Origin of the sequence: Kribbella deserti (assembly GCF_042434725.1) — a bacterium.
Classification (GTDB): Bacteria; Actinomycetota; Actinomycetes; order Propionibacteriales; family Kribbellaceae; genus Kribbella; species Kribbella deserti.
In genome coordinates, this window is the sequence record NZ_JBHLTC010000039.1 from 113,884 (window position 1) to 169,924 (window position 56,041).

Genomic DNA, 56,041 nt, shown 5'->3' on the forward strand with positions numbered 1-56,041 from the left:
CCTCGGCGAAGACGCGGGCCTGGGTGAGCCCGTTCTGCCCGGTGGTGGCGTCGATGACCAGCAGGACCTCGTCCACCTCGGCGGACTTCTCGATCACGCGCTTGACCTTGCCAAGCTCGTCCATCAGGCCGGTTTTGGTGTGCAGCCGGCCCGCGGTGTCCACCAGTACGACGTCGACGCCGGCCTCGATCCCGGCCTTGACCGCGTCGAACGCGATGCTCGCGGGGTCGCCGCCCTCGGGACCGCGCACGGTCCGAACGCCGACCCGCTCACCCCAGGTCTGCAATTGGTCCGCGGCGGCCGCGCGGAAGGTGTCGGCCGCACCGAGCACGACCTGCTTGTCCTCGGCCACCAGGACGCGGGCCAGCTTGCCCACGGTGGTGGTCTTACCGGTGCCGTTCACGCCGACGACCAGCACGATCGCGGGCTTCGTATCGGTCCGCGAGGTCTTCAGCGACCGGTCCAGCGTCGGGTCGACCAGCGCGACCAGCTCCGAGCGCAGCACCGAGCGGGCCTCTTCGGCGTTCGCGATGCCCTCAACCCGGACCCGGGTGCGCAGCCGCTCGACCAGTTCCTGGGTCGGGCCGACGCCAACGTCGGCTGTGATCAGGGTGCTCTCGATGTCGTCCCAGGTCTCTTCGTCGATCTTGTCGCTCGACAGCAGCGCCAGCAGTCCCTTGCCGAGCGATCCCTGGGAGCGGGCCAGGCGGGCGCGGAGGCGGACGAGCCGTCCTTGCGCCGACTCGGGCCGCTCGACCGTCGGCAGCTCGGTGTCCTCGAGCGTGCGAGTGGGCGTGTCCCGGGGTTCTTCCGCGTCGTCGCCGACCTGAGGCTCGGCCGGCTCGATCCGCGGTGTGGGCGCGGGCGGAGGCAGCTCCTGGGCCTTGCGGCGGCGGGAGACGACCAAACCGGCAGAGGCGCCGATGAGGATCACGGCGACCGCGATGATCGCGATCAGCACCTGGTCGGTGAGCAGAGGAACAACCTGAGGGGTCAACACGATCACCCATCCTTTCAGACGGCCGGTGCGTCAGCTCAGGTCCACCAGCTGATCGGCGTACGGCGCCTGCTCCGGGTGGTGCGTGAGCAGCAGGATGCTGCGCTGTCCCGCGGCGGCGTACAGGTCGTACAGCAGGGCCTGGCCGGTGTCGGTGTCGAGGTGTTCGGTCGGCTCGTCCAGCACCAGGATGTCGAAGTCGGCCAACAGCAGGCGGGCCATCGCGAGCCGCTGCCGCTCGCCGCCGGACAACCGGGCGCCGTGTTCGCCGACCATCGTTTGGAGCCCCTTCGACAGCCCTCGGACGAAGTCGCCCAGCTTGGCTCGGTCCAGGGCCTCCATGAGCTCGTCGACGGTCGCGTCGGGCTTGGCGATCCGGAGGTTCTCCTCGATGCTCGTGTCGAAGATATGGCTCTCCTGCGTCATGAGTCCGACCACGGTCCGTACGTCGTCCCCGGCCAGCGTCGAGACATCTACCCCGCCCAAGGTGATCCGCCCGGCCCGGGGATCCAGGAACCGCAGGAGTACGCCGGCCAGGGTGCTCTTGCCGGAACCGCTTGGACCCGTCAGAACCACCCGAGCCCCTTCGGCCAGCTCGAGGTCCACATCGGTCAGCACGTCCGGCCCATCGCCGTACCCAGCGGCCACCCCGGCTACAACGAGGTCCCGCCCGCTAGGCAGAGCTACAGGCGCTAGTGGCTCACCAACCGGCGTGGGCGCCTCCGCGAGGGCCTCGACGCGTTTGAGGGAGGCACGGACCCGGATGGCCATCTGCGCCGCAAGCGGGACTCCACCGAGTACGTCGGCCAAGGCGAGCGGGGTCAGCACCAGCACGGCAAAGACCGGACCGGACACCTCTCCCGCGCTACCGAGGATCAACCCGGACAAGCTGGCAGCGCCGACGCAGACCACCAGCAGGGCGTTACCCAGTCCCGCGCTCCAGGCGGACCTCCGCTCGGCCCAGGCCAGTCGAGCGTCCGCCTGAGCGAATTCGTCCAGGGCCCGGCTGACGCCGTCGTACGCGATCAGGTCCGGCGCGGCCTGCAGCGTGGCGGTTGCGAGCGCGTAGGCCTCGCCACGATCGCTTGCGACGGCCTTCTCGGCTTGACGCGCCGCCCGGGCGGTAAGCCAGGGAACCACTGTGCAAGCGACTAGAACCGCCAAGGCGACGGCCAGACCTGCAGTCGGTAGGAGTAGTACGACGAGGACGACAGTCGCGGTGGCGGTAATAGCCGCCACAAGCAGGGGTAGAACCACTCGCAGCCACAAGTCGAGTACGGCGTCTACGTCGAGCACAAGCCGTGCCAGGAGGTCTCCCCGGCGTAGGTGCTGTAGGCCGCGTTCTTCGAGCCGAGCCGTCATCCGCGACCGGGCATCACCCAAGAGCCGGTACGCCGCGTCGTGCCCGGCAAGCCTTTCGACGTACCGGAAGACGCCTCGGGCCACACCAAACGCCCGTACGGCGACGATCGCTACCAGAAGCGTGAGTACGGGCGGTTGTGCCGCGGCAGTGGTGATCAGCCAGGCGGAGGTGGCCAGGAGAGCCACCGCGCTTCCGGAGGCGAGTACACCCGCTACGACGGCGCCTACCAAGGACTTCACGCGATCACCAGCTCCCGGGCGCCAACCGTCACGACCCGGTCTGCGGCCGCTAGTAGGGCCGGGCGGTGTGCCACCAGCAGGACGGTTCGGCCGCTCGCGCGGAGGTATTCGAGCACTGTCGCCTCGGTCTCGGCATCGAGCCCGGCCGTTGGCTCGTCCAGTAGCAGCACCGGCGCGTCCGTGATCAACGCCCGGGCCAACGCGACCCGGCGCCGCTGGCCACCCGACAGCAACTGCCCCTGCTCCCCCACGGCCTGGGCCGGGTCCAGCTCGGCTGCGCCCGCGAGCTCTAGGGCTCGCCGTACGTCGGCGTGGGAGGCGTCGGGCCGTCCCAGTCGGACATTGTGTGCGATGTCGCCCTCAAGCAGGCCGGGCCGCTGCGGCACCCAGGCGAACAACCGGCGCCACGCCCGCGCATCGTACTCCTCGGCCGCCGTCCCGCCGACCTGAACCGAACCAGCCGCAGGAGCGACGAAACCCAGCAGGACGGCGAATACGGTCGACTTCCCGGCTCCACTGGCTCCGGCCAGCGCGACGACCTCACCCGCGTGTAGGTCGAGGTCGAAGCCTTCCAGCGTCGGTTCAGCCCGATCCGGGTATTGCACGGTGACACCGCGCAGAGACAGCGGCAGAGCCGGCAAGTCCGTCCTACCACCGTGAGCCGGCAGAGGCGTCTCAAGCACCCGGAAGACCTCCTCGGCGGCCGCGACGCCATCCGCGCTTGCATGGAAGTGAGCGCCTACCTGTCGCAACGGCAGGTAAGCCTCCGGCGCGAGGATCAACACCAGTAGAGCCGTCTCCAGCCCCATCTGGCCTTCCACCAACCTCAGGCCGACACCAACCGCTACTAGGGCCACGGAGATGCTGGCGAGCAGTTCGAGCACCAGCGACGATACGAACGCCAGCCGCAGGCTGCTCATCGAGGCCACCCGGTGCCGGTTGGTCACCCGCCGTACGGCGATGGCTTGTCCCTTGGCCCGGCCGAACACCTTCAGCGTCGTCAAACCCGCGACAACATCCGCGAAGTGGTGCGCGAGCACGTCCAGCGCCCGGGCCCGTCGCCGGCTGTGCGCCTGGGTGGCGAGCCCGATGAGAACCATGAAGATCGGGATCAGCGGCAGGGTCACCAGGACCGTTCCGGCCGCGATCAAGTCGGAACGCGCCATCCACACCGCGACCCCGATCGGCACCGTACTGGCGAGGACCAGCTGCGGGAGGTACCTCGCGAAGTACGGATCGAGGTCATCCAGTCCACGAGTCAGCAACGTCGTGAGCGAACTGGTCCGCTCCCCACTCAGCCAGCCCGGCCCGAGCTGCAGAGCGTGGGCGAGCAACTGGCCGCGCAGCGCGGACTTCACCGCCGCCGAGGACCGCTGCGCGACCACCTCCTGCAGCCAGACAAGTACCGCCCGGGCAAGGATCGTTGCTGCCAGCAACCAGGCGAGCCGCTCGACGCCGGCCGTCGTACCGGACACCACCACGGTGGTGATCGCCCGGGCCAGCAGTACGGCCTGCGCGATGATCAGCCCACCCGTCGTCACGCCGATCAGCACCGACGCGAGCAGGAACACCCGGGCCGCGCGGGCCCTGCGCAGCAGCCGGGGGTCCAGGGGTTTCATGCCACCGCCACCGGTTCAACGCTGACCCGCTTGCGGAACACCCAGTAGGTCCAGCCCTGGTAGGCCAGCACCAACGGCGTGAAGATCGCGCCCACCACGGTCAGGATCTTCAGCGTGTACGGCGTCGAGGCCGCGTTCGTCACGGTCAGGCTCCACGCCGGGTTCACCGTGGACGGCAGCACCGCGGGCCACATCGCCACGAACAACGACGCCACCGCCAGCCCGATCGCCGCCGCCGTTCCGCCAAAGGCCCAGCCCTCCCGGCCCGCACGATTCGCCGCCAGTCCACCGAGCAACGCCACCAAGGCCGCTCCGGCGACCACGCCCGACGCCGTAGACCCGCGCAGGTCGAACGTCCACAACAACCAACCCGCGACGAGCAATACCGTGACCACTCCCGTCCGCGCCGCCAGCCGGTTGGCCCGCAGCCGCAGGTCATCCGTCGTACGCAAGGCCAGGAAGATCGCGCCATGCGTGACGAACAGGGCCGTCAGCGCGACGCCACCCAGGACGGCGTACAGGTTGAACTGGCCGGCGAGGCTGCCGACGTACTCGAAGTCGGCGTCCAGCGGAACACCGCGCACCTGGTTGGCGAACACGAGTCCCCACACGAACGCGGGAATCAGCGAGCCGATCGCGATCACCGTGTCCCAGCGGTCCCGCCATTCCAGGTCGTCGCGCTTGCCCCGGAATTCCAGGCCGACGCCACGGATGATCAGCGCGAAGAGAATCGCCAGCAGCGGCAGGTAGAACCCACTGAACAGCGAGGCGTACCACTCCGGAAAGGCAGCGAAGGTGGCACCGGCCGCGGTGATCAGCCAGACCTCGTTGCCATCCCAGACCGGGCCGATCGTGGTGACGACGGCCCGGCGCTCGGGCTCGTTCCGGCCGAGCACCCGCAGCAGGATGCCGACGCCGAAGTCGAATCCCTCCAGCACGAAGTAGCCGATCCACAGCACGGCGATCAGCAGGAACCAGACGGTGGTGAGTTCCATGACAGCCCTTTCAGTACGCGAAGGAGAGCGGCTTGCCGGGTTCGTCCTCGACCGGCTCGGGCTGGTCCGGCGGCAACCCGGCCCGGATCGAGCGGAACATCAGCTTCACCTCGACCACCGCGAGTACGCCGTACAGCAGGGTGAAGACGGCCAGCGAGGTGATCACCTCGGCCGAGGTCGTTCCGGGCGAGACCCCGGAGGCCGTCGGCAGCAGGCCGAACACCAGCCATGGTTGCCGCCCGGTCTCGGTGAAGATCCAGCCGAAGCAGTTCGCCACCAGCGGCAGCAACGGCAGCGGCAGTGCCATCAGCGCCAGCCACTTGTCCGGCGCGCGGCCGCGGCGGGTGGCCCACAACGCCCAGGCGGCGATAGCGACCGAGGCCATGCCCACGCCGATCATCAGCCGGAAGGTCCAGTAGGTCAGCGGGATGTTCGGCTTGTACGAACCGGGCCCGTAGAGCTTCTCGTACGACTCCTGCAGCGGGTTGATGCCCTTGACCTCGCTGTTGAAGTCGCCGGTGCCGAGGAACGACAGCAGGTACGGCACCTTGAGCGAGAACACCTCGCGGGAGCCGTCGAGCGTGCCGACGGTGAAGATCGAGAATGACGCGGGCTGCTCCGATTCGTACAGCGCCTCGGCCGCCGCCATCTTCATCGGCTGCACCTCGGTCATCACCTTGCCCTGCTGGTCACCGCTCAGCGCGACCCCGGCACCGGCGATCAGCACGGTGACCGCGCCCAGCCGCAACGCGGTCCGGAAGGCGCCCACGTCGGCACCGGGCCGGCGGACCAGGTGCCAGATCGCGACACCCGCCACAAACGCCCCGCCGACCATGAACGCGGCGAAGATCGTGTGCGGGTACGTCACCAGCACGACCTTGTTCGTCAGCACCGCGCCGATATCGGTCAGCTCGGCCCGGCCGCGTTCGGCGTTGTAGCGAAAGCCGACCGGGTTCTGCATCCAGGAGTTCGCCGCCAGGATGAAGTACGCCGAGAGCTGGGTGCCGAGCACGACCATCCAGATGCAGGCCAGGTGCACCGCCTTCGGCAGCCGGTCCCAGCCGAACATCCACAACCCGATGAAGGTCGATTCGAGGAAGAACGCGAGCAGGCCCTCCAGCGCCAGCGGAGCACCGAAGACGTCACCGACAAAGCGCGAGTAGTCGCTCCAGTTCATGCCGAACTGGAACTCCTGCACCAGCCCGGTGACCACGCCCATCGCGATGTTGATCAGGAACAACTTGCCGTAGAACTTGGTCAGCCGGAGGTATTTCTCCTTGCCGGTGCGGTACCAGGCAGTCTGCAAACCGGCCACCAGGGCGACCAGCGAGAGCGTCACCGGTACGAAGAAGAAGTGGTAGACGGTGGTGATGGCGAACTGCCAGCGGGCCAGATCCAGGGTGTCCACTTAAGATCCTTAATTCGTCTACGACGTTACGTAGTAGATGCTAGCCGACATCTACTACGCGATGTAGTTATACTCGTCACGTGCCGGCCAACCGACGCCCCCTGGGCGACCTCGAACGACTCGTGATGGAGCAGCTGTGGGCTTCGCCCGACGCGCTGACCGTGCGCGAGGTGCACGAGCGCCTGGCGGATTCCCGCGACCTCGCCTACACCACGGTGATGACCGTGCTGGACCGCCTCGCGAAGAAGGAGCTGACCTCTCGCGAGCGCGACGGCAAGGCCTGGCGTTATCGCGCGGCGGCGCCTCGCGAGGAGCTCGTCGCGGACCTGATGCGCGACGCGCTGGACGGCGCCGGGGATCGCCGGGCGGCCCTGGTCCGGTTCGTCGACCAGGTGAGTGACGAAGAGGCCGCGCTGCTTCGGGAGGCGTTGGGCCGGCTGGAGGCGCGGGACGGGTGATCACCCCGGTCCTGCTCGCCGCCCTCGCCTTGGTGCTGGCCGGTCCGGCACCAGCCTTACTTGCTCGTTCCGAGTGGCCTTACCGGATTCCGCGAGCCGCCGTCGCCTTGTGGCAGGCGCTCGCCTTGGCCGCCGTACTGGCTGCGCTGGGGGCTGGGATCGCCTTGTCGTACTCGACGGCGGGTCAGCCCGGTTCGCCGCGGTTCAACCCGTCGTCGGGGCGTGACCTCGCCGCTGCCGCCGTACTCGCGCTCACGGCACTTGTAGCGGTTCGGCTCGCTTGGTCCGTGGCGAAGGTGGCTGTCGGGACTCGAGCCCGTCGGAGGCGCCACCGGGACTTGGTGGACGTTCTAGCTACTCCGGACGGGCTGGTGCCGGGGTTGCGGGTTCTGGCCGAGCAGACGCCGCTTGCGTATTGCCTGCCGGCTCTTCGTGGTTCGCGGGTGATCGTGTCCGTGGGAGCGCTGGAGCGGCTGAACGACGACGAGCTGCGCGCTGTACTCGCGCATGAGCAAGCGCACCTCCGCGCCAGGCATGACCTGGTGCTGGAGGCGTTCACGATGGTGCACACGGCGTTCCCGCGCTGGGTGCGATCGGACCTCGCGCTGGAACAGGCCCGGACGCTCGTCGAACTCCTGGCCGATGACGACGCCAGACGCCGCAAGGGCCCGGCGCCGCTCGCGCGGGCACTCGTGGCTCTTGCGGGATCTCCGGCGCCGGCGGACGGCCTTGCGGCAGCCAAGTCGGCCACCCTGCTCAGAGTCGAGCGGCTCACTTCGCCGGCGCCGAAGCATCCAGTGCTGGCCGCGACCACCTACGCGGGCGCCGCGGCCTTGCTGGTCCTGCCGACCGTGACGGTGGCAGTTCCGGTACTACGCGCTCTTCTCACCACTATTGGGTGATCGCTGCATCAAGACCCGAAGGTCGGCGAAGTCCTTGCCTTCACCACGGGCCACTGCAAGCAGGACCATGGTGGCCAGCGTCAGAACGATGATCATGGTGACGACGAACGTCAGCATGTCGGTATCACTCCCCCAGTTGAATCACTACATGACTACTCAGGGAGGACGAGCTCAACCGTCAAGAAGTTCCGCGAAGTCGGCCACTGTCTCGCTTACCGAGCGCTGCAGCGTGCTGGACGTCACAACCACCTCGGTCCACGACCAGCCCGGCACATCGGCCGGCCGCCACCGAGCACCACTCGGCGGCGGAATCGGCGCGAACAGCCGGAACGAGTTGCAGTGCGGCCGCTCCGGAAATACCCGAAACCCCTTGTTCACAAGGGCTTCCGCCAACTCGACCGCTCGCTGGTGGAACTCGCCCATCTTCGGCAGAACCGTGCGAAGGCCTTCGCGGGCTGAAACGGCATAGGGCAACAACGTGAAGAGGTTGCCGCCTAGACGCCGTTGCCAGCGTCGTACCTCTTGGACGATGTCTTCGGGCCCCGCAAGCGCTGCACCGGCCATACCGCCTAGGCCCTTGTAGAACGACACGTAGACGGTTGTAGCGAGTGCGGCCACCTCAGCCAGGTCATGCCCGAAATACGGCGTGCTCTCCCACAAGCGCGCTCCATCCAGGTGAAGCGGTACGTCGCGTTCGGCGCACGCCTCCGCGAATACGATCAGTTCATCCCAGGACGGCAGCACAAACCCGGCATCCCGCAACGGCAGTTCGAGCATCACCGCCGCGAGCTTGCCCGGAATTGCCGCCAGTTCGTCCGGTCGAGGCTGGCGCAGCTCGGTGGTCATTCGCTCGGGCCGGAGGCCGTGGACTTCCTCCAGAGCGTTCAACTCGTGCACGAGCGGATGAGCCAGTCCGTGCATCGCGATCCGCTTGGAGCCGGACCTGTCGGCGTAGGTGCGTAGTACCGCCTGTTGCGCCATTACGCCGGTCGGCAGGAATACTGCAGCCGGTTTGCCCAGGAGTTCGGCGACTTCCTTCTCCAGTAGAGCTACCTCGCCACCGGCGCCGTACACGTCGCGCTCTGGTTCGGTCATACCCGCGCCGAGACCACGGTTTTGCCGTCACTGGTGACGATCTGAACGGAGCGGACCTGGTCGATCGGAACCAGCGCGCCGCCGCCGAACTTCCCGCCCTCGGCAGCCGCCCGCGGCGAGATGACCCAGCCACCGGCGACGAACGACCGGCCGGCCGCATCGGTGACGCGCAGCTCGCACGCCGTACCGGCCTGCATGCCCTTCAGATCGACCTCCACGTAGACCCACCCCGACCTGGGCTGGACCGACGCGACCATCGTGGCCCCACTACCGGCGCCGTTCACCACCTTCGTCCCCGGCACCGGAGCAGTCGTCGGGTACGCCGCCTGGGGCGCGGTCTCCCGCCCGATCAGCACGCCACCACCAAGAGCCGCTCCCGCGATGACAACAACCGCGGCCGCCGCCAGCCAGTTCCGCCGCCTGGCGGGCGGACGAACCTCGCGAAGGGCACGCTGCAGCAGCAGGTCACCACCTTCGGGCGGTCCGTCCAGAAAGGCCTCCGGCGGAGCCTCGCCGAGGAACTCCTTCAGCTCGGCCAGATCGTCGGCCTCCGCGCGGCATTCCGCGCAGGTAGCCAGGTGCGCCTCGACCAGCCGGGTCTCGTCCGGCTCGAGCGCCGCCAGCACGTAGGCGCCCAGCAGCGTGCGATCCAGTTCGTGCGTGCTCATCGGGCCACCTCCGCTTCTGGGCCCTTGCCGCCGATGACGCCTCGCAGGGCGCGCAACGCGTAGTACGACCTCGATTTCACCGTACCCGGCGGAACGCCCAGAACGGTCGCTGTCTCCGCGACCGACCGACCGCGGTAATAGATCTCCACCAGTACGTCGCGATGCTCGGGCGACACCTGATCCAGCGCCGCCAGCACCACCATGGTGTCGACCACGGCCTCCGAGTGGTCCCGCTGCACCGGCGGTGTTCCCGGCGTCTCGGCCACCTCGGTCGGCCGGGACGCCTTCGCCCGGGCACGGTCGGTCACCAGGTTGCGCACGACCGTCAGCAGCCAGCCCCGCACCGAACCCTTCGACTCGACCAGGTCGTCCGCGTGCCGCCAGGCTCGGACCAGCGTCTCCTGCACGACGTCCTCGGCGGCGGCGCGATCACCCGTCAGCCGAGTCGCGTAGGCCAGCAACGCCCGGCCGTGCTCGTCGTACAGCGACCGGACCAGTGCCTCATCACCGGCCACCAGGTCAGGCGGGTTCTTGTTCGCGGAGGCGCTGGCTGATGACGGCCGAGACGCCGTCACCGCGCATGGAGACACCGTAGAGGGCGTCGCCCACCTCCATCGTGCGCTTCTGGTGGGTGATGACCAGCAACTGGCTCGTCTCGCGCAGCTCCTCGTAGATCTGCAGCAACCGGCCGAGGTTGGTGTCGTCCAGGGCCGCTTCGACCTCGTCGAGGATGTAGAACGGCGACGGGCGGGCCTTGAACAGCGCCACCAGGAAGGCCACCGCGACCAGCGATCGCTCGCCACCCGACAGCAGCGACAGGCGCTTGACCTTCTTGCCCGGCGGGCGTGCCTCGACGTCGATGCCGGTGGTGAGCATGTCGCTCGGATCGGTCAGCACCAGGCGGCCCTCACCGCCGGGGAACAACCGGCTGAAGACGTGCTCGAAGGCGATCTCGACGTCGCGATAGGCCTCGGTGAAGACCTGCTCGACGCGCTCGTCGACCTCCTTGACGATGTCCATCAGGTCGCGGCGGGACTTCTTGATGTCGTCGAGCTGCTCGGACAGGAAGCGGTGCCGCTCCTCCATCGCCTCGAACTCCTCCAGCGCGAGCGGGTTGATCCGCCCGAGCTGGTTCAGCGCGCGCTCGGCCGCCTTCAGCCGCTTGGCCACCTTGGCCCGGTCGAAGGGCTCGCCCTCCGGCTGCGGCTGATCCGGATCGGCGTCCGGCGAGGGCAGCGGCGGAACCAGCTGGTCCGGGCCGTACTCGGCGACGAGCACGTCCACCTCGGTACCGAGCTCGGTCAGGGCCTTGTCGTAGAGCTGTTCGAGCCGCATCTTCTGCTCGGCGCGGGCCAGCGCGTCGCGGTGCACGGTGTTCGTGAGCTGTTCGAGGTCCGACGCCAGCGACCGCGACTGCGATCGGGCCTGGGCCAACTGCTGCTCGCGCCCCGCGCGCTCGGCCTGGATCGCGGCCCGCTCGGTGGCGGCCAACTGCAGCGAGTGCTCCAGCCGGGCGAGCACGTGACCGGCGGCGAGGTGAACCGCCTGGGCCGCTTCGGACTGACGCGCACGCCGGGCGGCGCGGGCGATCGCACGGGCGCGGGCCTCGCGTTCCTGCCGAGCGGCCTTCTCCAACGAGTCGGCGCGACCGGCCAGGGCACGAGCGCGCTCCTCGGTGGTCCGCAACTGCAGGCGGGCCTCCATTTCGGCGGCACGGCCTTGTTTCGCGGCCTCGGCCAGCCGGTCCCGGGTCTCCGTGTCGGGCTCGTCGCCGTCCTCGTCGGAGAACTCCTCGGCCTCGGCGAGCCGGTGTTCGAGATCGGCCAGACCCGCGAGGTTGCGATCGCGCTCGGCCTCGGCCGCCGCGATCGCCTCGGCCATCCGGCTGGCCTCGCCCTTGGAGGCCTTCGCGAGCGAACCGAAGTGGGCCAGCTGCTCGGCGACGGCCGCCATCGCGGCGTCCGACTCGTGCAACCGGGCCAGCGTGATGTCGACGGTCTGCTTCTGGGCCTCGCGCTCCTGCTCCAGCTGGGCCAGCTCGAAGCGAAGGCGCTCGCTGCGCGCGGTGGCGTCGACCAGCTTGTGCGCTGCCTCGTCCACCGCGGACTGGACCTCGATCAGGCTCGGCGCCGCGTCGGAACCGCCGTACGCGAAATGGGCACCGAGCACGTCGCCCGCGCGGGTGGTCGCGGTGACATCGGGCAGCGCGTGTACCAGCGCACGCGCCGCGGGCACGTCGTCGACGATCGCGACCTTGCGCAGGATGCGCCGCAGCGCGGGCCGCAGGTTGTCCGGGCAGTCGATGACGTCAACGGCATACGGAATGCCGTGGGGCAGTTGCGGCCACGAGGGACCGTCGTCCGCCGGCGCGTCGCCCATCAGCAGGCCCGCGCGGCCGAGGTCGTGCTCCTTGAGGTGGCCAACGGCGTTCACGGCGGCGTCGGTGGTCTGCACGGCCAGCGCGTCGGCGGCTTCGCCCAGCGCGGCGGCGACGGCCGTCTCGAAGCCGGGCCGCACCGACAGCAGCGCGGCGACCGTGCCCATCAGGCCGGTGACCTGCTCGGAGGCGGCCAGCAACGCGCCGGCGCCGTCCTTGCGGTTCAGGCCGATCTCAAGCGCTTCCTTACGCGCGGCCAGACCGGTGCGCTCCCGCTCGGCGTCACGCTCTTCGGCGCGAAGCTTGGTCAGGCGCTCTTCGAGGTCGTCCAGAACCGCCTGGGCGCCTTCGAACTCGGCGTCGAGACCCTGCTCGCCCGCGTCCAGCCCGGCGACCTGGGTCTCCAGAGCGGTGAAGTCGTGCTGCGCCTTCGCGGCCCGGGCCTCGGCCTCGCGGCGGTTGGTCTCCAGGCGGCCGATCTCGGACTCGGCGGCGGCCGCGCGGGACTTCAGCGCGTTCACCTGGCCGGTCAGCCGGGCGAGGCCTTCGCGGCGGTCGGCGGCGGCGCGGATCAGCGAGGCGATCCGGCGCTCTTCCTCGGCGTGCTGGCTTTCCAGCTGCTGGCGGCGCTCGACGGCCTCCGCCAGGGCCTCCTCGTGCGCCTCCACCTCGGCCTCGATGATGGCCTCGGTCTCGCGGACCCGGGCGGCCTCCATTTCGAGCTCTTCGGGGTCGCGACCGGGCCGGGACTCTTCGGCGCCTTCGTTCAGGTTGCGGATCCGGTCGGCGGCGATCCGGGCGGTGCCCTTGATCCGCTCGCCGAAGCCGGAAAGCTGGTACCAGGTGTCCTGCGCGGCCTGCAGCGCGGGCGCGTCGGTGCTGAGCGCGTCCTCCAGGGTTGCCTCGGTCTCCCGGGCCTCCCGCAGCGCGGCCTCGATGGTGGCGCGGCGCTCGGTCTGCGCCGCCTCGTCCTTCAGCTCGGCCTCGAGCGCGGACTGGGCCTGCACGATGTCGTCGGCGAGCAGCCGGGATCGGCCGTCGCGGACCTCGGCCTGGATCGTCACCGCGCGGCGCGCCACCTCGGCCTGGCGGCCCAGCGGCTTGAGCTGGCGGCGGATCTCGGTGATCAGGTCGCCGAGGCGGTTGAGGTTGCCCTCGGTGGCCTCCAGCTTGCGGATGGCCTTCTCTTTGCGCTTGCGGTGCTTGAGCACGCCCGCGGCCTCTTCGACAAAACCGCGCCGGCCCTCGGGGGTGGCGCGCAGAATCGAGTCGAGCTGGCCCTGGCCGACGATGACGTGCATCTCGCGGCCGATACCGGAGTCGCTGAGCAGCTCCTGGATGTCGAGCAACCGGCAGTTCTGCCCGTTGATCTGGTACTCCGAGCCGCCGTTGCGGAACATCGTGCGCGAGATCGTGACCTCGGCGTACTCGATCGGCAGCGCACCGTCGCTGTTGTCGATGGTCAGCGACACCTCGGCCCGGCCGAGCGGCGCGCGCCCGGACGTACCGGCGAAGATGACGTCCTCCATCTTGCCGCCGCGCAGTGACTTCGCGCCCTGCTCGCCCATCACCCAGGCGAGGCCGTCGACGACATTGGACTTGCCGGAGCCGTTCGGACCGACGATGCAGGTGATCCCCGGTTCGAAGTGCATCGTCGTCGCCGACGCGAAGGACTTGAATCCGCGGAGCGTCATGCTCTTCAGATACAAAGCGGAGCTCCCAACCCGTGTAGAAAACAGACAATACCGACCGAGGGCACCGCGATCCGGTACCCGGGCGGGGTTGGGGAAGGTGCGTCAAACGGCGGAGGCCCGCACGGGGCCCCCGCCGGCCAAACGGACGGCGTTACTGGTACTGCCTGGTCGTCAGACCGAAGCAGGAGTCTGCAGAGCCTCGTCGACTGTCAGGAGACGCCCGTCATGCACGGCCGCGACCAGATGATCGTTCTCTGCCTGAAGCCGCATAACATGCGCTTCCAGGTCGGCGACACGCCGGTTGAGCAGACGAACCTGCTCCAGCATGCGCGGGTCAGTGCCTCCAAGATGCCCTAAAAGAGCCTTGGCCATTGTGCTGTCCTCCGGAAGGGGTCTGGCAAGGGCGCCCGGCCAGAATCGGACCGGGTGCGGGAAATGGGTGCCGTCTTTCAGGGTGACACCGCGTTGGCGACCGGTCAACCTGCCACCGGGTGAGTTGCCGAACACTTTGCACACCCGCAAAGTTAACCGCCGGTTACCACCGGGCGTTACGCGGCGCGGGCTGGCATTTCGGGCAGCGATACGAGGAACGATTCATGAACGCCTCGCGCCGGATCGGCCGACCACACCGTGGGCAAGGCGAACCCTCCTGCCCGTACGCGGCCAGGCCCCGCTCGAAGTAGCCGGATTCCCCGTTCACGTTGACGTACAGCGCGTCGAAGCTGGTACCGCCGACGGCCAGCGCGTCGGCCATCACTTCGTGCGCGTGCCGCAGAATTTCCCTTATCTGCAAGGGTTTCAGCGAATCCGTAGCCCGCGCGTAGTGCAGTTTCGCCCGCCACAAAGCCTCGTCGGCGTAGATGTTGCCGACCCCGCTGACCAGCGTCTGGTCCAGCAACGCTCGTTTCAGTCCGGTACGGCGCTTGCGCACCCCGGCCACGAACGCCTCGGTATCGAACAACGGATCGAACGGATCGCGGGCGATATGCGCGATCTCCGCGGGCAGTTCGGCGCCACCCTCGCTGTAGGACAGACCACCGAACATGCGCTGGTCCACAAAACGGACCTCTCCGCCGTCGTCGTCGAAGCGGATCCGCACCCGCAGGTGCTTCTCGTCGGTCGCGCCGACCGGCTGGACCCGGAACTGGCCGCTCATGCCCAGATGGGTCAGTACGGCGTCACCGGAGGCCAAGGGCAGCCACAGGTACTTCCCGCGCCTCGCGGGTGCCAGGAACTTCTGGCCCGCGAGGCGGTCGGAGAAATCGGCCGGGCCCGCCAGGTGGCGGCGCAACGGCCGGGGATGCAGCACCTCGACCGAACGAATCGTCCGGCCGGTGGTGAACTCCTCGAGGCCGCGCCGAACGACCTCGACCTCGGGCAGCTCCGGCACGTCAGCCGGCTGCTTGCCCGTCGAGCGGATCGCCGCTTTCCGGATGGGCGGCCCGCAGGGCCTTCCACGCGGTCTCGGCGGCCTGCTGCTCGGCTTCCTTCTTGCTCTTGCCGATGCCGTGGCCGTAGGTGTCGGAACCGATCCGCACCCGGGCCTCGAACGTCTTGGCATGGTCCGGTCCGGACTCGGAGATCACATACTCCGGGATACCGACACCGAGCTGGGCGACAAGTTCCTGCAGGCTGGTCTTCCAGTCCAGTCCGGCGCCAAGCCGGGCGGAAGACTCCATCAGGTCGTCGAACAGCGTATGCACGACCCGGCCCGCGACCTCGAAGCCACGGTCCAGGTAGACGGCACCGATCAGCGCCTCCACACAGTCGGCCAGGATGGAGGACTTGTCCCGCCCACCGGTGGCCTCTTCGCCGCGACCCAGGCGCAGGTACTTGCCCAGGTTCAGCTCCCGGGCGACGCCCGCCAGTGCGCGCATGTTGACCACAGCGGCGCGCAGCTTGGCGAGGCGTCCCTCGGAAAGGTCCGGATGGGTACGGAACAACGACTCCGTCACGACCACGCCGAGCACCGAATCACCCAGGAATTCCAGGCGCTCGTTGGTCGGCAGCCCGCCGTTCTCGTACGCGTACGAGCGGTGGGTGAAGGCGTGCTCCAGTAATTGGTCAGCCAGCGATACGCCGAGCCGCTGGTTCAGCTCGGCGTAGAGCCCCGTCTCGTTGGCAGAGTTCAAGGTCGCGGAATCAGATCTCGACGACCTGGCGACGCTCCGCCTTCGGGCCGTACTGGCCACAGGAAGGGCAGACCGTGTGCGGCAGGTGCTTCGAGCGGCAGGCGGGGTTCACGCAGGTGACGAGCTGCACGGCAGTGGCCTTCCACTGAGCCCGGCGGTTTCGGGTGTTGCTGCGCGACATCTTCCGCTTCGGAACGGCCACGGTTATGACTCCTCGGTTCGGCCGGAGTCTCGCGACCCGGCCGGCTGGCTGACACTGTTGTCTTGGTCCTGCTGATCTTGCGGAGAAACCAGGCCGGCCAAAGCCGACCAGCGGGGATCGACGCCGTCCTCATGCCGATGTTCCGGCTCTTCCGCCAGGCGCACCCCACACTCGGGGCACAGTCCCGGACAGTCGTCCGTGCACAACGGCTGGAACGGCAGCGCGAGCACCACCTGGTCCCTCAAGGCCGGCTCGAGGTCGATCAGATCGCCCTCCATCCGGCTGGCCTCGTCGGGCTCGGCTTCGCTCCCGGGATAGACGTACAGCTCCTGAACGTCGGCGAGGAACTCGTCCTCAATGTCGATCAGGCACCGCGCGCACTCCCCCACCAACCGGCCAACGGCCGATCCGGTGACGAGCACTCCCTCGACCACCGCTTCCAGTCGAAGATCGAACTGGATCGGGTCGCCTTCGGGAACACCGATCACGTCGATGCCGAGGTCGGCCGGCGCCGCGGCGACAAAGGACACCTCACGTTGGGATCCAGCGCGTCTGCTCAGCTCGTGGGTATCGAGCACGAGTGGTGACCGTGGATCCAAGACGCTCAGGGTGTCCTCTCTCGCCAGGGGCAGGCAGAATCTCAGCCTCGTTGAGACCGAGGACCAACTCTAGCAATAACCCGGCATCTCGCCCAATCGGGCCGCCACGGCCGGCGGCACGAACGAAACGTAGTCGCCACCGAGTCGTGCGATGTCCTTCACCAGGCTCGAAGAAATGAACCCGTGTTCCGGTGAGGTGGCCAGGAACAAGGTATCCACACCGGTCATCCGCCGGTTCATCTGGGCCATCGGGACCTCGTAGTCGAAGTCACCGCCGGAGCGCAGGCCCTTCACGATCACACCGGCCGATTCCGCCCGGCAGAAATCCACCACCAGGCCGCTGAAGGTCGCCACCCGCACGTTCGGGAACGGCGCCGCGATCTCGCGCAGCATCTCGACCCGTTCGTCGTCGGAGAACAGCCGCTGCTTGGCCGGGTTCACGCCCGCGGCCACGATCAGCTCGTCGAACGCTCCCGCGGCCCGGGTGATCAGGTCGAGATGGCCGTTCGTCGGCGGATCGAAAGTACCGGGGAACACCGCTCGGTTCACTCAAGCCTCCTGCTCGCGTTGACCGTACCAAAGCCGCGCCTCGCCGTACTTGCGATCGCGCAGCGCCTCGAACCCGGCGGGCCAGTCCCACGGCTCCCGCTTACCTCGCTCCACCACCAGTACCGCGTCCGGCGCGAGCCACCCGTGCTCGGCCAGGTCCAGCACCACCTGCTGGAGCAACTCGGTCTCCAGCGCGTACGGCGGGTCGGCGAAGACGACGTCGTACGGCTCGGCCGGGTTCGGGCCTCCCGCGACGCGCTCGACGGGTTTCACCAGCACGGTCGCGCCGGGCAGCCCCAGGACCCGGACGTTGGCCGAGACGATGTCGGCGGCCTTCCGGTCGGACTCCACCAGCAGCACCCGCGAAGCGCCCCGGGACAGGGCCTCCAGCCCGATGGCCCCGGATCCGGCGTACAGGTCGAGGAAGGCGAGGCCCTCCAGCCCACCGAACTCCGCCTCCAGCGACGAGAAGAGCGCCTCGCGGGTCCGGTCCCCCGTCGGCCTCGTGCCTTGACCAGCTGGTACGGCGATGCGCCGCCCACCGGCCTGTCCGCCGACGATCCGGGTCACGTCTTCTCCAGGTACTCGGTCTGGTCGGACTGCAGCGCGCTCGCCACGATCGTGCGCAGGCCCGGGTGGCGGCTCAGGTCCGGGTCGTCCGCGACCAGGTCGTGGGCCATCTCCCGCGCGGCGACGATCACGTCCTCGTGTTCCAGCACGCTGAGCAGTTTGAGGCTCGACCGCTTGCCGGACTGGGCCACCCCCAGTACGTCGCCCTCGCGCCGGTGTTCCAAGTCGATCCGGGACAGCTCGAAGCCGTCCGTGGTCGAGGCCACCGCGGTAAGCCGCTCGCGCGAGATCGAGGCCGGATGGCCGTCGGTGACCAGCAGGCACAGTCCCGGCACCTTGCCCCGGCCGACCCGCCCGCGCAGCTGGTGCAACTGGGAGATGCCGAACCGGTCGGCGTCCATCACCACCATCACCGACGCGTTCGGCACATCCACGCCGACCTCGATCACGGTGGTGGCGACCAGTACGTCGATCTCGCCCGCCGCGAAGCGCGACATCACCGCGTCCTTCACGTCGGCCGGCAACCGCCCGTGCAGTACCTCGATACGCAAGCCCGCGAGCACCTCGCCGAGAATCTCCTCGACCTCCAGCACGGAGATCGCGGGCCTTGGCTTGCCCTCGGCCTCTTCCTTCTCCTTGCCGTCGGCGAACTCGCCTTCCTCGTCGGCCGCGCCTTTGACGTCATCGCCGATCCGGGGACATACGACGTACGCCTGGTGGCCCTTCTCGACCTCCTCGCGGACCCGCTCCCAGGCCCGTTCCAGCCAGGCCGGCTTCTCCCGAGCGGGGACGACCGAACTCGAGATGGGCGATCGCCCGGCAGGCAGCTCGGTCAGTGTCGACACGCTCAGATCGCCGAACACGGTCATCGCGACGGTCCGGGGAATCGGCGTCGCGGTCATCACCAGCACGTGCGGTGTCGCGTCACCCGACTTCTGGCTGAGCGCGGCCCGCTGCTCGACGCCGAACCGGTGCTGCTCGTCGACCACGACCAGGCCCAGATCGGCGAACTGGACCTTGTCCTCGAGCAGCGCGTGCGTGCCGACGACGATGCCCGCGGCACCGCTCGCCGCGTCCAGCATCGCCGTACGACGGGCGGCCGCGCCGAGCGATCCGGTGAGCAGGCCGACCCGGGTGGCCTGGTCCGCGCCGCCGAGCATGCCTTGTTCGGCCAGTTCGCCGAGCATCTTCGTCAGGGTCTTGTGGTGCTGGGTGGCGAGCACCTCGGTCGGGGCCAGCAGCACCGCCTGACCACCCGCGTCCACCACCGCGAGCATCGCCCGCAGCGCGACCACGGTCTTGCCCGAGCCGACCTCACCCTGCAGCAGCCGGTGCATCGGATGCGGCCGGGCCATATCTGCGAAGACCTCGTCGCAGACCTCCGCCTGGCCACTCGTCAGCTTGAACGGCAGGCGGGCGTCGAAGGCGTCGAGCAGACCCCCGTCGCGGCGCTCGCGCGGTACGGCCTTGAGCGCGTCGGCCACCGCCCGCCGCTGCGCGAGGATCGTCTGCAGGACCAGGGCCTCCTCGAACCGGAGCCGGTCCTGGGCCTTCTCCCAGTCCTTGGGCGCGGTGGGCAGGTGGATCAGCCGCAACGCCTCGTGCAAGCCGAGCAGGCCGTGCTTCAGCCGGACCGCCGGCGGGATCGGGTCGTCCACGTTCTCGACGGTGTCCAGCACGATCTTGATGGTCCGCTCGATGGTGGCGGTGTTCAGCTTGGAGGTCGCCGGGTAGAGCGGGCGGTACGGCTTGGCGCGACGCTCGATCTCCTCCTGGCTGAGATCGTCGTCCTCCAGCACCTCCGAGCCCGGGGCCTTCAGCTGCATCGTGGTCCGGAACATCGTCACCTCGCCCCAGAACAGAGCGGACGTGCCGGGCTGCAGCTTCGAACCGAGCCAGGGCTGGTTGAAGAACGCCAGCTCGATGTCGTGCTTGCCGTCGGTGACGACCACCTTGGTCAGGGTCTTGCGGCGCTTGTACTGCCAGCCGTCGGTGACGGACACCTCCTGCTTGGTGTCGAGCAGCCGCAGCGTCACCTTCTTCACCCGGCCCTGCACGGTGGCCTGATCGCCGACCTCGAGCTCGTCGAACGGCGTCAGCTCACCCTTTTTCAGGTAGCGCCGTGGATAGTGCCGCAACAGCTCGCCGACGGTCTCGATGCCGAGCACCTCTTCGAAGGACTTGGCCGTGCGCGCTCCGACGAAGTCGCGCAACTTGCGGTCCAGGTCGTTCTTCTTCACCTACTCCACCCCGATCAGCAACGGGTACCTCTGCTGCCCTCCGTCGTACACCACGACATCGACATCCCGGCGGTTGCGACGCACGTGCCGCACCAGCGCGTCGACCAGTTCGGCGGTCGCGCCCTCGCCGCGGACCACCGTCATCAGCTCGCCACCGCCGCCGAGCAGCCGGTCCACGACCCCGGTCGCGGCCGAGATCAGGTCGTCGGTGATCAGCGCGAAATCGCCGTCCACGACGCCGAGCGCGTCCCCGATCCGGCAGGTACCCGCCATCGTCCAGGCGTCCTTCACGGCGATCGTGACCGCGCCGTGGCGGGTCTGCCCGGCGGCGGCCGACAGCTGCACCACGTCGTCGTCGAAACTGCGATGAGCGTCGTGTACGGCGATCGCGGCGAGCCCCTGGACCTGGGCCCGGGTCGGAATCACCGCCACCCGTACGCCGTTCTGCCGGGCGGCCATCGCGGCGGCCTCGGCCACGCCGATCGAGTCGTTGTCGTTCGGCAGCAGCACCACCTCGGGCGCGTGCGAGCGCTCGATCGCGGCCAGCAGTTCGCCGGTCGAGCAACGCCGCCCGGGCCCACCGGTCACCACGATCGCGCCGGCCTCCGCGAACAGCGCGGCCAGTCCGGCACCGGCGGCGACGGCGATCACCGCCCGCCCGGTCTTCGGCGCCTTCGGGCCCTGGTCGGCGAAGTGTGTGACCCGGATCCGGTGCGGCCGGCCGATCCCGATCCCGGCCTCGATCGCCGCGCCCACGTCGTCGGTGTGCACGTGCACGTTCCACAAGCCGTCGCCACCGACGACCACCACCGAATCGCCCAGACCGTCGAGCCTGCGGCGGAACTCCGCCACCTCGTCGTCTGAGGTGTCCAGCAGGTACATCACCTCGTACGCCGGGCCGTCGGGATCCAGCTCGTGGGTGTCCTCCACCGGCGGTGGCACCCGCGCCGGTACGCCCGTCCCGGGTCGCGGCGCCCGCCCGGTCACCACCATCTCCATCGCGCCGAGAATGACCACCAGGCCGGCACCACCCGCGTCGACCACGCCTGCCCGGCGCAGGGCCTCTAGCTGCCCGGTGGTTTCCGCCAGCGCCTCGCGGGCCGCCTTCACCGCCGCCAGGCAGACATCCGCGAGCGTTCCGTTCGAGGCCGCCGCCACTGCCGCATTGGCGGCCGCCCGGGCCACGGTCAGCATGGTGCCCTCGACCGGTTTCGCCACCGCGCCGTACGCCGCGTCGGCCGCCTGCACCATCGCGTCGGCCAGGTCGACCGGGCCCGGGTTCTGCACCCGCGCGAGGCGGATACCGCAGGCGCGGACCAGCTGGGAGGTGATCACGCCGGAGTTGCCGCGCGCGCCGAGCAGGGCCCCTCGCCCGAAGGCACTGACCGCCTCGGCGAAGCTCAGGTCGCCGTCGGGCAGCGCCTCGCAGGCGGCCTGCCAGGTGAGGTAGATGTTGGTACCGGTGTCGCCGTCGGGCACCGGGAAGACGTTCAGCTCGTCGATCTCGGCCCGCGCCTCATGGAGGGCGGCCAGCGCGGCTCGCGCCCAGCGTCGCAGTACGTCGCTCGTCAGCACCTGAGTCTGCACGTCGTCGGCCACCCGCGAAGGTTATCCGGCCTGATTGGCGTTGCAAGTTGCCCATCGGTTAGTCTTGTCCGGTTGCCCAGCGAATCTGGCCGCGGTGACGCATGACCTGTTGATTCTGATTCATCTTCCTGAGGAGTTCCGGTGGCTGCCGTTTGTGACGTTTGCGACAAGCGCCCCGAGTTCGGACACAACGTGTCCCACTCGCACCGTCGCACCAAGCGGCGCTTCAACCCGAACATCCAGCGCGTCCGCGTGCTGATCGGTCGTACCCCGAAGCGCCTGAACGTGTGCACCTCCTGCCTCAAGGCCGGCAAGGTCACGCGCTGACGTAGTACTTCGACAGAGCCCGTCAGGTCACTCGACCCGGCGGGCTTTTTCGTCGTTGGCCCGGGCTTGGGCGAGGATCGTCCACATGCCCATGAGTGAGAAACAAGCCCTGCAGACCTATCTCCAGCGTGCCCGTGAGGCCCTGATCTGGAAGCTCGACGGCCTGTCCGAGTACGACGTCCGCCGGCCGCTCACCCCGACCGGTACCAACCTGCTCGGCCTGGTCAAGCACGCCATCGGCGTCGAGATCGGCTACTTCGCCTTCACCTTCGACCGGCCGTTTCCAGAGCACGTCCAGTGGGCCACCGACGAGGCCGAGGACAACGCGGACATGTGGGCCACCGCCGACGAGTCGCGCGAGTTCATCGTCGGCCTGTACCAGCGGGTCTGCGCACACGCCGACACCACCATCGCCGAGCTGCCGCTGGACGCGCCCGGGTTTGTGCCGTGGTGGGGCCCGGAACGCGGCCAAGTGGTGCTGCACCAGATCATCGTGCACACCACCGCCGACCTGCAGCGCCATGCCGGCCAGGCCGACATCCTGCGCGAGCTGATCGACGGCACCGTCGGCATGCGGGCCGATGCGCCCAACATGCCGACGGACGAGCCGTCGTACTGGGAGTCCTACCGCGCTGAACTGCAGGCCGTCGCGGACACCTTCAAGTGACGAACCTCGTCAGCTGAGGTCGAGCCAGCTGACGTCTTCGGGGGTCAGCTGGACCGACAGCCCCGGCATGGAGGTCCGGGTCTCGCTGATCTGGCGCGGACCGATCAGCGCGAACACCGGGTAGCTCTGGTGCAGCAGCCACGCCAGCGCGATCGCGGTGGGCTCGACGCCCTTGGCCGACGCCAGCTCCCGCGCCCGGTTCAGGCGTTCGAAGTTCTCGTCGGAGTAGAAGCAGCGCACCAGCTCCTCGTCCGACCGGTCCTCCGGCTTCGCCCGGCCGGTGAAGAACCCCCGCGCCTGGCTCGACCACGGGAACAGCGCGATCTGCCGCTCCCGGAGCCACTGCTGCGACTCGGGATCACTCACGTGCCGGCAACCGGCCCACGGTACGTCGTAGGCGCGAGCCAGGCTGAGGTGGTTGCTCAGCACGGTGAACGGGTGCTTGCCGTTGGCCTCGGCGTAGGCGTTCGCCTCGTCGAAGCGGGCGGTCGACCAGTTGGAACCGCCGTACGCCGTGATGCGCCCGGCGCGACGGTGCTCGTCCAGTACGTCGACGAACTCCCCGACCGGAATGTCCTCGTTGTCCCGGTGCATCAGGTAGATGTCGACGTGATCGGTCTGCAGCCGTTCAAGGCTCTCGTGCAGCTGCCGGGTCAGGCCCTCGGGATCGCAGTGCGGGGTGTGCGCGCCCTTGCCGATGACGACCAACTCGTCGCGATTACCGCGGGTCTTGAGCCACTGGCCAAGCAGCTTCTCGCCGCGGCCGCCGCCGTAGATGTACGCCGTGTCGAAGGCGGTACCGCCGCGCTCGACGAAGTCGTCGAACACCATCGCGGCATGTGTCAGCGTCTCCTGGTTGTCGACGCCCATCACCAGGCGAGACACCTGCTTGGTCAGGCCCGGCACCTCGCCGTACGTCATCGTGTGGTCGTCGCGCCGGGCCAGCGGGCGTCCCGTCGCGGTCGGGATCGCCGCGTCGTCGCGCTCACTCGCGTACTGCTGGCCGATCGCCTTTCGCCAGGCGTCCTGTACGGCGAGATTGCCCAGGGTGTCGTCCCAGCTCATCTCCGGCGCCTGCCGGGCCGAGATCGAGGCGGCGACCGCGTCGGCCTCCGCCGCGTAGATGAAGGCCGGCTCGGCCGCGACGTCCCGCGGCTCCTCCCCGACCCGGTGCACGGTCACGTGCGTCGGCTTGCCGTCGCCGCCGAACCACGGGTCCTCGATGACCAGATAGCCCTCGCTGCCGAGCACGCGAACCCGGTTCTCGTCGGACAGCCGGATGCCGGTGGAGACCTGGGCCGAGATGCCGCTCGCGAACTGGAGCGTGGCCACGGCCCATTCGTCGGCACCCGTCTCGCCGACCTGGCCGACGGCCGTCACCGCGGTCGGGTCGTCGTACTCCTTGCCGATGGCGACACCCGCGACGAGGCGCGCCATCGAGACGGGATACCCGCCGACGTCGAGAATGCCGCCACCCGCGAGATCGTCGGCGAACAGCCGGCCCTCGGCCCGGAACGTGGTCGCGAAACCGAACGACGCCTGGATCTGGTGAACCTTGCCGATGACGCCGTCGCGGATCAGGCCGGTGATCACCTTGGTCTGCGGCAGGCACCGGTACATGTACGCCTCCATCAGGAAGACGTCGTTGCGGCGGGCCGCCTCGATCATCGCGGCGGCCAGCGCCCGGTTGATCGCGAGCGGCTTCTCGCACAGCACGTGCTTTCCCGCCTCGGCCGCCTTGATCGCCCACTCGACGTGGCCGGGATGAGGCGTCGCGATGTAGACCGCGTCCACCTCGGCGTTGGCCAGCAGGGCGTCGTACGACGCGTGCCGGTGCGGAATGCCGTACTTGGCCCCGAAGGCCTCGGCCTTGTCGGCCTGACGGCTGGCGACCGCCACCACCTGACCGGTTCTCGAGTGCGGGACCTGGCTGGCGAAGCGGGAGGCGATGTTGCCGGTACCGAGCACGCCCCAGCGCAGAGTTGCTTGAGTCACAGGTGAAATCTCCTCAGAACTTCATGGCACCGGCGGCCAGGTCGGCAATGAAGTGCCGGCCGCCGATGATGAACACACCGATCAGCGGGATGACGCTCATCAACGCGCCGGCCATCACCATGCTGTAGTCGGTGCCGTAAATGCCGTTGAGCTGCTGCAGGGCGACCTGCAGGGTGATGCGGTTCGGGTCGGTCATCACGATCAATGGCCATAGGTAATCGTTCCAGACGCCGATGAACGTGAAGATGCCGAGGAACGCCAGACCCGGCCGGAGGATCGGCAGCGCCACGGTCCAGTACTGCCGGAAGAAGCCCGCGCCGTCCACCTGCGCGGACTGGATCAGCTCGTCGGGAATGGCGCCGCGCGCGTACTGCCGCATCCAGAAGATGCCGAACGCGTTCGCCGCGCCGGGAATGATCAGCGCCTTCAGCGAGCCGATCCAGCCGAACTCCGCCAGCGTCACGAACGACGGCACCAGCGCGAGCTGCGACGGGATCATGAAGGTGGCCAGCAAAATGCCGAACAGCACGTCCCGGCCGGGGAACTCGTACTTGGCGAACGCGAAGGCCGCCAGCGAGTCGAAGAACAGCACCAGCACGGTCACCGCCAGCGACGCGACCAGCGTCAGCAGCATCGCGCCGAAGAAGTCGATGTTCTCCAGTACCCGGCCCATGTTGTCGAACAGGTGCGGGCCGATCAGCAGTTTCGGTGGATAGGCGAAGATGTCGGCCGTCGTATTGGAGGCCATCACGACCATCCAGTAGAACGGGAAGATCGAGACCAGCACGCCCGTCATCAGCAGGACATGGCCGATCACGGTTTTGGTGCGCGCCGCCGCTTGACCCGTCGAGGGCGCCTTGGCGGTTGCCGGCTTGGCGGTTGCCGTTTGAGTGGCCATCAGGACTTGTCCCTTCCGCCGACGAGTCGCCAGTTGATGATCGAGAACAGCGCGATCAGCACGAACAACGCCCAGCCGACGGCAGCGCCGTACCCGAACTGGTTGTCCACGAACGCGCTGTTGTACAGGTAGGTCACGATCGTTGTGCCCGCGGCGCCCGGGCCGCCGGAGTTGCCCAGCAGCACCTGCGACTCGGTGAAGATCTGCAGGCCGCCGATGGTCGAGGTGATGGCGGTGAACAAGATGACCGGGCGCAACATCGGTACGGTGATCCGGAAGAACGTCTGCACGCTCGAGGCGCCGTCGACCTTCGCGGCCTCGTAGACGTCGGCGGAGATCGCCTGCAGCCCGGCGAGGAAGATGATCGCGTTGTAGCCGACCCAGCGCCAGGTGACGATGGTCGCGATGGCGATCTTGATGCCCCAGGGCTGGCTCAGCCACTCGATCTTGTCCAGGCCGACCGACTGCAGGAAGGCGTTGAGCAGACCGAAGTTGTTGCTGAAGATCGAGCCGAACACCATCGTCACGGCAACCACCGAGGTGATGTTCGGAATGAAGTACGCCACCCGGTAGAAGCCGCGGAACCGCACGGTCTTGTGCAGGGCGTTCGCGATCACCAATGCCAGGAACAGCATCGGCACGGTGGAGAGCACCCAGATGATCAGGGTGTTGACGATCGCGGTCCAGAACTCGGGATCGGTGAAGAGGTAGGTGTACTGCTCGAGGCCGACCCACTTCATCTCGCCGATGCCGTTCCAGGAGTGGAACGAGATGTAGATCGAGAACAACACGGGGAACGCGCCGAAGATCGCGAAGAGCACAAAGAACGGCGAGATCGCGGCGTACTGCGGTAGGGCCCGTCTGAACCGGCTGGGCGGCCGGTGATCCGGGGTGGTGCTCACGGCACTTGTACCGGACAGCGTTTCTACGGCCATCTCAGATCGCCCCCACTCGGGTGAGTTCACGTTCGACCCGGTTCTGAGCGTCCCGCCAGGCCTGGTCGGAGGTCTTACTGCCGACCTCGACGTTCACCAGCTCTGCCACGATCGGCGAGCGGATGAGCGAGTCGTACGGGCTGAAGTACGCGCCGGGATAGGCCTTCGCCGCGGTGCCGAAAACCTCCACGATGCGCTGGCCACCGAAGAACGGATCCGGCTCGTTCAGCAGCGGATCCTCGAACGTGGCCGGAGTCGACGGGAACAGCACCGGGTCGATGAAGGCCTGCGCCTGGTTCTTCGCGTTCTGCAGCCAGGTGATGAACGCGAAGGCCGCCGCGGGGTCCTTGCAGTACTTGGTGATCGCCAGGAACGAGCCGCCTCGGTTGCCGGCGCCACCTGGAGTGGCGCAGACCCGCCAGTTGCCCTTCGTCTTCGGCGCCGCGTTCTTCGGGCCGAGTTGCGCCCACCAGACGGCTCCGATGAAGGCGACGAGCCTGCCGTTGCTGACCACCGCGCCTACATCGGTCGTATCGGCCTGCGCGTTGGCGGATAGGCCTTCCTTGACGACTCTGTAGGCCGTTTCCCACACCTGACGGATGTGGTCGCCGTTGCCGATGTACTGGCCGTCAGGAGTCATGTACCGCTGACGCTGCTGGGACAGCCCGTAGTCGAAGACGCTGGCGATGTTGTCGGTGATGACCGAACCAGGTACAGCCTTCTTGATCGTCTTGCCGAGCTCTATGTAGCTGTTCCAGTCCGGTGCGGCCGCTGCCACCTCTGCGGGCTCCACCTCGACACCGGCCTTGCGGAAGATGTCGTGGCGGTAGAACAACGCGGTGGGGCCTGTGTCCATCGGGAAGGCCATCATCCGGTTGTCCGGGGTGATACCGAGTTTCCACTTCCAGTCCAGGTACTGGCCGGCGAGACCGCCGGCGCCGAGCGTGTGCAGGTCGACGAACTGGTCCGCGTTCGGGAAGTACGTCGCGACGTCGTCGTTCATCGCCACGATGTCGGGCACCAGCGACTTACCGGCCAAGGACGTGAGCACCTTGGTCTTGTAGTCGCTACCGATCCGCGTCATCAGCAGGCGCTTGGCCTCGGCTCCGGGGATCGCCTTGGCGGCTTGCTCGATCAGCCCGTCGTTCACGGAACCGACCCACGTCCACATACTGAGTTCGTCGGCGGCGCCCAGGGAGCTGCGTGAACCGCAGCCGGTCAGCCCGGCCGCGGCCGCGGCGGCGCTGAGGGAGAGAAAACCTCTACGTGACAAGGTCATGACGAGACCGTCCTACCTGTCGAATCGTGTTCGTTGGCGGTAACTTATGTTCGAGTTGATCAAGGAAAGCGCATACCTGCTTAACCGGTCAAGGGTTGATCCAGCCCGGCCGGGCGAGACCGGCCTGAGAGGATGGGCGGCATGCCGACTCCCCCTGCCGCCGTACTCTTCGACGCGGACGGCGTGCTGCAGCGCGCCACCATCGACTGGCGAGGCACGCTGGCCACGTTTGTCCGGCCGGACCAGAACGCCGACGACTTCATCCTCGAACTGATGGCCTCGGAACTGCCCTCGATCATGGGCAAGGGCGATTTCGCCGACGCGATCGCCGAGGTGCTCGCGCGCTGGGAGAGCCCGTCGCCGGTCGAGGAAGTGCTGGAGCTGTGGCGGCGCTTCGAGTCCGTACCGGAGGTGATCGAGATCATCCAGGAACTGCGCGCGGGCGGTGTCGGCTGCCACCTCGCGACCAACCAGCAGTCGTTCCGGCGCAAGATCATGCACGAGGAACGGCGCTACGGCGACTGGTTCGACCAGACCTTCTACTCGTGCGATCTAGGCGTCTCCAAGCCCGATCCGGAGTACTTCCGCCGCATCCTGGACGCGATCAGCCAGCCCGCCGACGCCGTCGTTTTCATCGACGACAACTTCGACAACGTGGCGGGCGCGGCATCGATCGGCATCCACGCGGAGCACTTCGACCTCGAACTCGGAGTTCCGGTGCTACGTGATCTGCTGCGCGGGTACGGGCTGCCCGTCAAGTGACGTCGGCTCGTCCTGGGCCTCGGTTCCGGGCTCTTGCGGCTCAGGCGCGGGTTCCGGCTTGGGTTTTGGCGGTGGGCTAACCCGGTTCAGTACGGTGACGATGTCGTGGCGGTGGTGCTGGATCTCGTGCGCGGTGTGGCGGATGACCCAGTCGAGCGTGCGCGGCATCCGCACCGGGTAGTTGTAGAGCCCGCGGATCTGCTGCTGCTCGGGCGTGAGCGCCTTCGCCGCCGTACCGAACTCCTGCGCGAAGCGGATGATCGCGACCGCCACCTGGTTCGGGTCCTGCGCCTCGTACTTCTCCTGGCTGACCCGGCCCTTGCGATCCATCGGCGCGAACACCGGCCGGTACTCGACCAGCGCCTGGGCGATCCGCTGCCGCTGGACCTCCAGTACGTCGCGGACGTGGCACGCGTACTCGATGGCGGACCAGACCTCCGGCTCCGGCCGCAACCGCACGAACTCCGGCCCAGGGTCGGCCGCGGCCTGGGTGAGCTTCATACCCGCCTCAGCGGCCTGACGCACCAGCGTCGTCACGACCGGGTGCAACTGCCCCGCGTCGTAGTCGAACCCGCACTCGGCACAGACACCCTCGACCGGCGGCTGCCGTTTCACAAACTCCTCCATCGCCACGCGTGATCCACGGGACCGATCCCGGCCCCGAGCGGGAACCCGGCATGCACCGCCCCGCTGATGTACTGCTTCGCGCTCGCCACCGCCTCGGGCACGCTCTGCCCCTGCGCGACGTACGACGCGATCGAACTCGCCAAGGTACAACCCGTGCCGTGCGTATGCCGGTTATCGGCGCGCGGCGCACTGAACTCGCTTCGCTCCTGACCGGGCTGGTTGCCGTGCAGCACGTCCACCGAGGTGTCTCCCGCGTCGTGCCCACCCTTGACCAGCACCCAGCCGGCCCCGGCCGCCAGCAGCCGCTTCGCCGCCAGTTCCCGGTCATCCAGGCCGTGGATCTCCATCCCCGCCACGGGCCCCAGCTCGGTCAGGTTGGGCGTCAGCACGGTGGCCAGCGGCACGATCTCCTCGCGCAGGGCCTCCATCGCATCCGCGGCCAGCAACGCGTCGCCGTGTTTGGAAACCGAGACCGGGTCCACGATCACCGGCACGCCGTCCGGCAGCGTGCGCAGCAGTTCGGCGACGACCCGGACCATCTCGGCCGAGGCGAGCATGCCGGTTTTGACCGCGTCAACGCCGATGTCGTCCACCACACTGCGGAACTGCGCCCGCACCTGCTCGGCCGGCAACTCCCAGGCGCCCTGAACGCCGACGCTGTTCTGCGCGGTGATGGCGGTCAGCACGCTCATACCGTGCACTCCGGTGGCCAGCATCGCCTTGAGATCGGCCTGAATGCCGGCGCCGCCGCCCGAGTCGGATCCGGCGACGGTCAGCACTCGACGTGGGGTCATCGTTCAGCTCCTGAAATGTGCGTGTCCGGTGGCCCCCGCGTACGGCTCGCCGTCCACTGTCACGGTACCGGGCGGCCGGTCGTCATTGCCCTCGGCAACCGACCCGATCACGGTCCAGCCGGGCGGTACGTCCGCCGGTTCGAAGGTGGCCACCAGCGCGTTGTCGTCTCCGCCGGTCAACACGAAGGAAAGCGCGTCCAACCCGGTCGCGGCGGCAACCGCCTCCAGCGGTTCGGGAATCGCCAGCGCGCCGGACCGTACGTCGATCACGACCTGACTGGCCGTCGCGATATGCCCCAGGTCCGACAACAACCCGTCGCTCACGTCGCACATCGCCGAGGCGCCCGCGATCGCCGCGATCGGTCCCTGCTCGTACGGCGGCAGTGGCCGGCGATGCGCTTCCACCACGGCCCGGGGCGACCGGAACCCCCTGGTCAGTACGGCGTACCCGGCCTCGGCCCACCCCAGCCGTCCGGCCACGGCCACCTCGTCGCCTGGGCGCGCCCCGGAACGCAGTACGGGCTCACGACCCTCCAGCGAGCCGAACGCCGTCACGGACACCACGATCTTCTCGGACTGGACCATGTCGCCGCCCACGATGCTCACGCCAAGCGGCTCGCCCTCGTCCTGGAGGCCTCGCGCCAGCTCATGCACCCACTCGCTGGCCAATGCGGCGGGCACGCCCAGGCCGACCACCAGCGAGGTGGGCCGCGCGCCCATCGCGGCCAAATCCGACAGATTCTGCGCGGCGGCCTTGCGACCTACGTCATATGCCGACGACCAGTCCTGCCGGAAATGGCGTCCCTCGATCAGCAGGTCGGTGGTGATCACCATCCGGCCATCCGGCACGGCCACCACGGCGGCGTCGTCCCCCGGTCCGACCAGCACGTCGGCCCCTTGGCGATAGCCCTTGGTGACGGCCTCGATCAGCCCGAATTCACCGATGCCGCCCACGGTCTCGTTCACGTCCAGCCCTCCGATCGCCAGCCAGGCACTCTAGTCCGCCGGGCCGGGGTAGCTTCCGGCGACCGGGTCCACGAGGTAGCGTGATCGCGCAACGAAGAGTACGCCCCGCATGTCTGCAGTACCGTCGAACGCAGTTGGACGGTGCACCGGACGATGCCGGGGCCCCGCTGAGGACGACTGAGTGGAGAACGACGTGGTGGTCCAGGCCTACATCCTGATCCAGACCGAGGTCGGCAAGGCGGCCGACGTGGCGCAGCAGATCGCCGAGGTACAGGGCGTCACCCTGGCCGAGGACGTCACGGGTCCGTACGACGTGATCGTGCGAGCCGAAGCCCGTAACGTCGACGAACTCGGCAAGCTGGTGGTGGCCCGGGTCCAGAACGTTCCCGGTATCACCCGCACGCTGACGTGCCCGGTGGTGCACATCTGAAAGCGCATCCACGGCGTCTTGTCCCGGCCCTGGGCCTCTCGCTGCTGCTCCTCGGAGCGGCCGCGTGCAGCCCGGGGCCGGTCGGCATTGCCGTACCGACGCCAGCGCCCGAGGTCGCGAGTGCCTGCGCGAGCCTGATCAACGCCCTGCCCGAACGCATTACCGAGGGCGAACGTCGCGAGACCGACCCCGTCAGCCCGCTCACCCGCGCCTACGGCGATCCCCCGATCGAGCTCACCTGCGGCGTGGCCCCACCCGCCGGCATGGCCGAAGCCGCGTCCCAGTGCTTCGAGGTCAACGGCGTCGGCTGGTACGCCCAAGAGGCCGAAAACGGTGTCATCTTCACCACAATCGGCCGCAAGCTCTACCTCGAGATGGCCGTACCCAACGCCTACTCCCCCGAAGCCAACGTCCTCACCGACGTAGCCCCCGCCATAAAGTCCCAAAACCCCGTAATCACCCCCTGCACCTGACCCCGTCACGCTCACACCCCTGGCGCGCCCCTGCACTCCGCCGGGGGCGCCTTCCGTGTTCGGGTCCGCCCTTCGCCCCCGCCCTTTTGCCCCCAGCCTCTGCCCGCCCGTAACGTGCCCGCGCCCGAACTCCACCTCACCTCGTCCTCGCCTCCCTGGCCTGGTTTCGACCCTCCAGCACGAGCCACGGCCGCTAGGCCAGCCCGAACCGCACCACCTTCACTTCTCACATTCCCTCTCACCCCGCTCCTTTTGGCCCTTCTGGCCGCTCTCAGCTCTCATGACGGTGCCGTGGACGTCTCCTGTGAAGTCGACAGTTCAGCGACCGTCGATTGGTCGGGCCTGGCAGGCGATCCTGGGCTCCGACGAGTACGTAACGGTCGACTCCCCGACGACCCGCGCTTCGCCGGCCGAACCCGTCGCGCTGCGCCGCCCACGTCGTCCCGCTTGAGCTCTCGCGCTGAGCTGCCACGCCGCTCACTCGCCCGTGTTGCCCACGTCGCAACCGCAGGCAGGCCTGGACCCACAGGATCCGCCGTGCCCGGCGTGGTCTTCGCAACCCACTCGTCGGCCGAGCGCGTCCCGGTGTGATCCACAACGAACCGAGCGCCCTCCGGGCTCGTCCACTCGTACCCACCCTCGGGCAGCACGGCACAACTCCAACCGCCATGCGTCTTAAGCCGATGGTGATACCGGCACCCCGGCGCGAGGTTGTCCGTACTCGTCTGACCCGGCGGACCATCCGCCCGATAAGGCACCACGTGATCAAGGTCCATCGACTTGGTAGCCCGCCTCGTACACCACGGAAAGACACACCAAAGCTCCCGCAACAACACCCGCTCGCGGATCCGGCTCGGGATCTCATAGGCGTCCACACTCACCCGATCCCGCAGGTCGATCACCGGCTTCACAACGATCTGGTCGTACCCCACCACTTCGCGGAACTGCGCCGCCAGCACCGGCCCAATCCCTTCCACCCGCAGCACCCCATCACCTCTCGGCGAACCTCCGTCGGCCCTGCCACCGGCGATGTCCGTGTCGCCATCGGTGTCGCCGTGCCGCTCACTGGCGAGGAGGCCGGCCAAAGTGACGTCCGTCAGATGTACGAACACCTCAACCCGCGCGGCAGTTCGTCCCTTCGCGGCCTCGCTAAGCCGGGCACGCTCCTTGATCTCGGCCAGCCGCCCTGCCAACGCCACCCGTCGAAAGGCCTCACCATCCCCCGCGCCGGCCCAGTCAGCACCGTGCTCCCAGTCAGCCCGGTCATCGCCAGCCCCCTCAGCCCTGTCATCCCGCCGAACCCCGTTATCGCCGTCATCGCCGCCATCCACCGAATGCCGTGGCACCTCATTTGTACGCGACCCGTCCCGCAAATCCGCCGCGCCATAGGATCCGCCACTCGACGATCCATAAGCCCCAGACTCGGCAGGCATGCCTCCGCTTAGCGCGACCACCTCACTCGATGACGCGTACTCCCACGCAGCCTGGCCAACCGGCGGTCTGTCTGTCGGCCGCTCACCCCCCTCGAACGGATCCTCTGGCGGAGGCGGGCCGTCGGCCTCCAGTCCTTCGAACGACGGTGGCTCCTCAAGGCGGCGCTGGTCCCGCTCCGGCACGAAACCTTGATCCCACTCGGCAACAGGATCAAGGCGCCCGACAGCACCAGGAAAAGCCGGATCATCGGCCCGATTCGGCTCGGCTGCAGGAGCGGCGTCTCGAGCCGGTTCCGTTACAAGGTGGAGGTGCCCAGAGGTAGCGGCAGATGCCGGACCTTCAGCCTGGTCCACCATAGCTGCGGCATCGTGGACCTGACTTTCTGCCACACGATCGCGGTGATCCTTGGCGGCTGCAGAGGCGGGATCTTCGGCGCCCGAAGCCGTGCGGGTACGACGGGTGTGGGTTTTGGCGAGGAGGCGGGCGGCGTCAAGTAGTTCCATGGCGGCTGCGGGATCGGCCAACCAGCCGATGACCTTCGCCCGGCGCCGACCGAGTGCATCCGTGTCGCCGAGCACCTTCAAGGCATCCGCGAGTGCGGAGATCGTCGCCTCCAACCGGATGACGTCGCCGGTGGCCGCCCGCACGAAGATCGTGTTGGTACCCATTGAGTCCGAGCGGCCGATCCAAACCCCACGGGCACGCGCCAGTTCCTCGGCTTGAGCTCGGGCCCGTTCGGGATCGGCTTGCCACATCGCGGCGTCGACGATCTTCTTCAGCCGGTCTGGACCGACCCGATCAATGATCTTCTCGACCGCGGCATCCACCAATGCGACCGCCTCCAGCGGGAGGGCGGCGCTGGCCCGCGCGATGCGGCAGGCGCGCCAAGCACGCGCCTCACCGGCGAGCACTCTTGCCCACACCTTGGGCAGCCGGTGCCGAAGGCCGAGCGCATCACTGAGGATCCCCGCGGCCGCCGATGACGAGACCTTCAAGGTGGTGCCCAGCTCCGCCGCCGCGAATTCGGCGACTGCCGGACATCCCTCGCCGCCATACACTTTCAGCTGCTCAATGCCTTCGGGCATCAGACCCTCGGCAGGTCGACCGCTCCCGAGACTGTCGGTTGCAGACCCGCCGCCCTCAAAACTTCCGCCTTCAGCCCTGCCCGCTTCAGAGCCGCCGCCTTCAGAGCCGTCTCCTGCGGAGCTTCTGGCTGCGCGGCGCGGCTCCGGATGCCGGTCAGCGAACGCGAGCACTCCCTCGAGGATTCGCACATCTGAGCGTTCGTTGACCGCAGCGAAACCACCCAGCGCGGATAGCACCCCCGCCGGGCTCAGCACATCGAGATCCACATCGAGATCCGTATCGAACATGTGATCGATTCTATCGAACACTGCCGCGAATCCCAACTCGCATTCCTTTATCCACAAGGCATTTTCTACTTCCGCAGAGCAGCCCAATAAGCCGTACATTCTCTGCGCCGACCCAGTCAGCAGGCTTCCCAAAGTGCCTGACCGGGGTTACGGCGGTGGCTGCCGTGAGCCACCGACGTCTGGGCCCCGGACCACCGACCCGGGGCCCAGACGCACCCACCGTTCGACGACCCGGTCGGGACGAACGGCACGAACGCCGACGACTACACAGCCAGCGCACGATTCATCGAAGGAGGGATGAGAGCATGCCGACACAACTGAGGAACACTGTCAGCAAGCTGACCGCCAGAGGATCAGCGGAGACCCGTCGGCCGCGTGAGCGCCAGGGTGATCAGGCGATCCACCAGCTCGGTGTAGTCGATGCCGCTCGCCGCCCAGACCCGCGGGAACATGGACTGCGGGGTGAAGCCGGGCATCGTGTTGATCTCGTTGATGATCACGCGATTGGTGGCGTCGAGAAAGAAGTCGACTCTGGCCAGGCCCTCACACTCGATCGCCTCGAACGCGGTCAGGGCCTGGGCCCGGATCTCGTCGGCGATCGCGGCCGGCAGCTCGGCCGGCACGCTCAGGGTGGTGAACTCTTCGCCCTCCGGGAGGTACTTGGTCTCGAAGTCGTAGAAGTCGTGCCCACCTCCCTCGACAACGATCTCGGCGCAGACACTCACGTCCGCCCGCTCGCCATCAACGCGCCCCAGGATGCCGACCTCGATCTCGCGCGGACGCGTGACAGATGCTTCAACGATCACCTTGGGATCGTGCCGTTGCGCCTCAGCGATGGCTACGTCCAGTTCCTCAGGGCTATCGGCCTTGCTCACGCCCAGGCTGGAACCACCTCGGGCCGGTTTCACGAAGAGTGGGTAGCCAAGCTTGCCGGCGGCCTCTCGACAGGCGTCCGGGTCGGTCTGCCAGTCGCGTGCGCGAATCACGACGTATGGCACGACCTCCAGGCCCGCCGCTTCGAAGATGATCTTCATGTAGTGCTTGTCCATGCCGACAGCGCTGGCCAGTACGCCCGCGCCGACATAGCGCATATCCGCCATCTCGAACATGCCCTGGATCGTGCCGTCCTCGCCCCACGGTCCGTGCAGAAGCGGGAACACGACATCCACCTCGCCGAGGGTTTGCGGTACCTGCCCGGCCTCGCTCACCACCAGTTCGCGGTTGCTGCCGAAAAGGACCGGCGCGGCTGCCACGTCGACCGACGGGAGGCGGCCATCGGTGATCGCGAGGCGGGCGGGGTCCGCACTTTCGAGGACCCACTGGCCTTCGGTGCTGATGCCGATCGGCACCACGTCGTACTTGTCGCGATCGATTACCTGCAGCACGTTGGCCGCGGTGATGCACGAGATAGCGTGCTCGCTCGCTCGACCTCCGAACACGATGGCGACGCGCGGTTTACGGTTTCCTTCTGTGCTCTGACTCACCAAGCCGACCCTAGCGGCCGGTCAGCCCGACACCCCCTTCACCTTCCGCCGGAGCGTCGAGGCGGTGAGCCAGTCCGCCTTCGACGCTCCCGCGGTAACGGTGACCGGAGCCGATCCCGTCAATCGCGAAGCTGGATCGCCTGGGATGGGCAGAGCATGGCGGCCTCGCGGATGGCGTCGTATTGGCCGGCGTCAGGTTCGTTCAGCACAAAGGCGACGCCGTCGAGGTCGCGCTGGTCGAAGACCTCGGGCGCGGTCATGACGCATTGGCCGGCGCCAACGCATACGTCCTGGTCGATGGTCAGGTCCACGCGATCCTCCTTGGAACGTTCGGGTAGGGCGTCAGCTCGGGTCGTCCCAGGTGACCGGCAATGCGGTCACGCCGTAGACGAGGGTGTTGTGTTTGAACTGGAGTTCCTCGAATGGAACGGCCAGCCGGAGCGTCGGGATCCGCTGGAACAGGCGAACGAACACCTCCTGCAGCTCCACCCGTGCGAGTTGTTGCCCAATGCATTGATGTGGCCCGAACCCGAACGCCATGTGACTGGAGGCCTTCCTGGTCAGATCGACGTGATCGGGGTCTGGATACACCGCCTTGTCCCGGTTCGCGGCCGACAGGGCGGCGATCAGATAGTCACCGGCTTTCAGTTGTTCCGCGCCGAGGGCCATGTCCGTGGGGACTTCGCGGAAGACTCCGAACTGCACGACCGACAGGTATCGCAGCAGTTCCTCGGTGGCCGGCGCGGCGAGCTCCGGGTTCTCCTGAAGGGCCTTGAGCTGTTCGGGATTCCGGAGCAGCACCAAGGTGCTGAGGGCGATCATGTTGGCCGTCGTTTCGTGACCGGCGATCAGGAGCGTGACGCCGATCGAGACCAACTCCTCCATGGTCAGCGGGCGCTCGGTATCGCTGGAACGCTCGATCAGACGAGACAGCAGGTCATCTGCGGGCTGCTGGAGTTTCGCCATCACCAGGCCGGCCATGTACTCGTTGATCTCGCTGGCGACGGCGTCGGCTTCAGCCTGCGGGACATCTACGGCGACCAGGCGCGCGCTCTGCCGCTGGAACGTGTCCCGGTCGGCGTAGGGCACACCGAGGAGTTCGCAGATCACCAACGACGGGATTGGCAGGGCGAAATCCCGGACCAGGTCGACCGGCCGGGGGCTGGCCAGCATCGCATCGAGGTGCAGGTCGATGATCTCTTGAATCCGTGGCCGGAGCGCCTGGATCCGTTTGACGGTGAACTCACTGGTGAGCAGGCGACGCAACCGAGTGTGCTCGGCGCCGTCCAGGTTGAGGATCGAGCCCGATTCTGCCGGGCGGTCGAGGTCTGCGCCTGCGACGACGTGCATCGAGGGAGCCAGCCGGGAGCTCAAGCGCCGATCTCGCAGCGCGGTACGGACGTCGTCGTAGCGGCTGACCAGCCACGCATCCACCCCGGCAGGCGTCGCGACCTTCGTCAGCGGAGCCTCGTCCCGCAATTGCGAATAGGCCGTCGCTGGGTCGAATGGGCAACCCGAGGGCCTCCCGAGCGGGAAGTCCGGTACGGGGGCAGCTTCGTGGCGCCCACCGGCGGAGGTGTTCGGCGGCGGAGTGGAGGTGGGTGTTTCGGTCATCGGCAGAACCCCTCGTTCGATCGGACCGGAGTGACGAGCCTCGGACGAATCAGGCAGGCACTAGAAAATGGTAGTGACTTCCATATGATTGATGCTGCCAGACGGCATGTCGTCCTACAACCTCCATCTCCACCTCGATATCCGACGTCGGTCGCGATGTCCGACCTCGGTCTCGGCCTCGGGTGAACGCGGCGAATGGGCAGAGGGGCGGTGTTAGCCTGCGGGCAGGGTCAGGTGGAGGAGGTCTGGATGGGGCTGCGGGAGCTTAAGCGGGAGCGCACGCGTCGCCTTATCTCGGACAAGGCCTTTGAGTTGTTCGGGGATCACGGGTTCGGGCGGACGACTGTCGAGCAGATTGCGGCGGCGGCTGAGGTTGGGCCGAGCACGCTGTACCGGTACTACCCGACGAAGGAACGGCTGGTTCTGGAGTTCGTTGAGCTCTGCTTGTTCACGGCGCTTGACGAGATGCGGGCGAGCGGGCCGGAAGTGCCGCTGGAGAAGGCCCTCGGGCAACTCGTCAGCCGGGCGCTGAGTGATCTGGAGGCGGAGCCTGCGAAGACACGAGCCATCTACGCATTGGCCGAGGCGCATTCGTCGTTGAGCGCCCACCTGGCCGATCTTGTGTGGCGCTGGCGGGATGAGCTCGCTGCGGAGATCGCCAGGCGTATGGACGACAGCAGTCCGCTGGTTTCCGCGCTTACCGCCGCGGTGACGATCGACCTGATCGAGATGGTGGTGCAGACCTGGGTCGATCAGCCGGGTCCGACGCCCACGCTCACGGAGTTGGCGACGCAGGGGCTTTCCCTGCTGGCCAACGGGGAACTACCTCTTCCCTGCCGCATCGGCTTGGATCCAGCCTCCGCGCACAACGCCACAAACGCCTAGGCCGCAGCGGTTCCGAAGGCGGCCTGGGAGAGGATGCGGGTATGTCTGACGAACTGGATCCGGCCAGCCTGATCGTGCACGCGGGACGTCCGCTGGTGGAGGCGGATGCGCCGCTCAATGAACCGGTGGTGTTCTCGTCCACGTACGTGGCGGGCGGTCCTGCTGGTTATGGGCGGTTCGGGAATTCCACCTGGTCCGCGTTTGAGGGTGTGCTGGGGGAACTCGAAGGTGGGCATGCGCTTGTGCTGGCCTCGGGCATGGCGGCCTGCGCGATCGTGTTCGACCTGGTTCCCGTGGGAGGCAAGGTCGTGGCGCCCGTGCACGCGTACAACGGGGTGACGGGGCTGCTGGATCGCCAGGCTTCGGAAGGGCGGATCACCCTGCAGCGGGTGGATATCGCCGACACGGATGCGGTGATCGCCGCGCTGCCGGGGGCCGCGTTGTTGTGGGCCGAGTCGCCGACCAACCCGGCGATGGAGGTTGCGGACCTACCGGCGATTTGTGCGGCCGCGAAGGCGCAGGACGTTCTTGTTGCCGTGGACAACACGTTCGCCACGCCCCTGCTGCAGAAGCCGCTCGACCTCGGAGCGGACATCGTCGTGCACTCGGTGACGAAGTTTTTGGCGGGGCATTCGGACGTGCTGCTGGGGGCGGTTGTCGCGAAGGACCAGGAGACGTACGACGCGTTGGCGTTGCGCCGGAAGACGCAGGGTGCCATCGCCGGCCCGATGGAGGTTTGGCTCGCGCTACGCGGCATGCGGACTCTCGCGCTCAGGATGGACAAGGCCCAGGAGAACGCGCAGTACCTGGTTGAGCGGTTGAAGGCGCATCCGAAGGTGTCGCGCGTGCGGTATCCGGGTCTTCCGGACGACCCGGGCCATGAGCGGGCGGCCAAGCAGATGCGGGGATTCGGCGCCATCATCGCGATCGAAGTGGCCGGCGGCGCGGAGGAGGCTCAGCGGGTTACGGAGTCAACCGAGCTGTGGATTCACGCGACCAGCCTCGGCGGCGTCGAGTCCATGCTGGAACGACGCCGCCGCTGGCCGACCGAGCCGGACACGATTCCCGACAACCTGATTCGGCTGTCCGTGGGCATCGAGCACTCCGAGGACCTCTGGCAGGACCTCCAGCGGGCCCTCGGCTGACCTCCGGCAGCGCCCGCGACCGCCGCCGAAGGCCCGCCGGAGGCCGACGAACTACTTGTCCGTGCTGAAGGCGGCGTCGAAGGAGGCTTCGGGTTGGTCGAAGGCTAGGGCGCGTACGACGTTGACGGCTTCGGCGGCGCCGGTTTTGCGGTCCATGCCGGCGTCTTCCCACTCGATCGAGATGGGGCCGTCGTAGCCGATCGAGTTCAGTACGCGGAAGCAGTCCTCCCAGTGCACGTCGCCATGGCCGGTGGACACGAAGTCCCAGCCGCGGCGGGGGTCGCCCCAGGGCAGGTGCGAGCCCATCCGGCCGTTGCGGCCGCCGCCCATGCGCTTGCGGGTGTCCTTGCAGTCCACGTGGTAGATCCGGTCCTTGAAGTCCCAGAGGAACCCGACCGGGTCGATGTCCTGCCAGACCATGTGGCTCGGGTCCCAGTTGAGCCCGAAGGCCTCACGGTGGCCGATGGCCTCCAGGGTCGCGACGGTGGTCCAGTAGTCGTAGGCAATCTCGCCCGGGTGTACCTCGTGGGCGAACCGCACGCCGACCTCGTCGAACACGTCGAGGATCGGGTTCCACCGGTCGGCGAAGTCCTTGTAGCCGGCCTCGATCCGCGCGGCCGGGACCGGCGGGAACATCGCGACGTACTGCCAGATCGACGAGCCGGTGAAGCCGATCACGGTCTTCACGCCGAGCTTGGCCGCGGCCCGGGCGGTGTCGGCGAGTTCGGCCGCCGCGCGCTGGCGGACGCCTTCGGGATCACCGTCGCCCCAGACGCGCGAAGGCAGAATCGCCTCGTGCCGGAAGTCGATCGGGTCGTCGCAGACGGCTTGGCCGACGAGGTGGTTCGAGATGGCCCAGACCTGCAGGCCGTGCCGTTCGAGGATCTCCTTGCGGCCGGCGATGTAGGTGTCGTCGGAAAGCGCCTGCGCGACGTCGAAGTGGTCGCCGGAGCAGGCGATCTCGACACCGTCGTAGCCCCATTCGGAGGCCAGCCGGCAGACCTCCTCGAACGGCAGGTCGGCCCACTGACCGGTGAACAGGGTGATCGGGCGTGGCATCAGCTGACTCCTAGCGCACTTGAGAGGTAACGGTGGTCCAGTCGCCGTCGGCCGCGGCGGACCGCAGTACGGCGTCCACGACCTCCGCCGAGCGGAGGCCGTCGGCGAAAACGGGAAGGCCGTCAGGCGTAGAGCCGGACGAAACGGCCGCGTAGGTGTCCGCGACGAAGAAGTTGAAGGCATCCTGATAGCCCTGGGCATGTCCGGCCGGAAGCCGGTTGACCCGCAGAGCGTCCGGGCTCAAGGTGCCCGGGTCACGGACCAACACGCTGCTCGCACCCCGTCGCCCCTGCCAGAGCCGGTCCGGATCCTCCTGGTCGAACCCGAAGCTCGACTCGGTCCCGGAGACCTCCAGGTACAACCGGTTCTTGCGCCCGGCCGCGACCTGGCTGATCACGATCGTGCCGAGTACGCCGGTCGCCGTACGGAACTGGGCCGTCGCGAGATCCTCGGTGCGTACGGCGGCGCCGCCACGTGACTCCAGCAGGGTGCGGGTCAACGCGCTCACGGCGACCAGGCGATCCCCGGTGACGAACTCGGCCAGATCGCACCAGTGCGAGCCGATGTCGGCAAAGGCCCGTGAAGGCCCTCCGGTCTCGTCGTCGACGCGCCAGTTGTCGTCGTCCGCGCCGGCCAGCCAGTCCTGCAGGTAGCTCCCGTGGACCGTGCTGATCGTTCCGGCCTCGCCCGCCGCGATGCGGGCGCGAAGCTCGCGCACCATCGGGTGATACCGGTAGACGAAGGGCACGGTCGCCACCCGGCCCGCAGCGGCCGAGGCCAGGTCCGACGCGTCGGAGACGGACGTGGCGAGTGGCTTCTCGCAGATGACGTGCTTGCCGGCCTTGAGCACTTGGAGTGACACCGGCAGGTGCGAGTTGTTCGGAGTGCAGACGTGGATCAGATCGACGTCAGCCGCTAGGAGGTCGTCCAGGCTGGCATAGCCCTTCAAAGCGCCTGTGGCGGCCGCTGCGGCGTCTGCGCGGTCCGGGGAGGACCCGACGGCCCCGACCACCTCTGCGCCCGCGACGCGCGCCGCATGGGCATGCACCTGCCCCATGAATCCGCCGCCGACAATGCCGATCCGCAAAGCGTTGGTCATGACCTGGACGCTAGGCGGGACTTTTGTTCGCTGTCAAGCAGAAGTCTGCCTGGTGAAGCACTAAAGTGCCGGTATGACCACCAGCCCGCTGCTGGCCCCGGGTACGGGACCGCTGCTGCGACTGCTGCTCGACGGCGAGCCCAGGACGAGGGCCGAGCTGATCGAGTTGTCCGGCCTGGCCCGCTCCACCGTGGCCGGCCGGATCGACGCGCTGCTGGCGAACGGCCTCGTGGTTCAGTCCGGCGAAGCGTCCTCGACGGGTGGACGACCGCCGGCCAGGTTCGCGTTCAACCCCGGCGCAAGGGTGATCCTGGCCATCGACGTCGGCGCCAGCCACGTCACCGTGGCGGTCACCGATCTGGCCGGGACGATCCTCGACAGCGTCACCACCAGACAGCGCATCGACCAAGGTCCGGAGGGCATCCTCGGCCGGGCCGTGCGGGAAGCCCGCAAGCTACTCAAAGGCCGTCCACCCCTGGCTGGAACCGGCATAGGCCTTCCCGGCCCGGTAGAACACGAGACCGGCCGGCCGAACCATCCGCCGATCATGCCCGGCTGGGACGCGTACGACGTGGTAGGACGCCTGGAGAAGGATCTTGGCCAACCAGTGCTCGTGGACAACGACGTGAACCTGATGGCCCTCGGCGAACACACCAGCCGGTACGCCGACGTCGACCACCTGCTGTTCGTCAAGGTTGCCACTGGCATCGGTGCCGGGGTGATCAGCGGCGGCAGGCTGCAACGAGGTGCACAAGGCGCGGCGGGCGACCTCGGCCACGTGCAAACCCCGGGCGGTCCTCAGGTCGTCTGCCGCTGCGGCAACACCGGCTGTCTGGAAGCGGTCGCCAGCGCGGCAGCCATCGCGACCGACCTAAGTCAGCACGGCCTCGCCGTCGCCACGAGCCAGGACATCGTCGACCAGGTCCGCGCGGGCAACCCGATAGCCACCCGCGCGGTCAGACAGGCCGGCCGCGAGATCGGCACCGTGCTGGCGACCTGCGTCAGCCTGCTCAACCCCGAAGTGATCGTGATCGGCGGTTCGCTGGCCCAGGCCGGAGAGAGCCTGCTGGCCGGCGTCCGCGAGAACATCTACGCGAGGTCGTTGCCACTGGCCACAACCACCCTGCGGGTCACCACCGCGGAAACGAGCGACGCCGCCCTGAAAGGCGCCGCCGCCCTAGTCCTCCAGCGACTCCTGGCCTGACCCCCGAAACAAACCCGCAGAGCGAGAGATCAGCCCCAGCGCTCAGACTTCGCCGATCGCGACACCAGGCTGAACAGCATGTCCTTCGGCGTCATCTCCCCCGCCACCACCCGGGTCACGTGTTCCGCGATCGGCATCTCCACGTCGTGGGCATGCGCCAGTTCCGTGATCGACGAGCAGGACTTGACCCCCTCGGCCACCTGCCGCGTGCCCCCGGCGATCTCGGCCACCGTCATGCCCTGACCGAGCTTCTCGCCGAACGTCCGGTTCCGCGACAACGGCGATGAGCAAGTCGCAACCAAGTCCCCCAGCCCAGCCAGACCCGAGAACGTGTGCTCATCGGCACCCAACGCACGACCGAGCCGCGCCGTCTCGACCAATCCACGCGTGATCACCGAGGCCCGCGCGTTGTCACCGAATCCAAGCCCCACGGCCATCCCCACCGCGAGCGCGATCACGTTCTTCGTCGCACCGCCCAGCTCGCAACCGACCACATCGGTGTTCGTGTAAGGCCGGAACGTCGGCGAGTGGCAAAGCTTCTGCAACCGGGACGCCGTACCTTCGTCCGCGCAGGCCACCACACTGGCTGCAGGCTGGCCCTCGGCGATCTCGCGCGCGAGGTTCGGCCCGGAGACCACGGCGATCCGCTCGGGACCAGCGCCGGTGAGTTCCGCGATCACCTCGCTCATCCGCTTGGTGGTACCGACCTCGACGCCCTTCATCAAACTGACCAGCGGTACGGCGGTCGGCAGCACGCCCGCCCAGTCGCGCAGGTTGTCCCGCAACGACTGGCTCGGCACCGCCAGCACGATCGCGTCGGCGCCTTCGGCCGCGGCGGCCGGATCGTGCGTGGCCGTGATCGCGTCGGGCAGGCGGATCCCGGGCAGGTACTCGGTGTTCTCGTGCCGGGTGTTGATCGTCTCGCAGAGCGCTTCTCGCCGGCCCCACACCGACACCTGGTTACCGGCCTGGGCCAGCACGGTCGCGAACGCCGTACCCCAGGAACCGGCACCGAACACGGCCACCTTGGTCATACCTGCTCCTCACCTTCCTCACGAGCCTTGCGCGGGTCGTACAGCCGCGGCGGCGGGTTCTCGCCGCGCAGCTCCCCCAGTTCGGCCGCGACCCGGTCCATGATCACGGTTGTTGCCTTTTGCAACAGCTCGGCGGTGATCGGCTGGCCGTGGAACGCGCTCAGGTCGACCGGTTTGCCCGCCGTGATCCGCATGGTCTTGCGCGGCAGCAACCGGACGGCGTGCGAACCATAACTGGCGAACACCTCCTGCGGCCCCCAGTTCGCGATCGGAATCACCGGGCAGCCGGTCATCAGCGCGATCCGGGCGGCGCCGGTCTTGCCCGTCATCGGCCACAACTCCCGGTCGCGGGTGATCGTGCCCTCGGGATAGATCCCCACACACTCGCCCTGTTCGACCGCGGCGACGGCCGCCCGGAAGGCGTCAGCGGCCTCGGCGGTGTCGCGGTAGACGGGGATCTGGCCGGCGCTGGTGATGATCCGCCCGGCGATCGGCAGCTTGAACAGCGAGGCCTTGCCCAGCAGGCGCGGGATTCGCCGGCACTCGTAGATGAAGAAGCCGACCGCGAACGGGTCGAAGTGCGAGATGTGGTTCGTCACGAAAATCATGCCACCCGAACGCGGAACGTTCTCCATACCGCGCCAGTCGCGCTTGGTGAACAGCAGCATGAAGGGCTTGACCAGTACGACCACCAGGCCGAACCAGAACCCCGTGCGCGGTCTGCGCTCCACTGCTGCCTCCTGGCGGTCGTGCGAACCCTCGGTCATGGGAGAATCCTGCCTGATGGCAGACGTACAGGTCGCTTCCTGGACCCTCGTGCTCCCGGTGAAGCGTTTGACGATCGCGAAGAGCCGACTTGCTGACGCCTACCCTCAGCACCGTCCCGAGTTCGCTCTGGCCTTCGCCATCGACACTACTGCCGCGGCCCTGGCCACACCGATGGTGTCCGGCGTGGTGGTGGTGACGGACGATCCGACCGTCGCGCTCGCCGTAACCGCCCTGGGCGCCAAGGTAGAGCCCGATGTGCCCGATGCCGGTCTCAACGAAGCCCTGGCGCACGGAGCCGCTGTGGCCGCTAGAGCAGGCACTGGCGTCGCGGCCCTGTCTGCCGATCTCCCAGCCCTTAGGCCATCCGAACTTACTTCTGCCCTCGCAGCCTGTGGAACCGGCCGTAGCTTCGTGATCGACCTACCCGGCACAGGTACGACGTTGCTCGCGGCAGGCCCGGGCGTCGAGCTGGATCCCCGCTTCGGGGTTGGATCCGCTCTGGCGCACCAGGCCTCGGGCGCCGTACCTGTTGAACATGCGGGAATCGTCTCGGTCCGGCGGGATGTGGACACCGCGGCGGACCTCGCGCACGCCGTGCAGCTTGGGGTCGGGCCGCAGACGGCCGAGGTGATGTCGTTGGTCCTCGGAGGCGTCATCGGCTCCGAAGGCCTGGCATGCTGAGCTCATGCAAGCCACTGTGAGCCGGTACGACGCGGAGACGGGCGCGGGCGCCGTACTGACCGACAACGGGATCGAGCTGCCCTTCGGGCCCGAAAGCCTCGCAACCACGCCGGTTCGGCTGTTGCGCATCGGCCAGCGCGTGCGTCTGGAGACCACAGGAACCGGCGCCGGCCTCGCCATCACTTCCGTCCGCTTCATCACCCTGCCGTAACCGCAGTCGCCTGAAACGACCGTAGAAACGGCGAAAGCCGGTCGCCCCCGGATTGGGGAGACCGGCTTTCGCAGGTAGTACGAAGGATCAGCGAGCTGCGCGCTTCGCGGGAGCCTTCTTAGCCGGCGCCTTCTTGGCGGGGGCCTTCTTGGCAACGGTCTTCGCCGGAGCCTTCTTGGCGGGAGCCTTCTTGGCAACCGTCTTGGTGGCAGCAGCCTTGGCCGGAGCCTTCTTGGCAGCCGTCTTGGTGGCGGCGGCCTTGGCGGGAGCCTTCTTGGCAACCGTCTTGGTGGCAGCAGCCTTGGCCGGAGCCTTCTTGGCGGCGGTCTTGGTTGCGGCGGCCTTAGCCGGCGCGGCCTTGGTCGCGGTCGCCTTGGTGGCGGTTGCGGCGGGCTTCGGGGTGACCAGCTTCGGCAGCTTCTTCGCACCGGAGACAACGGCCTTCAGCTCGGCGCCGGCCCGGAACTTCGGGACCACCGTCTTCTTGGCGCGCTTGGTCTCACCGGTCCGCGGGTTGCGAACCATGCGAGCGCCACGCTCGATCGCCTCGAAGGCGCCGAACCCGGTGATGGCGACCTTGCCACCCTTCTTGGTCAGCTCGCGCTGGACGGTGTCGATCACCGACTCCAAGGCGTGCTGAGCGGAACGGCGGTTTCCGTCGAAGTGCACTGCGAGCGCTTCGACCAACTGACTCTTGTTCACTGCTTCCCTCCGTGAACGTAGGTGTCGAGCACCGCGCTCGATCTTCAGGGAACGTTATGGACCTTTCACGCCCTGTACAAACACCCACGCGGCACTTTTCTTGTATTTCATGGCATTTCGCCGGTTCTGGGCCCCAGAAGGGCTGTTTTTTCCCTTCTGAGCAACGAACCGGCGACCATGGGTGAGGACTCAGCGCCGCCGGCCACGCACTTTACGAACCCCCGAACGGGTCGAATCGAGGCCGCGCGTGACGGCGTTGTCGCCCTTTCGGGCCCGAATCGTGTCGCTCGCCTTGCCCAGCAGCCAGTCCAGCAAAGGCACTCCCACCGCGAGGATCAGCCACATCAGCAACCGCTTACGCAGGAACAACCACATGCCCGGAGCCCCTTTCGCTTGTGTTGCAGCTGACATTAGCGCCAGGGTTCAAGCGACACCATCACGAACGCGTCAGAGCCAGCCGCGGCGTTTGAAGACCTGGTGCAAGGTGACACAGACCAGACCCATCAGGGCCACCGCGAAGGGATATCCATAGGTCCAGTCCCGTTCCGGCATCACGTCGAAGTTCATGCCGTAGACGGTGCCGATCAACGTGGGCGCGAACAGGATCGCCGCCCACGCGGAGATCTTCTTCACCTCTTCGTTCTGGCTGTTGCTGGCAACCGTAAGACTCTTCATCTCTTCGTTCTGCTTCTGCGCGACCAAGGTGGCGTTCACGGTCAGGATGTCGCGCAGCAGTTCACGGAAGGCGTCCACCTTCTCCACCACCTGGGTGACGTGGTCGGCGACGTCGCGCAAGGAACGCTGCAGTTCCTCGTCCACCTTGTACTTGTCGAAGCCCTTGCGCAGCTGCTCGAGGATGCCGATCAACGGCCGGGTGGCGCGCTGGAACTCGATCACCTCACGCGAAAGCTCGTAGATACGCCGCGACACCTTCGGATCACCGCGGAACACCTCGGTCTCGATCTCGTCGATGTCGTTCTCCAGCCCGGCCACCACCGGGGCGTAACCGTCGACGACCTTGTCCATGATCGCGTACAGCACGGCCTCGGTACCGCGCAGCAGCAGCTCGGGATCGCGTTCCACCCGGCGCCGTACGGCGGCCAGGTTCGGCGCCTCGGCATGGCGAACCGTCACCACGAAGTCAGGCCCGACGAACAGGTGCACCTCGCCGAACTCGACCTCCTCGGTCTCGTCGCGGTACCGGGCGGCCTTCAGTACGACGAACAACGTGTCGCCGTAGCGCTCGAGCTTCGGTCGCTGGTGGGCCTGGATGGCGTCCTCGATCGCCAGCTCGTGCAGGTCGAACTCCTGCGCCAGCGAGGCGAGTTCGCGCCGGTCCGGGCGATACAGGCCGATCCAGGCCAGGCTGCCGGGCGTCTCGTGCAGGCCCTGGTAGGTGTCCGCGAGCGTGTCCGGTGAGGCGACGCGGCAACCACCGCTGTAGATCGCACTGTCCACGACGCTGTGGCCCTTGGGTTTCGGGGGCTTCACGGGCTCGGCGACCGGCTCGGGCTGGACCGGGGCGCTACCACCGATGGCGTAGCGGCGCGCGGCGGCGCGAAGGGACGGCGTACGGCCGAAGGCACGAAGCGTGCGCAGGCGAAGGTCGGACATGACGGTCCTCCAGGAGAAGGCGTGACAGGTGAGGTGAGCGACATCGGCCCGACCCCGCGGCAGGACACTGCACTGCCACTGAAAAGCGCTTCGGGTCACCGGCATGGCTGTGGACATGCCGATGACCCGACCTGGACGAAGGAGAGGTCAGCGCGTCAAGGTCGAGCGAAATCGGTATGTCTGGAGGGATCGCTGCTCATCAGCGCCTCACCTCCTACGATCTCGACACCTTGGTCTGACAACGGCCTCAGCCTAACACCGAAGCTATGACGACCGCGTTACGCGATTATGCCTTCGCGGGCAGGGTGGCCGGCTTGAACGACGGCCGGGTTGCCTCGTACGCGGTGATGTCGGCCTCGTTCGACAAGGTGATGCCGACGTCGTCGAGGCCGTTCAGCAAGCGATAGCGGGTGTAGTCGTCGATCTCGAACGGCGCCACCAGATCGCCTGCGGTGACGGTCTTCTGCTCCAGGTCGACCGTGACGGGCGTGGCCGGATCGTCCTCGATCACCTTCCAGAGCTGCTCGACGGCCTCCTGCTCGACCAGGGCGGCGAGCAGACCGGCCTTACCCGAGTTGCCCTTGAAGATGTCGGCGAACCGCGACGAGATGACCACGCGGAATCCGTAGTCCATCAAGGCCCAGACGGCATGCTCACGCGACGAACCGGTGCCGAAGTCCTCGCCCGCGACGAGGACCGAGACGCCGGCGTACTCCGGCTGGTTCAGCACGAAGGCCGGGTCGTTGCGCCAGGCCGAGAACAGCCCGTCCTCGAAGCCGGTCCGGGTGACCCGCTTGAGGTAGACGGCCGGGATGATCTGGTCGGTGTCGACGTTGCTGCGCCGCAGCGGTGCCGCCGTACCGGTGTGAACGGTGAAGGCTTCCATGACTTCTTCCTCGATCTCAGACGTTCTGCGGGACGGCTACGTCGACGGGCTCCAGGTCCGCCGGAGCGGCCAGGGTGCCGGTGACGGCGGTGGCGGCGGCGACCAGCGGCGATACCAGGTGAGTACGACCGCCCTTGCCCTGCCTGCCCTCGAAGTTGCGGTTGGAGGTGGACGCGCTGCGCTCACCCGGCGCGAGCTGGTCCGGGTTCATGCCCAGGCACATCGAGCAGCCGGCTCCACGCCATTCGGCGCCCGCGTCCTTGAAGATCACGTCCAGGCCCTCGGACTCGGCCTGCAGCCGGACCCGGCCCGAACCCGGTACCACCAGCATTCGGGTGCCCTCGGCAACCTTCCGGCCGGCCAGTACACCGGCGGCCGCGCGCAGGTCCTCGATCCGGCCGTTGGTGCAGGAACCGAGGAAGACGGTGTCGACCTTGATCTCGCGCATCGGCGTACCGGCGACCAGGCCCATGTACTCCAGGGCGCGCTCGGCCGCGATCTTGTCGCCCTCGCTGTCGAAGTCGTCCGGCGACGGCACGCTGGCCGACAGCGCAACGCCCTGGCCCGGGTTGGTTCCCCAGGTCACGAACGGGGCGATGTCCTCGGCGCGCAGTACGACCTCGCGGTCGAAGGTGGCGTCGTCGTCGGTGGCCAGGCTGTTCCAGTACTCGACGGCGGCGTCCCAGTCGGCGCCCTGCGGCGCGTGCGGCTTGTCCTTCAGGTACGCGTAGGTGGTCTCATCCGGCGCGATCATGCCGGCCTTCGCACCCCACTCGATCGACATGTTGCAGATCGTCATCCGGGCTTCCATCGAAAGCGCGCGGATGGCCTCGCCGCGGTACTCCACGATGTAGCCCTGGCCACCACCCGTACCGACCTGAGCGATCAGCGACAGCACCAGGTCCTTGGCGGAAACACCGTCGGGCAGTACGCCGTCCACGGTCACGGCCATCGTCTTGGGCCGGGCCTGCATCAGGGTCTGCGTGGCGAGCACGTGCTCGACCTCGCTGGTGCCGATACCGAAGGCGATCGCGCCGAAGGCACCATGCGTAGACGTGTGGCTGTCACCGCAGACCACGGTCATGCCCGGCTGGGTCAGCCCGAGCTGCGGGCCGATCACGTGCACGACGCCCTGATCGGGATCGCCGAGGGTGTGGATCCGGATGCCGAACTCCGCCGCGTTCTTGCGCAGCGTGTCGACCTGGGTCTTCGAGACCGGGTCCGCGATCGGCTTGTCCACGTCGAACGTCGGAACGTTGTGGTCCTCGGTCGCGATGGTCAGGTCCGGGCGGCGCACCTGGCGGCCGGCCAGGCGCAGGCCGTCGAACGCCTGTGGACTGGTGACCTCGTGCACCAGGTGGAGGTCGATGTAAAGGAGGTCGGGCTCTCCGTCGGCATGGCGCACGACATGCGCATCCCAGACCTTCTCCGACAACGTCCGACCCATCAGACTGCTCCCTACGATGTTTGGTGAGGTGGCTGCAACTTGGCTGTGGGATTAACGGGGGTGAACCCCCAGATAGCCACAGTGCTCCCGCGCCGCCTCGTCTGGCGACTTGCGTTCCACGATTCGAGACGGCAATATCGTCTCATGGACAACTCTAGCGGAGTCGGCGTTCTCGACAAAGCAGCTCTCGTGCTGTCCGCACTCGAGTCCGGACCGGCGACCCTGGCCGGACTCGTGGCGGCGACCGGACTGGCCCGTCCCACCGCGCATCGGCTCGCGGTGGCCCTCGAGCACCACCGGCTCGTCGGTCGTGACATGCAAGGACGATTCGTACTCGGCCCGCGGCTGAGCGAGCTCGCCTCGGCCGCCGGTGAGGACCGCCTGCTGGCGACGGCGGGCCCGGTGCTGGCGCGGCTTCGCGACATCACCGGCGAATCGGCGCAGCTGTTCCGCCGCCAGGGCGAGTACCGGGTCTGCGTGGCCGCCGCCGAGCGCCCGTCCGGTCTGCGCGACACCGTGCCGGTCGGCAGCCAGCTGACGATGGCCGCGGGATCCGCCGCTCAAATACTGCTTGCCTGGGAGGACCCGGAGCGCATGCACCGCGGGCTTCACAACGCCACCTTCAACGCGGCCGCCCTGGCCGGCGTACGACGTCGTGGCTGGGCGCACAGCGTCGGCGAACGCGAACAAGGCGTCGCGTCCGTCTCGGCCCCCGTCCGCTCCCCCTCCGGCAAGGTGATCGCGGCCGTGTCCGTCTCCGGCCCGATCGAACGGCTCTCCCGCCAGCCCGGCCGCATGCACGCCCCCGCCGTGATGGCCGCCGCCGAACGCCTCTCCGAAGCCCTACGCCGCGCCTCGGAGTAACCCAAACCACAAAAGCCCCTGCCGTACCTCACCAGGTACGACGGGGGCTTTTGGCGTCATGACGGCTTGCGTCGACTCGTCCCGACCAGGAGCACGTAAACGGACACTGTCGAGTCGACGACTTCGTACAGAATGCGACGTTCATCCAGCCGAAGCCGCCTGATCGAGCCATCGCCGAGCGCCGTGCTGCCAGCTGGATACGGATCGTCAGCGAGGCTGGTTCGTCTCCAGCAGACGCAGGGCCTCTTCGTGCTCGATCCACACGCCTTGCTTCTTCACCGCTTCAGCAATGGCGATATCAGCCTGGTCGGGCTCTTCGAGTTCGGCTGGGCCTTGGGCCAGCGGGTAGCTCTCGCTCATGGCATGACTGTACCGATCAGGACGGACAAATACCGGCCGGCGATGAGAAGTTGTGGATAACGCCGAAAGGCCTCCACCGGGGTGGAGGCCTTTCGGGTTTCTCTGGTAGCCCCGACGGGATTCGAACCCGCGCTACCGCCTTGAGAGGGCGGCGTGCTAGGCCGCTACACAACGGGGCCAGAGGTTTGTTTTCCAGCCCTTGCGGGCCTTCCAACGAGGTTGGACTCTATCTAATTTCCAGCGATTTAGTCCAATCGCTGGGGTACTAGGACTCGAACCTAGACTAACTGGACCAGAACCAGTCGGGCTGCCAATTACCCCATACCCCAAAGCTTTTTACTGCGATTATGAGAGCTTCTTACTGCTTCTTCCGCCCTCACAACCTGGCGCGTTGAGCCTACCTGACCAAGGGCCCCGGCAGCAAAACGGGGGTCCCTTGGCCAGGTGTCACTCCTGTCACACGGGTTTCGCCAGCGGCGGCAGGGCCACCCGGGCGGTGCGCTGCAGGTCGAGCTTGCGCGCGATCCACAGGCCGATCGCGGCGAACAGCACGAACTTCGCGATGTCCACCAGTACCAGCGACCAAGGCGCGTCGGTGATGCCGAGGCTCTCGGTCACCGAGTCGGTCATCGCCGCGAAGATGAACGTGATGATGTTGTTCACCGCGTGTACCGCGATAGCGGCCTCCAGACCGCCCGTGCGCACCACCAGCCAGCCGGCCAGCACACCGAAGGCGAACCGGTCGAAGAACAGCGCCAGGCTCTCCCACGGCCACACACCGTGGAACAACGTGAAGATCAGCGCGGTCAGCAGGATCGGCACGATCGGGCTGCGCATGATCGAGCCGAAGGCCTGCAGCAGGTAGCCGCGGAAGAAGTACTCCTCCCCCGCCGCCTGGAACGTCGACGTGAGCAGCACCACGACGATGATGGCCGTCGCGTCATCGGCCTTACCGCTCACCTCGGTGGCGAAGTCAACGGGCAGCAGCAGCGCGACTCCGAGCATGGCGACCTCGACCACCACCGCGGCGATCAGGAAGATCGCCAGCGGCCGCCAGCGCAGGCCGGGCTTGAGCGATGACAACAGACCGCTGGGCTGCTGGTGCAGGAACTTCGCCATGCCGAGACTGAGCGGAATCAGCGCCGCCAGCGACAGGTTCGTCGCGAGCAGCATCTCCCAGCCGACCTTCTTGGCCGCCTCCGGATCGAGCGCCTGGATCGGCAGCACGCAGATGACCGTGATGATGATCCACCCGCACAAGATGGCGAGGGTGCCGAGCGCGGGCCGCCAGACGGCGAACCAGGAGTTCCGCATCTGCCGGTGGTACGGCTGCGGATCACCCGGTACGACGTCCTGCAGCGGGAATTGGTTGTAGGCCATGGCTCAGTCCGTACTGAGGCCCTCGCGGGCCCGGTCGAGCCGGCCGAGCGAGATCTCCCGTCCGAGCAACTCCATCGACTCGAACAGCGGCGGCGAGATCCGGCGTCCCGAAATGGCGAGCCGGACCGGGCCGAAGGCGTTCTTCGGCTTCAGCCCAAGGCCTTCCACCAGCGAAGCACGCAGCGCCTGCTCGATCGCCTCGGTGCTCCACTCGGACAGATCCGCGAGCGCCTTCGACGCCGCCTCGAGCACCGCGCCGGACTCGGTCGTCAGCACCTTGGCCGCGGCGTCGGGATCGATCGAGAACTCCTCCTCGCCGACGAACAGGAAGCCGAGCATGTCGACCGCCTCGGACAGCGTGTTCATCCGCTCCTGCACCAACGGCGTGGCCGCCGTCAGCATGCGCAGCTGGTCCTCGGTCGGCTCGGCCGCGACCAGGCCTTCCTTCGCCAGGAAGGGCACCAGGCGCTCGGCGAAAACCTCCGGCGCGAGCAGCCGCATGTGCGCGGCGTTGATCGCCTCGCACTTCTTCGGGTCGAACCGGGCCGCGTTCGCGTTCACCTTGCGGATGTCGAAGGCCTCGATCATCTCGTCCATCGTGAACACGTCGCGGTCGTCGGCGATCGACCAGCCGAGCAGCGCCAGGTAGTTCAGCAGGCCCTCGGGCAGGAACCCGCGCTCCATGTACTCCCCGAGGCCGGAGCCCGGGTCGCGCTTGGACAGCTTCTTGTTGCCCTCGCCCATCACGAACGGCAGATGCCCGAACCGGGGCGCGACACCGTTGCCGATACCGATCTCGCCGAGCGCCTCGTACAAGGCGATCTGGCGCGGCGTCGACGACAGCAGGTCCTCACCGCGCAGCACGTGCGTGATGTTCATCAGCGCGTCGTCGACCGGATTCACCAGCGGGTAGAGCGGGTGACCGTTGGCCCGGACCAGTACGTAGTCGCCCAGGTTCTCCGGCAGGAAGGTGATCTCGCCGCGCACCAGGTCGGTGAACGTGATCGGCCGATCCGGCATGCGCAGACGCAGTACGGGACGGCGCCCGGCGTCGAGGTACTCCTTGACCTGGGTCTCGGTGAGCGCGCGGCAGTGGCCGTCGTACCCACTGTGCTGGCCGGCCGTACGCGCGGCCTCGCGGCGCTGCTCCAGCTCCTCCTGCGAGCAGTAGCAGTGGTAGGCCTTGCCCGCGTCGAGCAGCTTGCCGGAGATCTCGTTGTAGATGGCGAAGCGCTCGGACTGCAGGTACGGCCCGTACTCGCCGCCGACCTCGGGGCCCTCGTCCCAGTTGAGCCCGAGCCAGCGCAGGGACTCCAGCGTGTACGCGAGTGCCTCCGGCGTGTTGCGGGCCGCGTCGGTGTCCTCGATGCGCAGCACCATCTTGCCGCCGTAGTGGTGCGCGAAAGCCCAGTTGAACAAGGCGCTACGGATGTTGCCCACGGTCAGCAGACCCGTCGGCGAGGGTGGGAACCGAACCCTGACCTGGTTCGGTTCGAGTCCGCCCAGGACGTCGTCGTCGGTCGGGGCAGGCCTTTCAGTCACGCGTGATCACCTTGTTCGTCAGGGTTCCGATTCCTTCGATGCTGACCGCGACCTCGTCGCCGGGCAGCATCGGGCCGACACCCGCGGGGGTGCCGGTGAGGACCACGTCGCCAGGCAGCAACGTGGTGAAAGAGGTGATGTAGGCCAGCACCTCGGGAATGTCGAAGATGAACTGCGAGGTCCGGCCGTCCTGCTTGACCTCGCCGTTCAGAGTGGTCGTCACGCGCAGGTCGCTGACGTCCACGCCCGTGCTGATCCACGGGCCGAGCGGGCAGAAAGTGTCGAACCCCTTCGCCCGGGCCCACTGGCCGTCGGACTTCTGCAGATCGCGCGCGGTCACGTCGTTGGCGACGGTGTAACCGAAGATGACCTCGTCCACCCGCTCCTTGGGCACGTCGCGGCAGATCCGGCCGATCACGATCGCCAGTTCGCCCTCGAAGTGCACGTCGTTGGTCTGCTCGGGATAAACGATGCCGTCGCGCGGGCCGATCACCGAGGTGTTCGGCTTGAGGAAGATCATCGGCTCGGTGGGTACGTCGTTGCCGAGCTCGGCGGCGTGCGCGGCGTAGTTCCGGCCGACACAGACCACCTTGCTGCGCGGGATCACCGGCGCCAGCAGTCGTACGTCGGCCAGCTGCAGGCGTTCGCCGGTGAGCTGCACGGGCCGGTAGAGCGGGTCGGAGTCGAGCACGGCGACCGTGCCGTCCAGACCGAGCGGGTCGTCGGTTTCGACGATGCCGTACTTCGGTTCGTCGTCGACGGAGAATCGAGCGATACGCACGGATGAGCCTCTACTAGCGATGGTCAAGCGGTGGGATGAACGGATCGAGCCTACCGCCGGGCCGGGGTGAGACAGTGGGACGGTGAGCAATGTCAGCCTGGCCGCCCTCCCCCCAGCGGTGTGGCAGCCCCTGCGAGACGATCATGCGCGGCGCGCCGACGCCCTGGTCGCCGGTCACCTCGAGCGCCGCCGCCGTCGTGAACCCCATCCCGTCGAGGACTTCCTCTTCACTTACTACCCGACCCGGCCGAAGCAGCTGCGCTTCTGGCATCCGGGCCCGGGCGTGCAACTGGCCGAGGCTCCGGAGTACGAAGGCAAGCGGGGCTACCGCGTCATCGACGGCGTGGCCTCGATCGACCCCGCCGAGATCGTACGGCGCTCCGAAAGCATCGCGTGGATCCGGGAACTGCTCGCCTCGACGGCGGCCCGCCAACCCCAGTTCGGCTGCTTCGGCCTGCACGAGTGGGCGATGGTCTACCGCCAGAACGCGGACCAGGTCCGCCACAACGCCTGGCCGCTACGCCTTGGCTCGGGTGGTACGGACCAGGTGGTGGAGTCGCATCGGATCGGCTGCTCGCACTTCGACGCGTTCCGGTTCTTCACCGAGCCGGCCCAGCCGCTGAACGT

Annotated in this window: 57 protein-coding genes and 2 tRNA genes (2 of these 59 running past the window's edge); 14 read left to right on the top strand and 45 right to left on the bottom strand. The window is 67.9% G+C overall.

Annotated elements, in window-relative coordinates:
• The 5 genes in view from ftsY to ACFFGN_RS30465 are tightly spaced (at most 30 nt apart) and all read right to left on the bottom strand, a layout consistent with a single transcriptional unit that may run on beyond the window.
• On the bottom strand, positions 1–1,000 hold the 5' portion of the coding sequence (gene ftsY / locus ACFFGN_RS30445; protein ID WP_380054689.1) for a signal recognition particle-docking protein FtsY. 176 nt of this gene lie to the left of the window's left edge; the window shows 1,000 of its 1,176 coding nt (coding positions 1–1,000); the start codon lies at positions 998–1,000; the stop codon falls past the left edge of the window.
• Positions 1,001–1,030: 30 nt separating this feature from the next.
• Positions 1,031–2,599 (bottom strand): thiol reductant ABC exporter subunit CydC, encoded by a 1,569-nt coding sequence (gene cydC, locus ACFFGN_RS30450; protein WP_380054693.1) that lies wholly within the window; start codon positions 2,597–2,599, stop codon positions 1,031–1,033.
• Positions 2,596–4,218, bottom strand: a complete 1,623-nt coding sequence (gene cydD / locus ACFFGN_RS30455) for a thiol reductant ABC exporter subunit CydD (protein ID WP_380054695.1) — start codon at positions 4,216–4,218, stop codon at positions 2,596–2,598. Before cydD ends, cydC begins: the two co-directional genes overlap by 4 nt.
• The gene (cydB, locus tag ACFFGN_RS30460; protein ID WP_380054699.1) at positions 4,215–5,213 is read right to left on the bottom strand and encodes a cytochrome d ubiquinol oxidase subunit II; all 999 of its coding nucleotides are present in this window, start codon (positions 5,211–5,213) and stop codon (positions 4,215–4,217) included. Before cydB ends, cydD begins: the two co-directional genes overlap by 4 nt.
• Positions 5,214–5,223: 10 nt before the next feature.
• Positions 5,224–6,621 (bottom strand): cytochrome ubiquinol oxidase subunit I, encoded by a 1,398-nt coding sequence (locus ACFFGN_RS30465; RefSeq protein WP_380054703.1) that lies wholly within the window; start codon positions 6,619–6,621, stop codon positions 5,224–5,226.
• Positions 6,622–6,701: 80 nt separating this feature from the next.
• Between ACFFGN_RS30465 and ACFFGN_RS30470 the strand changes: the two genes are divergently transcribed.
• A complete protein-coding gene (locus ACFFGN_RS30470; RefSeq protein ID WP_380054705.1) occupies positions 6,702–7,079 on the top strand; it encodes a BlaI/MecI/CopY family transcriptional regulator in 378 nt (125 codons plus the stop codon).
• Positions 7,076–7,981 (top strand): M56 family metallopeptidase, encoded by a 906-nt coding sequence (locus tag ACFFGN_RS30475; RefSeq protein WP_380054708.1) that lies wholly within the window; start codon positions 7,076–7,078, stop codon positions 7,979–7,981. Before ACFFGN_RS30470 ends, ACFFGN_RS30475 begins: the two co-directional genes overlap by 4 nt.
• Here the strand turns inward: ACFFGN_RS30475 and ACFFGN_RS30480 are convergent.
• The 14 genes from ACFFGN_RS30480 to ACFFGN_RS30545 all read right to left on the bottom strand — a co-directional run bounded on the left by ACFFGN_RS30480 (position 7,952) and on the right by ACFFGN_RS30545 (position 21,706).
• Positions 7,952–8,098, bottom strand: coding sequence for a hypothetical protein (locus tag ACFFGN_RS30480; protein ID WP_380054711.1), 147 nt, complete (start codon positions 8,096–8,098; stop codon positions 7,952–7,954). The genes ACFFGN_RS30475 and ACFFGN_RS30480 overlap by 30 nt on opposite strands.
• Positions 8,099–8,152: 54 nt before the next feature.
• Entirely contained in the window at positions 8,153–9,076 is a 924-nt protein-coding gene (locus tag ACFFGN_RS30485) for a threonine aldolase family protein (protein ID WP_380054714.1), read from the bottom strand.
• Positions 9,073–9,744: an anti-sigma factor family protein gene (locus ACFFGN_RS30490; RefSeq protein ID WP_380054717.1), complete on the bottom strand. Its 672-nt coding sequence runs from the start codon at positions 9,742–9,744 to the stop codon at positions 9,073–9,075. The genes ACFFGN_RS30485 and ACFFGN_RS30490 overlap by 4 nt, the downstream gene beginning before the upstream one ends.
• Complete coding sequence (locus ACFFGN_RS30495) at positions 9,741–10,259, bottom strand: sigma-70 family RNA polymerase sigma factor (protein ID WP_380054719.1); 519 nt, start codon at positions 10,257–10,259, stop codon at positions 9,741–9,743. Before ACFFGN_RS30495 ends, ACFFGN_RS30490 begins: the two co-directional genes overlap by 4 nt.
• A 4-nt stretch (positions 10,260–10,263) precedes the next feature.
• Complete coding sequence (gene smc / locus ACFFGN_RS30500; protein ID WP_380054722.1) at positions 10,264–13,815, bottom strand: chromosome segregation protein SMC; 3,552 nt, start codon at positions 13,813–13,815, stop codon at positions 10,264–10,266.
• Positions 13,816–13,986: 171 nt separating this feature from the next.
• Positions 13,987–14,187 carry a hypothetical protein gene (locus ACFFGN_RS30505; protein ID WP_328992440.1) on the bottom strand — a complete coding sequence of 67 codons (201 nt, stop codon included), beginning with the start codon at positions 14,185–14,187 and terminating at the stop codon, positions 13,987–13,989.
• Positions 14,188–14,350: 163 nt separating this feature from the next.
• Positions 14,351–15,205, bottom strand: coding sequence for a bifunctional DNA-formamidopyrimidine glycosylase/DNA-(apurinic or apyrimidinic site) lyase (gene mutM, locus ACFFGN_RS30510; protein WP_380054727.1), 855 nt, complete (start codon positions 15,203–15,205; stop codon positions 14,351–14,353).
• A gap of 1 nt (position 15,206) precedes the next feature.
• Positions 15,207–15,947, bottom strand: a complete 741-nt coding sequence (rnc, locus tag ACFFGN_RS30515) for a ribonuclease III (RefSeq protein WP_380054730.1) — start codon at positions 15,945–15,947, stop codon at positions 15,207–15,209.
• 10 nt (positions 15,948–15,957) lie between these two features.
• On the bottom strand, positions 15,958–16,149 hold the full coding sequence (gene rpmF / locus ACFFGN_RS30520; protein ID WP_380054734.1) for a 50S ribosomal protein L32: 192 nt from the start codon (positions 16,147–16,149) through the stop codon (positions 15,958–15,960).
• A 2-nt stretch (positions 16,150–16,151) separates the two neighbouring features.
• Positions 16,152–16,727, bottom strand: coding sequence for a YceD family protein (locus tag ACFFGN_RS30525; protein WP_380054737.1), 576 nt, complete (start codon positions 16,725–16,727; stop codon positions 16,152–16,154).
• A 90-nt stretch (positions 16,728–16,817) separates the two neighbouring features.
• Positions 16,818–17,297, bottom strand: a complete 480-nt coding sequence (coaD, locus tag ACFFGN_RS30530; protein ID WP_380054740.1) for a pantetheine-phosphate adenylyltransferase — start codon at positions 17,295–17,297, stop codon at positions 16,818–16,820.
• Positions 17,298–17,867: a 16S rRNA (guanine(966)-N(2))-methyltransferase RsmD gene (rsmD, locus tag ACFFGN_RS30535; RefSeq protein ID WP_380054743.1), complete on the bottom strand. Its 570-nt coding sequence runs from the start codon at positions 17,865–17,867 to the stop codon at positions 17,298–17,300.
• On the bottom strand, positions 17,864–20,107 hold the full coding sequence (gene recG, locus ACFFGN_RS30540; protein ID WP_380054746.1) for an ATP-dependent DNA helicase RecG: 2,244 nt from the start codon (positions 20,105–20,107) through the stop codon (positions 17,864–17,866). Before recG ends, rsmD begins: the two co-directional genes overlap by 4 nt.
• Positions 20,108–21,706, bottom strand: a complete 1,599-nt coding sequence (locus ACFFGN_RS30545; RefSeq protein ID WP_380054749.1) for a fatty acid kinase ATP-binding subunit FakA — start codon at positions 21,704–21,706, stop codon at positions 20,108–20,110. It lies immediately after the preceding gene.
• A gap of 129 nt (positions 21,707–21,835) precedes the next feature.
• On the opposite strand from ACFFGN_RS30545, the gene rpmB reads away from it, so the two are divergent.
• Complete coding sequence (gene rpmB, locus ACFFGN_RS30550; protein ID WP_328992431.1) at positions 21,836–22,021, top strand: 50S ribosomal protein L28; 186 nt, start codon at positions 21,836–21,838, stop codon at positions 22,019–22,021.
• Positions 22,022–22,112: 91 nt separating this feature from the next.
• Positions 22,113–22,688: a DinB family protein gene (locus ACFFGN_RS30555; RefSeq protein WP_380054754.1), complete on the top strand. Its 576-nt coding sequence runs from the start codon at positions 22,113–22,115 to the stop codon at positions 22,686–22,688.
• A gap of 9 nt (positions 22,689–22,697) precedes the next feature.
• Here the strand turns inward: ACFFGN_RS30555 and ACFFGN_RS30560 are convergent, their stop codons facing one another.
• The 4 genes from ACFFGN_RS30560 to ACFFGN_RS30575 all read right to left on the bottom strand — a co-directional run bounded on the left by ACFFGN_RS30560 (position 22,698) and on the right by ACFFGN_RS30575 (position 27,795).
• Positions 22,698–24,683 carry an aldo/keto reductase gene (locus ACFFGN_RS30560; RefSeq protein WP_380054756.1) on the bottom strand — a complete coding sequence of 662 codons (1,986 nt, stop codon included), beginning with the start codon at positions 24,681–24,683 and terminating at the stop codon, positions 22,698–22,700.
• 13 nt (positions 24,684–24,696) lie between these two features.
• A complete protein-coding gene (locus tag ACFFGN_RS30565; protein ID WP_380055112.1) occupies positions 24,697–25,479 on the bottom strand; it encodes a carbohydrate ABC transporter permease in 783 nt (260 codons plus the stop codon).
• 101 nt (positions 25,480–25,580) lie between these two features.
• Positions 25,581–26,516, bottom strand: coding sequence for a carbohydrate ABC transporter permease (locus ACFFGN_RS30570; RefSeq protein ID WP_380054759.1), 936 nt, complete (start codon positions 26,514–26,516; stop codon positions 25,581–25,583).
• Position 26,517: 1 nt separating this feature from the next.
• Positions 26,518–27,795, bottom strand: coding sequence for an ABC transporter substrate-binding protein (locus ACFFGN_RS30575; protein WP_380054762.1), 1,278 nt, complete (start codon positions 27,793–27,795; stop codon positions 26,518–26,520).
• 141 nt (positions 27,796–27,936) lie between these two features.
• On the opposite strand from ACFFGN_RS30575, the gene ACFFGN_RS30580 reads away from it, so the two are divergent.
• Positions 27,937–28,557 (top strand): HAD family hydrolase, encoded by a 621-nt coding sequence (locus ACFFGN_RS30580; RefSeq protein ID WP_380054765.1) that lies wholly within the window; start codon positions 27,937–27,939, stop codon positions 28,555–28,557.
• Here ACFFGN_RS30580 and ACFFGN_RS30585 read toward each other — a convergent pair.
• The 3 genes from ACFFGN_RS30585 to ACFFGN_RS30595 are packed head-to-tail and all read right to left on the bottom strand — an operon-like array spanning position 28,516 to position 30,950.
• Positions 28,516–29,172, bottom strand: a complete 657-nt coding sequence (locus ACFFGN_RS30585; RefSeq protein ID WP_380054768.1) for a DinB family protein — start codon at positions 29,170–29,172, stop codon at positions 28,516–28,518. The genes ACFFGN_RS30580 and ACFFGN_RS30585 overlap by 42 nt on opposite strands.
• Positions 29,169–29,978, bottom strand: a complete 810-nt coding sequence (gene thiD / locus ACFFGN_RS30590; protein WP_380054772.1) for a bifunctional hydroxymethylpyrimidine kinase/phosphomethylpyrimidine kinase — start codon at positions 29,976–29,978, stop codon at positions 29,169–29,171. Before thiD ends, ACFFGN_RS30585 begins: the two co-directional genes overlap by 4 nt.
• Before the next feature lie 3 nt (positions 29,979–29,981).
• A complete protein-coding gene (locus ACFFGN_RS30595) occupies positions 29,982–30,950 on the bottom strand; it encodes a thiamine-phosphate kinase (protein ID WP_446685229.1) in 969 nt (322 codons plus the stop codon).
• Between the two features lie 187 nt (positions 30,951–31,137).
• On the opposite strand from ACFFGN_RS30595, the gene ACFFGN_RS30600 reads away from it, so the two are divergent.
• Positions 31,138–31,374, top strand: a complete 237-nt coding sequence (locus ACFFGN_RS30600) for an Lrp/AsnC family transcriptional regulator (protein ID WP_433023411.1) — start codon at positions 31,138–31,140, stop codon at positions 31,372–31,374.
• A complete protein-coding gene (locus tag ACFFGN_RS30605) occupies positions 31,353–31,847 on the top strand; it encodes a DUF3515 domain-containing protein (RefSeq protein ID WP_380054778.1) in 495 nt (164 codons plus the stop codon). Before ACFFGN_RS30600 ends, ACFFGN_RS30605 begins: the two co-directional genes overlap by 22 nt.
• Before the next feature lie 278 nt (positions 31,848–32,125).
• On the opposite strand, the gene ACFFGN_RS30610 is transcribed toward ACFFGN_RS30605, so the two are convergent.
• From ACFFGN_RS30610 to ACFFGN_RS30625, 4 genes are all read right to left on the bottom strand, one after another.
• Positions 32,126–34,654, bottom strand: coding sequence for an HNH endonuclease signature motif containing protein (locus ACFFGN_RS30610; protein ID WP_380054782.1), 2,529 nt, complete (start codon positions 34,652–34,654; stop codon positions 32,126–32,128).
• A gap of 353 nt (positions 34,655–35,007) precedes the next feature.
• Positions 35,008–36,138 carry a D-alanine--D-alanine ligase family protein gene (locus tag ACFFGN_RS30615; RefSeq protein WP_380054784.1) on the bottom strand — a complete coding sequence of 377 codons (1,131 nt, stop codon included), beginning with the start codon at positions 36,136–36,138 and terminating at the stop codon, positions 35,008–35,010.
• 119 nt (positions 36,139–36,257) lie between these two features.
• Positions 36,258–36,449 carry a ferredoxin gene (locus ACFFGN_RS30620; RefSeq protein ID WP_380054787.1) on the bottom strand — a complete coding sequence of 64 codons (192 nt, stop codon included), beginning with the start codon at positions 36,447–36,449 and terminating at the stop codon, positions 36,258–36,260.
• A gap of 31 nt (positions 36,450–36,480) precedes the next feature.
• Entirely contained in the window at positions 36,481–37,752 is a 1,272-nt protein-coding gene (locus tag ACFFGN_RS30625) for a cytochrome P450 (protein ID WP_380054789.1), read from the bottom strand.
• Between the two features lie 249 nt (positions 37,753–38,001).
• Here ACFFGN_RS30625 and ACFFGN_RS30630 point away from each other — a divergent pair, with 249 nt between their 5' ends.
• Positions 38,002–38,637 (top strand): TetR/AcrR family transcriptional regulator, encoded by a 636-nt coding sequence (locus ACFFGN_RS30630; protein ID WP_380054792.1) that lies wholly within the window; start codon positions 38,002–38,004, stop codon positions 38,635–38,637.
• A gap of 41 nt (positions 38,638–38,678) precedes the next feature.
• Entirely contained in the window at positions 38,679–39,782 is a 1,104-nt protein-coding gene (locus ACFFGN_RS30635) for a trans-sulfuration enzyme family protein (protein ID WP_380054795.1), read from the top strand.
• Between the two features lie 51 nt (positions 39,783–39,833).
• Here ACFFGN_RS30635 and ACFFGN_RS30640 read toward each other — a convergent pair whose 3' ends face one another.
• Together ACFFGN_RS30640 and ACFFGN_RS30645 are read right to left on the bottom strand one after the other, a co-directional pair.
• Entirely contained in the window at positions 39,834–40,841 is a 1,008-nt protein-coding gene (locus tag ACFFGN_RS30640; protein ID WP_380054797.1) for a sugar phosphate isomerase/epimerase family protein, read from the bottom strand.
• A 10-nt stretch (positions 40,842–40,851) separates the two neighbouring features.
• Positions 40,852–41,940 carry a Gfo/Idh/MocA family protein gene (locus ACFFGN_RS30645; protein ID WP_380054800.1) on the bottom strand — a complete coding sequence of 363 codons (1,089 nt, stop codon included), beginning with the start codon at positions 41,938–41,940 and terminating at the stop codon, positions 40,852–40,854.
• Between the two features lie 73 nt (positions 41,941–42,013).
• On the opposite strand from ACFFGN_RS30645, the gene ACFFGN_RS30650 reads away from it, so the two are divergent.
• Positions 42,014–43,144: an ROK family transcriptional regulator gene (locus ACFFGN_RS30650; protein ID WP_380054803.1), complete on the top strand. Its 1,131-nt coding sequence runs from the start codon at positions 42,014–42,016 to the stop codon at positions 43,142–43,144.
• Positions 43,145–43,173: 29 nt separating this feature from the next.
• Here the strand turns inward: ACFFGN_RS30650 and ACFFGN_RS30655 are convergent, their stop codons facing one another.
• Together ACFFGN_RS30655 and ACFFGN_RS30660 are read right to left on the bottom strand one after the other, a co-directional pair.
• A complete protein-coding gene (locus tag ACFFGN_RS30655; protein WP_380054806.1) occupies positions 43,174–44,178 on the bottom strand; it encodes an NAD(P)H-dependent glycerol-3-phosphate dehydrogenase in 1,005 nt (334 codons plus the stop codon).
• Positions 44,175–44,945 carry a lysophospholipid acyltransferase family protein gene (locus ACFFGN_RS30660; RefSeq protein ID WP_380054808.1) on the bottom strand — a complete coding sequence of 257 codons (771 nt, stop codon included), beginning with the start codon at positions 44,943–44,945 and terminating at the stop codon, positions 44,175–44,177. Before ACFFGN_RS30660 ends, ACFFGN_RS30655 begins: the two co-directional genes overlap by 4 nt.
• A gap of 16 nt (positions 44,946–44,961) precedes the next feature.
• Between ACFFGN_RS30660 and cofC the strand changes: the two genes are divergently transcribed.
• Together cofC and ACFFGN_RS30670 are read left to right on the top strand one after the other, a co-directional pair.
• Positions 44,962–45,627: a 2-phospho-L-lactate guanylyltransferase gene (cofC, locus tag ACFFGN_RS30665; RefSeq protein ID WP_380054811.1), complete on the top strand. Its 666-nt coding sequence runs from the start codon at positions 44,962–44,964 to the stop codon at positions 45,625–45,627.
• Between the two features lie 4 nt (positions 45,628–45,631).
• Positions 45,632–45,838 (top strand): hypothetical protein, encoded by a 207-nt coding sequence (locus ACFFGN_RS30670; protein ID WP_380054814.1) that lies wholly within the window; start codon positions 45,632–45,634, stop codon positions 45,836–45,838.
• 87 nt (positions 45,839–45,925) lie between these two features.
• Here the strand turns inward: ACFFGN_RS30670 and ACFFGN_RS30675 are convergent, their stop codons facing one another.
• The 5 genes from ACFFGN_RS30675 to leuC all read right to left on the bottom strand — a co-directional run bounded on the left by ACFFGN_RS30675 (position 45,926) and on the right by leuC (position 50,487).
• Entirely contained in the window at positions 45,926–46,540 is a 615-nt protein-coding gene (locus tag ACFFGN_RS30675) for an HU family DNA-binding protein (protein WP_380054817.1), read from the bottom strand.
• A 189-nt stretch (positions 46,541–46,729) separates the two neighbouring features.
• Entirely contained in the window at positions 46,730–46,915 is a 186-nt protein-coding gene (locus ACFFGN_RS30680; RefSeq protein ID WP_380054820.1) for a hypothetical protein, read from the bottom strand.
• Positions 46,916–46,987: 72 nt separating this feature from the next.
• A complete protein-coding gene (gene corA / locus ACFFGN_RS30685; protein ID WP_380054823.1) occupies positions 46,988–48,154 on the bottom strand; it encodes a magnesium/cobalt transporter CorA in 1,167 nt (388 codons plus the stop codon).
• Between the two features lie 286 nt (positions 48,155–48,440).
• Complete coding sequence (gene leuD / locus ACFFGN_RS30690) at positions 48,441–49,040, bottom strand: 3-isopropylmalate dehydratase small subunit (RefSeq protein WP_380054826.1); 600 nt, start codon at positions 49,038–49,040, stop codon at positions 48,441–48,443.
• Positions 49,041–49,056: 16 nt separating this feature from the next.
• Positions 49,057–50,487 carry a 3-isopropylmalate dehydratase large subunit gene (gene leuC / locus ACFFGN_RS30695; protein WP_380054829.1) on the bottom strand — a complete coding sequence of 477 codons (1,431 nt, stop codon included), beginning with the start codon at positions 50,485–50,487 and terminating at the stop codon, positions 49,057–49,059.
• Between the two features lie 144 nt (positions 50,488–50,631).
• Between leuC and ACFFGN_RS30700 the strand changes: the two genes are divergently transcribed.
• On the top strand, positions 50,632–51,351 hold the full coding sequence (locus tag ACFFGN_RS30700) for an IclR family transcriptional regulator (RefSeq protein ID WP_012922430.1): 720 nt from the start codon (positions 50,632–50,634) through the stop codon (positions 51,349–51,351).
• A 207-nt stretch (positions 51,352–51,558) separates the two neighbouring features.
• On the opposite strand, the gene ACFFGN_RS30705 is transcribed toward ACFFGN_RS30700, so the two are convergent.
• The 6 genes from ACFFGN_RS30705 to ACFFGN_RS30730 form a co-directional block, all read right to left on the bottom strand.
• The gene (locus tag ACFFGN_RS30705; protein ID WP_380054834.1) at positions 51,559–51,711 is read right to left on the bottom strand and encodes a hypothetical protein; all 153 of its coding nucleotides are present in this window, start codon (positions 51,709–51,711) and stop codon (positions 51,559–51,561) included.
• 103 nt (positions 51,712–51,814) lie between these two features.
• Positions 51,815–51,890, bottom strand: a tRNA-Glu gene (locus ACFFGN_RS30710).
• Positions 51,891–51,968: 78 nt separating this feature from the next.
• Positions 51,969–52,040: transfer RNA gene (locus tag ACFFGN_RS30715), tRNA-Gln, on the bottom strand.
• Positions 52,041–52,167: 127 nt separating this feature from the next.
• Positions 52,168–53,091, bottom strand: coding sequence for a CPBP family intramembrane glutamic endopeptidase (locus ACFFGN_RS30720; protein ID WP_380054837.1), 924 nt, complete (start codon positions 53,089–53,091; stop codon positions 52,168–52,170).
• A 3-nt stretch (positions 53,092–53,094) separates the two neighbouring features.
• On the bottom strand, positions 53,095–54,633 hold the full coding sequence (gene gltX, locus ACFFGN_RS30725) for a glutamate--tRNA ligase (protein WP_380054840.1): 1,539 nt from the start codon (positions 54,631–54,633) through the stop codon (positions 53,095–53,097).
• Complete coding sequence (locus ACFFGN_RS30730) at positions 54,626–55,414, bottom strand: fumarylacetoacetate hydrolase family protein (RefSeq protein WP_380054843.1); 789 nt, start codon at positions 55,412–55,414, stop codon at positions 54,626–54,628. Before ACFFGN_RS30730 ends, gltX begins: the two co-directional genes overlap by 8 nt.
• A gap of 82 nt (positions 55,415–55,496) precedes the next feature.
• Between ACFFGN_RS30730 and ACFFGN_RS30735 the strand changes: the two genes are divergently transcribed.
• Positions 55,497–56,041, top strand: partial view of a 3-methyladenine DNA glycosylase gene (locus ACFFGN_RS30735; RefSeq protein WP_380054846.1) — the 5' portion only. It continues 325 nt past the right edge of the window; 545 of the gene's 870 nt are visible here — the first part of the coding sequence; its start codon is at positions 55,497–55,499; its stop codon lies beyond the right edge, outside the window.

Bases quoted from the DNA above. Each gene is read 5' to 3' on its own strand.
- cydD (WP_380054695.1), bottom strand. From the start codon at position 4,218: ATGAAACCCCTGGACCCCCGGCTGCTGCGCAGGGCCCGCGCGGCCCGG.
- cydB (WP_380054699.1), bottom strand. From the start codon at position 5,213: ATGGAACTCACCACCGTCTGGTTCCTGCTGATCGCCGTGCTGTGGATC.
- ACFFGN_RS30480 (WP_380054711.1), bottom strand. From the start codon at position 8,098: ATGCTGACGTTCGTCGTCACCATGATCATCGTTCTGACGCTGGCCACC.
- ACFFGN_RS30485 (WP_380054714.1), bottom strand. From the start codon at position 9,076: ATGACCGAACCAGAGCGCGACGTGTACGGCGCCGGTGGCGAGGTAGCT.
- ACFFGN_RS30490 (WP_380054717.1), bottom strand. From the start codon at position 9,744: ATGAGCACGCACGAACTGGATCGCACGCTGCTGGGCGCCTACGTGCTG.
- smc (WP_380054722.1), bottom strand. From the start codon at position 13,815: ATGACGCTCCGCGGATTCAAGTCCTTCGCGTCGGCGACGACGATGCAC.
- ACFFGN_RS30505 (WP_328992440.1), bottom strand. From the start codon at position 14,187: ATGGCCAAGGCTCTTTTAGGGCATCTTGGAGGCACTGACCCGCGCATG.
- ACFFGN_RS30555 (WP_380054754.1), top strand. From the start codon at position 22,113: ATGAGTGAGAAACAAGCCCTGCAGACCTATCTCCAGCGTGCCCGTGAG.
- ACFFGN_RS30565 (WP_380055112.1), bottom strand. From the start codon at position 25,479: ATGACGGGCGTGCTGGTCTCGATCTTCCCGTTCTACTGGATGGTCGTG.
- ACFFGN_RS30570 (WP_380054759.1), bottom strand. From the start codon at position 26,516: ATGGCCGTAGAAACGCTGTCCGGTACAAGTGCCGTGAGCACCACCCCG.
- ACFFGN_RS30575 (WP_380054762.1), bottom strand. From the start codon at position 27,795: ATGACCTTGTCACGTAGAGGTTTTCTCTCCCTCAGCGCCGCCGCGGCC.
- ACFFGN_RS30580 (WP_380054765.1), top strand. From the start codon at position 27,937: ATGCCGACTCCCCCTGCCGCCGTACTCTTCGACGCGGACGGCGTGCTG.
- thiD (WP_380054772.1), bottom strand. From the start codon at position 29,978: ATGACCCCACGTCGAGTGCTGACCGTCGCCGGATCCGACTCGGGCGGC.
- ACFFGN_RS30610 (WP_380054782.1), bottom strand. From the start codon at position 34,654: ATGTTCGATACGGATCTCGATGTGGATCTCGATGTGCTGAGCCCGGCG.
- ACFFGN_RS30625 (WP_380054789.1), bottom strand. From the start codon at position 37,752: ATGACCGAAACACCCACCTCCACTCCGCCGCCGAACACCTCCGCCGGT.
- ACFFGN_RS30630 (WP_380054792.1), top strand. From the start codon at position 38,002: ATGGGGCTGCGGGAGCTTAAGCGGGAGCGCACGCGTCGCCTTATCTCG.
- ACFFGN_RS30635 (WP_380054795.1), top strand. From the start codon at position 38,679: ATGTCTGACGAACTGGATCCGGCCAGCCTGATCGTGCACGCGGGACGT.
- ACFFGN_RS30640 (WP_380054797.1), bottom strand. From the start codon at position 40,841: ATGCCACGCCCGATCACCCTGTTCACCGGTCAGTGGGCCGACCTGCCG.
- ACFFGN_RS30645 (WP_380054800.1), bottom strand. From the start codon at position 41,940: ATGACCAACGCTTTGCGGATCGGCATTGTCGGCGGCGGATTCATGGGG.
- ACFFGN_RS30650 (WP_380054803.1), top strand. From the start codon at position 42,014: ATGACCACCAGCCCGCTGCTGGCCCCGGGTACGGGACCGCTGCTGCGA.
- ACFFGN_RS30655 (WP_380054806.1), bottom strand. From the start codon at position 44,178: ATGACCAAGGTGGCCGTGTTCGGTGCCGGTTCCTGGGGTACGGCGTTC.
- ACFFGN_RS30660 (WP_380054808.1), bottom strand. From the start codon at position 44,945: ATGACCGAGGGTTCGCACGACCGCCAGGAGGCAGCAGTGGAGCGCAGA.
- cofC (WP_380054811.1), top strand. From the start codon at position 44,962: ATGGCAGACGTACAGGTCGCTTCCTGGACCCTCGTGCTCCCGGTGAAG.
- ACFFGN_RS30670 (WP_380054814.1), top strand. From the start codon at position 45,632: ATGCAAGCCACTGTGAGCCGGTACGACGCGGAGACGGGCGCGGGCGCC.
- ACFFGN_RS30680 (WP_380054820.1), bottom strand. From the start codon at position 46,915: ATGTGGTTGTTCCTGCGTAAGCGGTTGCTGATGTGGCTGATCCTCGCG.
- corA (WP_380054823.1), bottom strand. From the start codon at position 48,154: ATGTCCGACCTTCGCCTGCGCACGCTTCGTGCCTTCGGCCGTACGCCG.
- leuD (WP_380054826.1), bottom strand. From the start codon at position 49,040: ATGGAAGCCTTCACCGTTCACACCGGTACGGCGGCACCGCTGCGGCGC.
- leuC (WP_380054829.1), bottom strand. From the start codon at position 50,487: ATGGGTCGGACGTTGTCGGAGAAGGTCTGGGATGCGCATGTCGTGCGC.
- ACFFGN_RS30700 (WP_012922430.1), top strand. From the start codon at position 50,632: ATGGACAACTCTAGCGGAGTCGGCGTTCTCGACAAAGCAGCTCTCGTG.
- ACFFGN_RS30705 (WP_380054834.1), bottom strand. From the start codon at position 51,711: ATGAGCGAGAGCTACCCGCTGGCCCAAGGCCCAGCCGAACTCGAAGAG.
- ACFFGN_RS30720 (WP_380054837.1), bottom strand. From the start codon at position 53,091: ATGGCCTACAACCAATTCCCGCTGCAGGACGTCGTACCGGGTGATCCG.